Source organism: Methylobacterium sp. 190mf (genome assembly GCF_900107945.1).
In the GTDB taxonomy this organism is placed as follows: Bacteria; Pseudomonadota; Alphaproteobacteria; order Rhizobiales; family Beijerinckiaceae; genus Methylobacterium.
In genome coordinates this window covers 1-44,440 of the sequence record NZ_FNVI01000035.1, presented here as the reverse complement: position 1 = coordinate 44,440, position 44,440 = coordinate 1, and the positions used below count along the sequence as shown (strand labels likewise).

The window sequence follows — 44,440 nt, the reverse complement described above, 5'->3', positions numbered from 1 at the left end:
CCGCGTCGTGCGGAACGAGAACAGGTTGTCGGTCCAGTGGTGGACCGACAGAACGCGCTCCTCGTAGAACTTGCTCATCGACGGATCAGTCCTCGCTCAAGCGGACGCCGGGTCGGCAGTGCCGAACAGGTCGAGCAGCTTGCCGTCGCGGCCGTCCCACGCCGCGGCGTCGTCGGCCGGCTCGGTCCTCTCGGTGATGTTGGGCCAGAGATCGGCGTACTTGGCGTTGAAGGTCTTCCAGGCCGCCATCTCCGGTTCGGTGTCGGCCCTGATGGCATCGGCCGGGCATTCGGGCTCGCAGACGCCGCAATCGATGCACTCGTCCGGTTTGATCACCAGCATGGTCTCGCCGACGTAGAAGCAGTCGACCGGGCAGACCTCGACGCAGTCGGTGTACTTGCAGCGGATGCAGTTCTCGGTGACGACATAGGTCATGACTTCGCACCTCGGCGCAGGGGTCAGAGCAGCGCGGGGAGATCCTGGCCCTCGAGATCGATCGCCAGTCCCTTCATCGCCTCGGCGCTGACCTCGCCGCCCATCGCGCGCAGGCTCTCCTCGCGGATCAGCGACATCAGGCCCCGGCGCAGGCCCAGGAACTCGGACGACAGGGTCAGGGCCGGCTGGCGCGGGCGGGGCAGGGGCACCACGATTTCGGCCTTGATGCTCCCGGGTCGGGCGGTCATCACGTAGACGCGGTCGGAGAGGAAGATCGCCTCGTCGATGTCGTGGGTCACGAACAGCACCGAGATCTTCAGGCGCTGCCACATGTTGGTGAGGATCTGCTGCATGATCAGCCGCGTCTGCGCGTCGAGGGCGCCGAACGGCTCGTCGAGCAGCAGGATGCGCGGGCCGGTGGCGAGCGCGCGCACGATGCCGACACGCTGCTTCATCCCACCGGACAATCGGTCCGGATAGTGGTTCTCGAACGCCGTGAGCCCGGCGAGGCCGAGCAGCGTCCGCGCCTGTCGCTCGCGCTCGCTGCGCCGGACGCCCTTCATCTTCAGGCCGAACTCGACGTTCTCGCGCACCGTCTTCCAGGGAAACAGTGAGTATTGCTGGAAGATCATGCCGCGATCCGCGCTCGGTCCCACGATCGCCTCGCCGTCGACGGTGACCCGCCCGGACGACGGCTTGAGGAAGCCGGCCAGAGCGTTGAGCAGCGTCGACTTCCCGCAGCCCGAGGGCCCGATGATCGACACGAACTCGCCGGGATGGACGGTGAGCGAGGCGTTCGAGACGGCCTCGACGGATCCCTCCATCGTCTCGTAGCGCAGGCAGAAGTCGCTGACCTCGATCAGGCCCCGGCTCGATTCTGCCATGGCAAGCTCCCGATTGGTGACGCGCGTGGAGGACCGGTCCGGCGAGGACCGCGCCGGGCGGCGGGCGGAGGCCTAGCGGGCCGCGGCCCAGGGCATGACGAGGCGGCCCACGAGACGGATCGCGAAGCTGGAGCCGAGGCCGAGCAGCCCGATCGTGATCATGCCGAGGGCGATGTCCGGGTACTGGACCAGCGAGTAGGCTTCCCAGGTGAAGTAGCCGATGCCGAACTGGCCGGAGATCATCTCGGCGGCGATCAGCGAGACCCAGGCCACCCCCATGCCGACCGTCAGCCCGGTGAAGATCTGCGGCAGCGAGGCCGGCAGGTAGACTTCGCGGAACACCGCCGCCTCGCGGGCGCCGAGGCAGCGTGCGGCCCGCACCAGGACCGGGTCGACCTGGACCATGCCCTGGAGTGTGTTGATCAGGATCGGGAAGAACGAGCCCAGGAAGGTGATGAAGACGATCGAGCCCTCGTTGGTCGGCCAGAGCATGATCGCCATCGGCACCCAGGCGATCGCCGGGATCGGCCGCAGCACCTCGCAGATCGGGAAGGCGATCTCGCGCAGGAGGCGGTAGCGCCCCATGAGGAGCCCGAGCGGCACGGCGACGCCGCCGGCCAGGAGAAATCCGAAGAGGATCCGGCGGCAGGAGATGAGCGCGTGGTCGCCGAAGTTCGGGCTGCGCAGGGCGATCGCCGCGCGATCCACGACGTCCATCGGCGTCGGGATGTTCAGGAACCGCACGTAGAGGGTGACGCGGTTCGCGGTCAGATACTGCCAGAGCGCGACGAACAGGATCAGGGAGGTGAGCCCGATCAGCGCGGCCCGGAACGCGCCGTGATGCAGCCGCAGCCAGCGGCGGACGCGGCCGGTCGCGGGGCGGGCGGACGCGGCCGGCGGCGGGAGGGGCGCCGCCCGCGGCGGGCGCGACTCGGCGGCGGGCCGGAGAGCGACAGCTTCCATGCGGTTCTAGCCTCCCGTCACAGCGGCCTTCAGGGCCTCGTCGTAGGGCATCACCGTGCCGCCGCCCCGCGCCGCGGCCTCGGCGTCCTGCTTCAGCAGGAACGGCGCGATGCCGCCCTTGCCGTCGACGACGTAGAAGGCCTCCCGGGCGAACAGCTTGATGCCGCGGGCCGTGTCGAAGACGTAGGCGACGTCGACGGCCTGCCCCTTGGACTTCATCTCGTTCAGCGCGCCGAGCGTGCAGGCCGCGCTCGCGTAGGGCTGGATCGCCCCGCCCTTCACCCAGATCTCGCCGGCCTTGCGCGGCTCGGTGACGGGCCTCTTGCAGTACGTGTCCTCGCCGCGCACCTCGTAATTGGCGGTGCTCGCGCGCTGCTGCGCGTAGTCCAGGCCGCGCTCGGCGAAGACCTTGCGCAGCGGCCCGTCGTCGACCCACGGACCGACGTCGAACGTCTTGATCCGGTCGAGCCGCTGCAGGACCTTGACGTCCTCGCGGGCGGCCTCGACCAGCTGCGGCTTGATCGTGGGATCGACGGTCATGATCCCGCCGGGCCCGAGGAAGATGTAGACCACCTCCTTGTCGGTGCCGGTCCAGGCCGCGATCTGCTCGGCGGCGCGCTTCGGATCGGCCTTGACCCAGGCGTCGGCGTCGAGGACGGCCTTCAGGTAGGCCTCGACGATCTCGGGGTAGCGGTCGGCGAAGTCGGAGCGCACGACCACGCCGTGCCAGGTCGGGAGGTTGGTCTCGACGCCATCGAACACTTTGCGCGCGAAGCCGCGGAACGGCAGAAGCTCGGCGAAGGGGACGAAATCCGCGTGCGCGTCGATCTTCCGCTCCTGGAGATTGGTCGAGCCGACCTCCGGGCTCTGGCTGACCAGGCGGAAATAGGTGGCCGGGTAGCCCTTGTCCTGCAGCGCCTTCAGGACCATCCCGTGGGCCGCCGACCCGAAGGGCACGCTGACGACCTTGTCTTTCAGATCCTCGAACGAGAAGTATTCGGAAGCCTTGTTGACCACGATCCCGTTGCCGGATCCGTGGAGATTGTAGGCGGCGACCGCGATCAGTCGCGATTGGCTCTCGGGATTGTTCTGGAACGTCGCGCCGTTGACGACGAGCGGGTAATCGCCCATCGCGCCGAACTGCAGCTTCCCGGCCATCATGCCGTTCGTGACCGGCGGCCCGGACGTGAAGTTCTGCCAGTCGAGCTGGATGGTCGTGCCGGCGTACTTGCCGGTCTTGGGCAGGTACTTCTCCAGCAGCTTGAGCTGGCGGATCACCACGCCGACCGTCGCGGTGTTGGTCGTCGTGTCCTGCGTGCCGATGCCGACGGTGAGGGTCTCGGCGCGGGCCGGTGCCCCGATCCCGGCGCCCGCCAGCGCGAGGAGCGCGAGAGCGGAGACCGATCTGAGCCCGGGAAATCGTCCAGTCATCGCCCGCTCCAACATTTCGGCCCGATGTCGCGAAGACATCGACGGCATGATCGGGCGCTGCGGCGCGTCCGATCAAATGCCGAGGACGCCTGCGGGTCGATTAGTTGCGCAAAAAGGTCGAGCGGCTCCGGATGTGCTGCGGTTTTGTGCGGGACGCTCGCGTTTTAGGCGCATTCCTCGCCGCCGCGCATCGCCGCGAGGATGTCGGGACGCAGCACGACGATCTGCGTGCGCCGCGTGACGAGGACGCCCTGCTCCGAGAGCCGCTTCAGGCTGATCGTCACCCATTGCCGTGTGGCGCCGACCATGTGGGCGAGGTCGGCGTGCGTGAAGGTCGCCGCGATCACCGTCCCGTCCTCCTCCGCGACGCCGTAGAGGTCGCACAGGTGCAGGAGCAGGTGGGCGAGGCGCTCGGTGATCGAGCGGGTCCCGAGCATCTGGGCCAGGGTCGAGTAGCAGCGGCCCTTGAAGGTCAGGCCGTCGATCACCCCGATCGCGAGGGCCGGGATCTGCGTCACGAGCTGCCGGAGCGCCTTGGCCGGTAGGTGCAGCACGCTGGAATTGCTCGCCGCCATGCCCGACCATTTGTGGAGGCCGGCGCCGAACACGTCGGGACCGCCGACGAAGTTGCCGGGGTACCAGTAGGCCAGCGTGATCTCGCGACCGGACGGCGCGGCGTAGAAGACCCGGATGCGGCCGCTCTCGACGATCCAGATCCCGTCGTTGGGCGTCTCCTGGGTGAACAGGGTCGCGCCGCGGTAGAGCACGCGCCGCCGGCCCTTCTCCAGCACGAGGGCGACCTCGCGCTCGGTCAGCCCGTCGAGGAGAGGGCGCTGCCCGGTTCCGGCCTTGGGCGCGGCCTCGGACAACAGGAGGGCGCTCGCCTGGGTCTGGAGCCCCGCCGGGGCCTGAGACGGGCGTATCGGCGCCGTGGTCTGCATTGCCGCCTCCAGCATCCTACCTGCCGCGGCGCAGCAAACCCTGTACCAGCTCTAAACTGGCCACCGGCACCGGCAGCGTCTGGATATCGCGGAGCCGAGCGGACGTGAAGCGGCGCCGCACCCGGAGGATGCGGCGCCGCGACGAGGCCGAGACGGCCGGATCGATCAGGGGCGTCCCTGACAGCGTCCGATCGCCCACTGGATGAGCTTGCGCACGTCGGGATCGGGATCGTTGGCGGCCGCCTCAAGGGCCGAGAGGCCTCGCGGGTCGGCGATCTCGCCGAGGGCTGCGGCCGCCTCCTTGCGCAGGTTGCTGACCTCCGAGGTCAGCGCCCGGCCCAGGATCTCGACGGCCGCCGGCGCCCGGATCCGGCCCAGGGCATTGGCCGCCTTGGTGCGGACCTGCCAGACGGGATCGTCCATCACGGCGATCAGGGGCGCCGTCGCCTCGGGCAGCCGGATCTTGGCGCAGGAGACGGCCGCCTCCTCGCGAACCTGCCAGTGCTCGTCGGACAGGCCGGCGATCAGCGTGCCGATGCCCGGACCGCCGGGGCGCAGGAAGACCAGCGCCGCCATCGTGGCGCGCCGGACCGTCGGGTCGGGATCGCCCGCGGTGGCGATCAGCGCCGGCAGCGCCTCCTCGGCCTTGAGGTAGCCGATGACGCCGAGACCTTCGCGGCGCACCTCCGGGGACGGGCTCTGGAGCGCCTTCAGCGCGGCCGACAGGGCGTCCGGCAGGACGAGCTCGCGCAGGGCCCGCAGGGCGGAGGCCTGCACGAACGGGTCGGTGTGCGCGGCGCGCTCGATCAGGAGCGGCCCGCAGGCCGGCTCCTTCTTCTCGGCCAGGGTATCGGCGGCGGTGCGGCGCACGGCCTCGTCGTCGTCCTCCAGGGACCGCACGAGGCCCTCGACGACGTCCGCGCCGTCGTGCTCGTCCAGCGCCTTGGCCGCCGCGGCGCGGACGGCCGCGTCCGGATCGCCGAGACCCTTGAGGAGCAGGACCTTCGCCGCGGGGCCGACGGCCTCGGCGAGCTCCATCATCGCGACGCGCCGGACGCCGGCGTCGGCACTCGCGCAGCGCTCGGCCACGTCGTCGAGATCGTCGTCGAAGGAATCGAACACGGGGCTCATGGTCGGCCTCAGCGCAGCAGGTAGGGAATATTGACCTTGACCGCGTTCGTCGGGCAGTCGACCTCGCAGGGCATGCAGTACCAGCACTCGTCGTACTTCATGTAGGCCTTCTGCCGGGTCTCATCGATCGCGAGGATGTCGAGCGGGCAGACGTCGACGCAGACGCGGCAGCCCTTCTCGGCGATGCACTTGGCGTCGTCGATGACGACCGCGGCGCTGCTGGCCTGATTGATGATCGGCATGGATCGATCTCCGGTACGGGGCGGGATTACTCGGCGGCGGCCGGCGTCTTGATGCGGAGCTGGTGGTAGGCGCCCATCTCCTCGGCGGCGACCGGCACGATGAACGGGTCGACGGCGCGCTTCGCGTGGGCCATCCGGCCCTGGCCGTCCTTGAACAGGACCGTGTGGCAGGCCCACTCGGCGTCGTTCGTCTCGGGATAGTCGACGCGCAGGTGGTAGAAGCCCCAACGGCTCTCGGTGCGGTAGAGCGAGGCCGCCGCCGCCATGTCGGCGCAGTCGAGGATCGTCTGCATCTCGAGCGCCCGGTGCAGCTCGTGCGGGTCGCGGGCGCAGAGCAGGTCGAGGTCCTCGCGGATCTCGGCGAAGCGGCGCTGGCCGAGCTCCATCTTCGCCGTCACCTTCGGCGGCTCGAGATAGTCGTTCACCAAGCGGCGGGTCTTGAACTCCATCTCGTGCGGGGTGAGCCCGTCGACGCGCCGGGTCGGCGCCAGGACCCGTTCGCGCTCGACGGCGATGTCCGCCGGGTCATGGTCGGCGAGGGCGTTGGCCGTGCAGTAGGCGGCGGCGTCGGCCCCGGCGATGCCGCCGTTCACGAAGGCGCCCAGCATGTAGTTGTGCGGCACGCTCGCCATGTCGCCGACCGCGTAGAGGCCGGGGACCGTCGTGCGCGCGAACTCGTCGACGAAGACGCCCGAGGCCGAGTGGCCCGAGCAGAAGCCGATCTCGGAGATGTGCATCTCCACGGGACGCTGGCGGTAATTGGTGCCGCGCCGCTCGTGGAAGCGTCCGCGGGAGGGGCGCTCGTTCGAGTGCAGGATCGTCTCGATCTCGGAGATCGTCTCCTCGCGCAGATGGTCCATCTTGAGGAAGACCGGGCCGTTGCCGCCCTGCAGCTCGCGCCAGAACTCGAGCATCATCTGTCCGGACCAGTAATCGCACTCGATGAAGCGCTCGCCGCGATTGTTGGCCGTGTATCCGCCGAACGGGCCGGTGACGTAGGCGCAGGAGGGGCCGTTATAGTCCTTGATCAGCGGGTTGATCTGGTAGCACTCGAGGTTCGCGAGCTGCGCGCCCGCGTGATAGGCCATCGCGTAGCCGTCGCCGCAATTCGCCGCGTTCTCGTAGGTCCCGAACAGGTACCCGGAGGCCGGCAGGCCGAGGCGGCCGGCGGCCCCGCAGGCGAGGATCACCGCCTTGGCCTTCACCACCAGGAACTCGGAGGTGCGGGTGTTGACGCCGATCGCTCCGGCGATGCGCCCGTCCGCGCCCTTCAGCAGGCGCGTCGCCATGTACCGGTTCGTCACGCCGACCTGGAGGCGGCGGAGCTGCCGGTAGAGGACCTTCTTGACGTTGTGACCTTCCGGCATCGGCAGCACGTAGGTCCCCATGTGGTGGACCTTGCGCATGTTGTACTCGCCGGAGCCGTCCTTCTCAAATTTGACCCCGAGCTTGTCGAGGTACTGGATCATCGGGAACGACCCCTGCGCGTAGGCCATCACCGCCTTCTGATTGACGATGCCGTCGTTTGCGACGGTGATCTCCTTCACGTACTGCTCGGGGGTGGCGTAGCCCGGGACGACGGCGTTGTTCAGCCCGTCCATGCCCATGCTGATCGCGCCCGAGCGCTTGACGTTGGCCTTCTCCATCAGGACGACCCGGAGCTTCGGATCGGCTTCCTTGGCCTTGATCGCGGCCATCGGGCCGCCGGTGCCGCCGCCGATCACCAGGATGTCGGTCTCGATAATCTCGGTCTTCGTCGCGGATTCGAACGCGTTCATGGCAAGATCTCGCGTCAGGTCAGGGGCGGGGCGTGTGGGATCGCCGGAGGATCGGATCGCGCGGTCAGGCGGCCTGCGCGGCGTCGGAAGGGCCGTCGACGGCCTCGGCGACGAGGGCGCGCAGGTAGGACCAGGGGAAGATCCCGCGGGCGTGGCCGTCGGAGAACGCGATGTGGACGGCGTAGCCGCCCATCGGTTCGACCCGCGCGACCGCGATGTCGGCGGCGGCCTGAGGAAAGCGTCGCTCGACCCGGTCACGGGTGCACCATGCGCAGCGGCAGCGCAGCCGCAGCCGCTCCGCCGACAGCGTCGCGGTCAGCCCGTCGCGCCATTGCAACCGGAGGCCGGTCCCGCCGCGCGCGAGGGTGGCGGCCTCCGGGATCGCCTCGGGATCGAACGGGGGCGGGTTCGGAACCCCGGTCGCGTGGTGTGCCATCCGCTCCTCCTCTGTGCCGGCGTCACAGAAGCCGAGGGGCGGGCGATCCGACAGCAATTAGTTGCTCAGAATCTCAGTCAGGCCGCCGGCCGTGGCGACACCGACCGGCTCGGAGACCGGAGCCGGGTCGTCGGCCGCGGCTGCCCGCGGACAGCGACCGCCCGGTGATCCGGACCTACGGCTCGGTCGTCTTCGTCTCGGGCTCGCAGATGCCCCTGAGTGCCGTCCAGGCGGCGCCGGACAGGATCTGGCGTTCGGCCGCCGCAGGGCCCGCCTGGGCACGGATCGCGGCGGCGCGCTCGCGCGTGAAGGGATGGCTGCGCAGCAGGTCCAGCACGTCGCTCTTCCCGTCGTGCTTGTCCTTGGCGATGCGCTCGAGGATGTCGGCGAGCGCCGCGCCGTTGCCGCCCGCGCGGGTCATGAGGTCGACCGCGTAGGCGTCCGCCGCCCGCTCGGCGTCGCGGCTGTAGCCGGCCGAGAGCACCGCGTCGCCCAGCGCGATGATGATGGTCGAGCCGGTCAGGTCCCCCAGGACGAGGCTCAACAGGAACGAGGTGCCCGACGCCCGGATGAGGGAGCGGGTCGGATCGCGTCGGCGGACGTGGCCGAGCTCGTGCGCCAGGACCGCCGCGGCCTCGTCGGCCGAGCGCGCCCGCGCGATGAGGCTCGAGAGCACGATCACGCGGGCGCCCGGCAGGGCGAAGGCGTTGGCCGTGCCGTGCCGGCGCACGCTCACGGCCACCTCGGGAGGCAGCGAGCCCTCCGTCCGACCGGCCGCGACGAGGCGGGCCACGAGCGTGTCGAGCGCCGCGCGGCCGGCCGGTTCCGCGCACGCCGGCGGGTCGCCGAGGAAGCGCAGGACCTGCGGCTCCGCCACCGCCCCGAGCCGCGACTCGGCCGCGTCCGGCACCAGCGGGGCCAGCAGCCCGGCGATCTGCGGGACGCCGAAGACCGCCACGAGCAGGACCGAGAGACCGGCCGCGAGAGACCAGAGCACGAGCCGCACCGTGCCGCCCGAGCGCTCCCGGCGATGGAGGTCCGGGCAGCGCGCCGCGAGCGCGGCGGCGAGCGTCGCGTCCGAGAACTCCACGCGGACCGGCTCGCCGGCCGGACCGATCCGCATCAGCGGCGGCACGGACACGGCGGCGCGCAGGTCGAGCAGGTTCCAGTCCTGGGCGACTCCGGGCCCGGAGACGCGGAAGCGGTCGTCGAGGCGCAGCGCGACGGGATGTGCCCGCGCGCTGACACCGTCGAAGTAGCGGCCCTCGACCTCGATCGGCGTCACGTCGATCGCCTGGGAAGCGCGGGTCAAGCGTCAGAAGCCGATCTGGAGCGCGCCTCCGACGTCGAGCGCGTCGGCGAGGCCCTCCTGCAGACCGCTGCCGGCACCGCGGGACGAGGCGAGGACGGCATCCAGGGCTTCGGGATCCGTCACGGTCGTGCTCGTCGCGACCGCCGCCCACAGGCGGGCCTGCACCACGCGCACGTAGAGCACCGCGAACAGCGGCGCGCCGACCAGGTAGATGAGGACGACGAGCCAGTGGAGCATGCTGAGATCGCCCGCCGCCCGTGCGGCGAAGATCAGCAGAGCCGCGACGAGGCCCAGCACGACGAGGAAGCCCAGGAGCGACAGCATGTAGACGATGTACGGCCAGTAGAACTGCCGCGCCTTCAGGCTCGAGGTGAGGCGGGCGTGACCGAGGCTGGCGGCGCCCATGAACGCCCGCGTCTCGCGGGCGCGGTAGTACGGGAGCAGGAGCAGCGCCGCGGGCACGCAGATGGCGGCCACGAAGCCCATCGCCTGGAGGAGAATGCCGATCTTCGAGGCCGCGTAGGCGGGGTTGAGGATCGTCTGGCCGGCCTTGCCGCCGGGCTTCGGTACCAGGAGGTCCGTGGGCAGCGAGAAATCCGCCGCGACCAGGAGGGCGATGCCGAGCGCGATCAGCGGCCCCAGCCCGATTACGTACAGCAACAGCCAGGGGCCGAGCACGCTGCGTCCCCGCGCCGTCGAGTGCATCCGGCTGGTCCCGACCAGGGTGTGGTCGATGCGGTAGCGTTCCAGGCTCGCCCGCATGAACGGGAAGGCCAGGCCGAAGGTGACGAGCGTGAGCAGCCACCAGCCGCCCGCGCGGGCCGCGTAGGCGAGGCCCGAGCCGTCCTGCCCGAGGCGGATGCCGCGCCAGAGCGTCCGCATCGCGCGGTAGCGGCGCCCGCGGTAGATCGCGAATTGTCCCAGCAGGAACAGGAACACGAAGGAGATCACCACCGAGAACGGGGCGAGCGCGGGCGCGACGAGCGAGAGCGCGAACAGCGCGACGTAGATCGGCACGAGGATCGCGAGCGCGACGAGGAAGCCGAGGAACAGTTCCTTGCCCGTGCCGGTATACTCGGCGGGCGAGCCGTCGAGCGCGGTGCGCTCCCAGAAGAAGCGGCGCAGATTGGTGACGTACCAGAATCTGTAGATGCCGAAGGTCACGATCGAGAGCAGAAAGCCCTTCAGCGCCAGCCAGGTGAGACCTTTCACCCGCGGGTCGAAGGTTACGGCGGCCACGCGCGTGCCCGGAGCGCCGCTCCGCGTGTCGAACTGGGTGCCGGTTGCCAAATTCATGGGTCCGTCGATCGTCCCGTCGCGTTTCGCGGCCAGACACTAGGAAGGAAGGCCTGCGCTGACCAGTTCCGCGCGGCCGCAATTCTGTCCCGTCCCCGCAATGTCGTGCAGCGACTGTTCGAAATGCGGGGCGTCGTTAACGCGCGGTCTCCGGTTGCCGGACACGCGTTGCCGGGCGATGCGACCGAGCCGCCTCGACGGCGTGCGCACCGCGCCCGGCCGCCGTTGGGCGCGTCCCTAGCCCAGGACGGACAGAGCGGCCGCGAGGTCGGCGACCAGATCGTCCGGGTGCTCGATCCCGATCGACACCCGGATGGTCGCGTCCGTGATCCCGAGCCGGTCGCGCACCGCCTTCGGCACGCCGGAATGGGTCGTGGAGGCCGGGTGGCTGGCGAGCGACTCGGTTCCGCCCAGGCTGACGGCGAGCTTGAACAGCTGGAGGCCGTTGAGAACCCGGAACGCCTCGGCCTCGCCGCCGACGATGTCGAACGAGAACGTCGAGCCCGGCGCTGCGCACTGCTTGGCGTAGACCTGCGCCTGCCGCGATCCCGGCTCGAGATGCGCGAGGTGGTGGAGGCGCGCCACCTTCGGGTGCGCCGCCAGCATTCGGCCGACGATCTCGCCGTTCCGGTTGGCGGCGTTCATCCGCAGCGACAGGGTCTCGAGCGAGCGCCCGAGCATCCAGCAGGAATGCGGGTCGAGACCGGTCCCGATCGCCGAGCGCAGAAGCCGCACCGGCTTCATCCGCGCCGCCGAGCCGAGGGCGGCGCCGGCGATCAGGTCGGAGTGGCCGCCGACATACTTCGTCAGGGAGTAGACCGAGATGTCGGCGCCCTCGCGCAGCGGGTGCTGGAAGAGGGGCCCGAGCAGGGTGTTGTCGCAGACGACGACCGGCGCCTCGCCGCCCTGCCGGGCGCCGATCTCCTCGGCGACCGCCCGGACGAGGCCCAGGTCGACGAGGGTGTTGAGCGGGTTCGAGGGGGTCTCGACCATGACGACGCTGACGCGTCCCGCGCCCGCCGCGCGGTCGGCCGCGGCGCGCACGCTCGCCGGATCGGTGCCGTCGGAGAACCCGAACGGCGCGATGCCGAACCCGGCCAGGGTCTTGGCGATCAGGGTCTCGGTGCCGCCGTACAGGGGTTGCGAGTGCAGGATCGCGTCGCCGGGCCGCGCGAAGGCCAGGATCGTGGTGGCGATCGCCGACATGCCGGAGGAGAAGACCAGCGCGGCCTCGGCCTCCTCGAAGACGGCCAGCCGGTCCTCGACGATCTCGCTGTTCGGGTGATTGAAGCGCGAGTAGACCAACCCCGCCGCCTCGCCGACCGGCGGTTCGCGCCGTCCCGAGACGTAGTCGAAGAAGGCTTTGCCGTGCTCGGCCGAGGTGAACACGAAGGTCGATGTCAGGAAGACCGGCGGCTTCACCGCGCCCTCGGACAGGGCCGGGTCGTAGCCGTAGCCGAGCATCAGCGTCTCGGGACGGAGCGGGCGGTCGCCGAGCGCCTTCCGGTGGTAGCGGTCGTCGGACATGCTGGCCTCGCTCCGACAGGCCCCCAGCCCGGGGCTGGGCAGCCCGGTTGCGCTCTGACTCCGGGGTTCCGGACGCGGGAGCATGGCACAGGCAGGGCCGCTACGGAACGCCGCCGCGGTCCCGACGCGCCGCGGCGGAGGGCGCTGCAAGTCTCAGCCGGACCGCGCCGCGCCGCCCGAATCCAGGCGCTCCAGGACGCGGGCGACGTCGGCCGTCGTCATCTCCCACTCGTTCTGGAAGTTGGCCACGACGCCGCGCATGAAGCGCGGTTGCAGGCGCTCCGCCTCCGCCGCGTCGCCGAGATGATCCACCAGGATCGCGTAGGCGAGCTGCGAGGGCTCGGGACCCTCGTAGCTCCACTCGAAGCCGTTCCGGGAGTAGCACTTGGCCTCGGCCCGATCCGGCAGCGGCGCCCCGTTCACCGTGACGACGATCCCGTCGATCGTCCGGTCCCCGGCATAGACCTTGTCCATCACCGCGCCTCCCGGATCCGGTGGCGCGGGGTGCGGCCGTCGGAGCGGTTGCGCATCACCTCGGGGAAGATCCAGAGGCTGACCACCATGAACGGGCCGAGGAAGGCCACGGCCCAGCGCGGCCCGGTCTGGCCGAGATGGCCCATGTAGAACCAGCCGGCGAGCGCCGCGAGCGCGACGGCGACCGACAGGCCGAACTTGATCGGAAACGGCATGGGATCCCTCCCGGATCGCGCGTGCGGGTCAGAGGACGAAGACGGTGCCGACCTGCTGCAGCAGGCCGAGGGCGCCGCAGAGGGCGGCGAGCACGATCGCCAGGCCCGCGACGCCGTCGCGCCAGCGCTGGGGCCAGACGTTGAACAGGCCGGGCGCGAACAGGATGGCGAAGCCGCCCACGATCACGAGGCTCGACCAGCGGAGTTCGGCGGCTCCGTAGGCGAGCATCCCGCCGGTCAGCGCCGCGAGCAGGAGGACGTTGGCCGCGATCAGCGCGAGGCCGAGGGGGCGCGCCCTCAGGTCGGGGCGGGTCTCCAGCGGGAACATCCCGGCCAGCACGTAGAAGCCGGTGCAGGCGACCCCGGCGAAGAGGGCGAACCACGCGAGCGCGGCGACGTTCGGTTCGATCATGTCCATGGCGGCGTTCCGAGCTGCTCGTCAGTCTAGGCGGCGGGTTGCGCGGCGGGTCACTCGGCGGCCTGCATGGCCCGGGGCTCGGGGGCACCGGGCGTGCGCGCGGTCTTGCGCATGTCGTTCTTCACGTGGCGCGTGTCGTAGCCGTTGAAGAGCGTCCCGATGAGACCGCGGTTCAGGTCCGAGGTGCCGAACAGCCAGTCCATGATCGGGAAGGTCAGGTTCATGTTCCGCTCCATCATGATCGATTGGTCGTGATGGGCCGTGTGGTGCCGCCGGTTCGTGTTGATGAACGGCATGTTGCGGACGAACCAGTTCTCCTCGACGTGGCAGCAGAAGTGCATGAACTCGTAGATCATGTAGATGCTGGTCGTCGTGGTGATGAACAGCCACCCGACATTGGGCGTGAAGATGTTGCCGAGCACGACGGCGCCGGGGATCGACATCAGCGTGAACGTCGCCAGCGCGTAGGGCGGGAAGAACGTCACCCGGTAGTCCCGGTGGTCGGCGAAGCGCATCTCGTGGTCGGTGAAGAACTGGTGATGCTGCAGCGTGTGCCGATTGTAGACGGCCCGCCCGATCGGATTGCTCTGCGGCCGGTGCATCACGTAGCGGTGGAGCCACCACTCGAAGAAATTGCAGAACAGGAACACGACCGGGACCGTCGCGAGCTCGATCCAGCTCGGCGCGTGGATGTTCGAGACGTAGATGTACAGGGCCGTGAGGCCGATCGTGTAGATGATCGCGATGTGCAGGAAGCCGTTGTACCAGCCGGCCACGCGCTGGCGGTAATTGGCGCGGTAGTTCCGCTGCCGCTCGCTCATGCGGGTGTTGGCGAGTTCCATGATGCGCCTCCTCGCTGGGATGGGGGTGACGCCGCGCCCCCACCGAGATCTGCTAGATTAGAGATACCGTTGATATATCAGTTGTCAACCTGACCGGGCGGCGACGTCGCCACCGTCCGGTCGGGGCCGGTCCGGTCAGTGCGAGATGGCTTCCAGGGACTTGCCCTTGGTCTCGATGCCGAGGAACCCGACGCTCGCGGCGGCGATGACGAACGAGCCGGCGCCCAGGGCGAAGACGCCGCCGTGGCCGAGCACCGGCAAGATCAGGCCGATGGCGAAGGGTCCGATGAGCGAGCCCACGCGGCCGATGGCCGAGGCGCAGCCGGCCCCGGTGGCGCGCGCCCGCGTCGGGTAGAGTTCGGGCGTGTAGGCGTAGAGCACCGACCACATGCCGAACAGGAAGAACTGCATCATCAGCCCGTAGGCGATGAGCCAGCCGAACGACGGCGAGTGACCGTACAGGTAGGCGGCGACGGCGCTGCCCAGGAGCATAAGGACCGCGGTGGGCTTGCGGCCCCAGCGCTCGACGAGGATCGCCGAGGCGATGAAGCCCGGCACGCCCGCGAGCGAGATCAGGATCGTGTAGGTGACCGACTTGGCGACGCTGTAGCCGGCCTCCTGCAGGAGCGCGCCGAGCCAGGTGGTGAGGCCGTAGAAGCCCAGCAGGGCGAAGAACCACGTCAGCCAGATCATCACCGTCCGGCTGGCGTAGCCGGGGCTCCAGAGTTCGAGGAACGAGAAGCGCCGCTCACCCCGCGCCGGCTCGGGCAGGACGGTCGGCTCCGGAAGCGGACGCCCGTCGAGGCGCAGGGCGACCTGCCGCTCGATCTGCGCCATCACCCGGTCCGCCTCCGCGTGCCGGCCGCGGTCGGCGAGCCAGCGGGGCGATTCCGGCACGAGGAAGCGGATCACGAACAGGAACAGCGCCGGCACGGCCTGCGCGAGGAAGACAGCGCGCCAGTCGAAATAGCTGAGCAGCACGTAGCTGAGGCAGCCGGCCGCGATGAAGCCGAGCGGCCAGAACCCTTCCATGATGGCGAGGTAGCGGCCGCGCTTGGCGGTCGGCAGGAACTCCGAGACGATGGCGAGCGCCACCGGGAACTCCATGCCCATGCCGAAGCCGAGCAGCAGGCGGGCATAGCCCAGCATCGTCGCGTCCGGGGCGTAGGCGCACCAGAGGCTGCCGAGCCCCCAGAACACCATGCTGATCTGGAAGACCACCTTCCGCCCGAACCGGTCGGCGAGCATGCCCGACAGGGCCGCGCCCGCGAACATGCCGATGAAGCTCATGCTCGAGAGCAGTCCCGCCTGGGCGGTCGTCAGGCCGAACTCGGTCTTGATCGATCCGAGGAGGAAGGTGAGCGAGCCGAGATCGATCGAATCGAAGAACCACGCCGTGGCGATGATGAGGAAGATGTTGCGCTGGAAGGCGGTCATCGGCAGCCGCTCGAGGCGCGCCGCGATCAGCGCGCCCGACCCGACCGCGGCGCGAGCGGTGGCGTCCGCGGTCACCCGGTCCGGCAGCACGTCGCCGGCGGAAATCGCTACAGGCCCTGCCATGGCTCAACCTCCCTCGCAGTTATATGCGGCGAGTCGTCATGCAGGATATTACTAAGATGCGCAAGATATATCAGACGTATGCCCTTGCGCGGTGCGCGGGCCCGCCCCATGCACGCGGATGGCGGCGTGGTGTGCGGGCCCGGCCGTGGCGGAGGTGTCGTCCATGAACTTCGTGACCGGGAAGACGACGTCCGTCCGCGCCGCCGAGCCGGGCCGCAAGCGGGCGCGGAAGGCCGTGAAAGGGGCGTCCCAGGAGGCCCCACAGGAGGCCTCCCAGGGGGCCTCTTATGCCGCGGGCGGCAACGACGATCTGCCCGACCTGACGCTGACCGACCGGGCCTACCAGCAGCTGGAAGAGATGATCACGACCCTGGTGCTCCCGCCCGGCCTCGTGCTCGGCGAGCAGAACCTGGTCCAACGGCTCGGGATCGGGCGGACCCCGATCCGGGAAGCCCTTCAGCGCCTCGCGCGCGACGGGCTCGTCGTGGTCATGCCGCGGCGCGGCATCCTGGTGTCGGACATCAACGTGCGCTCGCAGCTGCGGCTCCTTGAGACGCGGCGCGTCTTGGAGCGCCTGATCGCCCGCCTCGCCGCGGAGCGATCCACCCGCGAGGAGCGCGAGGTCTTCGCGGGGCTCGCGCAGGACATGCGCGACGCGGCCGCGGCGTCGGACGATCTGGCGTTCATGCGCCTCGACCGGCAGTTCAACGAGCTGATCGCGACGGCCTCGCGCAACGAGTTCGCCGTGCGCTCGCTGGAGAGCATGGCGGGCCTGTCGCGGCGGTTCTGGTACCAGCACTACAAGCAGGCGGCCGATCTGCCGCTGACCGCCAACCTCCACGCGGACGTCTGCGAGGCGGTCGGGCGTCGCGACGTCGAGGCTGCCGGCGCCGCGTCGGACAGGCTCGTCGACTACATCGAGAGCTTCGCCCGCAAGACGTTGGATCTCTGAGGTCGCGCGACGGGACCCGTGTCGGGCGGTCGGCGCGGCGGTCAGTCAGGGGAGGGGCGGGCGGCGGCCGGCGATCCAGTCCCGGCCGCCCCTCTGTCGTGACCCCTACGACGCGACGCGCGCGGAGTCTCCGAGGCGGGGTGCTCCCGGCGAGCCGGTCACGCGGGGGCTCCCAGAGCGACCGGCTGGGTCGCGCGGCGGTAGATCAGGAGCGTGGCGACGAGGCCGCACGCCCCGCCGAAGGCCATCCACAGCCCGGGGGCCGCGCGGTTGCCCGTGGCCTCGATGAGCCACGTGGAGACGAGGGGCGTGAAGCCGCCGAGGAGTGCCGTCGCCAGCGAGTAGGCGAGGGAGAAGCCGGCCGTGCGCACGCTCGCCGGGATCACCTCGGTCAGCGCGACCACCATCGCGCCGTTGTAGCTGCCGTACAGGAAGGACAGCCACAGGAGAGCGATCAGCATGTTCCCGAAGCTCGGGTTGGCCACGAGCCAGCCCAGCACCGGGTAGGCGGTGAGCAGGGTCAGCGCCGAGAACACCAGCAGGAGCGGCTTGCGCCCGATCCGGTCGGACAGGGCCCCCATGACCGGCAGCCAGAACAGGTTCGACAGCGCGGTGCAGAAGGTCACGAGAAGGCTGTCGGTGTCGGACAGCTTGAGCACGGCCTTGCCGAAGGTCGGGGTGTAGACGGTGATCGTGTAGAACGAGATCGTGGTCATGCCGACGAGCAGCATGCCGAGCAGCACGATCTGCCAGTTGCTGGCGAGCGAGCCGAACACCTCCTTCATGGAGGGGCGGTGCTTGCGCTTCAGGAACTCCTCCGTCTCCTCCAGCGACCGCCGGATGTAGAACAGGAACGGCACGATCGCGCAGCCGATGAAGAACGGGATCCGCCAGCCCCAGTCGTTCATGTCGGCGAGCGAGAGGGCGTGGTTGAGGATGTAGCCGATCACGGCGGCGAACATGACCGCGACCTGCTGGCTGCCGGATTGCCAGGACACGTAGAAGCCCTTGTTGCCGGGGGTGGCCATCTCCGACAGGTAGACGGAGACGCCGCCGAGCTCGACGCCGGCCGAGAAGCCCTGCAGCAGGCGCCCGACGAGGACCAGGAAGGGCGCGAACAGGCCGATCGTGCCGTAGCCGGGGACGAAGGCGATCAGGATCGTGCCGGCCGCCATGATGCCGAGCGTGACGATCAGCCCCTTCCGGCGGCCGATACTGTCCACGTAGGCGCCGAGGAAGATCGCGCCGAGGGGCCGCATCAGGAAGCCGGCGCCGAACGTCACGAAGGTCAGCATCAGCGAGGCGAACTCGTTGCCGACCGGGAAGAAGGTCTTGGAGATGTAGGTGGCGTAGAAGCCGAACAGGAAGAAGTCGAACATCTCCAGGAAGTTGCCGCTGGTCACGCGCAGGACCGTGGCGACTTTGGAACTCGACGGATGGGCCTGTATCATTGCTGTCTCCCTCAGGCGCCGGAGCGGTCGCAACCGCACGAGGGAAGCGTCGGTTCTGAACGGCTGACGATCGCTCGTGGCGATCGGGCTGCAGCCGCAAACCAATCCTCCCATGTATTCGCGCCGACTTCGCAGCGCTTGACGCCGCTATACGCCGGTCAACCTGTCACGAAGCTGTCGCGGGACCCGGTCTCAGCGGCCTTCCACGGCGCGCCGCCAGCGCCGCAGCATGCGGGCGTGCCGGATCTGGTCGAGGTTGGCCAGCAGCTCCGGCCCGACCGGGACCGGCCGCAGGGCCGGGGCGGACGCGACCGGGTCGTCGGCCCGGCGGGCATCCGTCCGGGCCGGCGTGAGCGACCGGGCGGCGAGCCGCGCCTGCCCCTCGCGGGAGAGCATGTAGTCGAGGAACATGCGGGCTGCGGCGGGATGCGGCGCGTCCTTCGCGATGAAGGCGATCCGCGAGACGAGGAGCGTGTAGTCCGTGGGCAGCACGAGGCCGATCGCCGGATCGTGCCGGGCCCGCTCGAGGGCGTAGGCGCCGAACACGCCGTAGGCGAGGACGGCCTCGCCCGCGGCGATGCGGTCGAGCATGGTCTCCGTCCGGGTGTAGAGCTTCACGCCGGCCTGCCCGAGGGCGGAGACGAGGTCCCACGTCCGGGGCGTCACGTCCGCGTCCTGCGCGAGGATGAGCGAGCCGACGCCGCTCCGCTCCGGATCGTAGGCGGCGACCTTCCCCTGCCACGTCTCGGGGTGGTCCGTCAGGGCTCGAATCAGGTCGGCGCGGGTCTGGGGAACCTGCTCCGGCGGGAGGAGCGTCCTGTTATAGGCGATGGCGATCGGCTCGGCCGTGACGCCGAACGCCTCGTTGCGCCACACGGCCCAGGCCGGCAGGGAGGCCGCCTCGGGGGACGCGTAGTGGGCGGCGTAGCCGTCGTTCACCAGCTTGATCTGGCGATCCATGGCGGAACTCCACACGATGTCCGCCTCGACCGCGCCGGCCGCGGCCTCCTCCACGAAGCCGTCGTACAGGGTCGCGGAATTCATCTTGGTGTAGGAGACCGCCACGCCGGGATGGGCCTCGCGGAAGCCCGCGAGGAGGTCGGCGACCTCGGCCTCGTCGGTCGTCGCCCGCACGACCACGACGGTCGCGCCGCGCGCCGCGGCGGACCCGGTCCCCTCGGCCGCCGGAGACGGTTCGACCTGTGCCGAGGCCGGGCCCGGACCGGCCATCAGCAGCAGGACGAGGCCGACGACAGCGGGAGCGCGCACCAGGGTCTGCCCTTCGAGAGCCGCGGGAGTCCGCGCAGCTTCGCCGTGCAGAGACCGGGCGGGAATGCTAGACTCGGAGGACCGCTTCGGCCAACACGATCGATGACGGGAGGAGCATGCGCGTTCTGGTCGTCGAGGACGATGCCGCCCTGGCGCGCGGCCTCGTCGCCGCCCTCCGGCACGGCGGATACGCCGTCGACCACGAGGCGGACGGAGCGGACGCGGTGCAGCTCGCGCTGAGCGAACCCTACAGCCTCATCGTCCTGGACCTCGGCCTGCCGGGCCTGCCGGGCTTCGAGGTCCTCAAGGCCGTCCGGGCGGCCGGCTCGACCGTTCCGGTCATGATCCTGACCGCGCGCGACGCCATCAGCGACCGCGTCCGCGGGCTCGATCTCGGGGCGGACGATTACCTGCTCAAACCGTTCGACCTCGCCGAATTCGAGGCGCGGGTGCGGGCGCTCGTCCGCCGCGGGCAGGCGGTGCCGAACCCGGTCCTGCGCTGCGGCGCGCTGGAGCTCGACCGGGCCGCGGGTACCGTGACCCTCGGCGGGGCGCCCGTCGCGCTGCGCCGCCGGGAACTCGCCGTCCTGACCATCCTGATGACGCGCGCCGGGAAACCCGTCCCGAAGGAACGGCTCAGCGCCGAGATCTTCGGCTTCGACGAGGCGGTCGCGCCGAACGCCCTCGAACTCTACGTCGCCCGCCTGCGGAAGAAGCTGCAGCCGGACGGGCCCGAGATCCGCACGATCCGCGGCCTCGGCTACCTGCTGATGCCGGTGTGACCCGGCCGCGCGCGCCCTCGATCCGGCGGCGCCTGCTCGTCCGCATGCTGCTCCCGGCCCTGGCGCTCGCGCTGCTGCTCGGCTTCGCCGGCGCGCTCGTGATCCGGAACGTCGTGGAGACGACGCACGACCGCCTGCTCGACGGGTCCGTCCTGGCGATCGCCGAGCGGCTGACCGTGGAGGACGGCGAGGTGTCGGTCGACCTGCCCCGCGTCGCCCTCGGGATGCTGGAGAGCCAAGCGCAGGACCGGATCTACTACAGCGTCACCTACGGCGGGGCGCTGGTGACCGGCTATCGCGACCTCCCGGGCCTGGACGTCGATACGCTCCCGCTCGGGGTGACGACCCATCGCGACGGCATCGTCCGCGGGGCGGCCGTGCGGATCGCCGCCCAGGCCCGGCGGGTCTACGGGAAGCCGGACCCGGTCCTCGTCCAGGTCGCCGAGACGCGCGAGTCCCGCCAGGGTCTGGAGCGACGCCTGCTCGCCGGGCTCGCGCTGGCCGAGCTGGGGCTGATGGGCCTGATCGGGGCCCTGTCGTGGTACAGCATCGACAGCAGCCTGAGGCCGCTGACCCGGCTGAGCGACGCGATCGACCGGCGGGCGGTCCCGGGCGCGATCAACCTGCAGCCGCTCGACGTGGCCGGGGTGCCCCGCGAGGCGCTGGCCCCGGTGCTCGCCCTCAACACGCTGCTCGAGCGCCTGGAGCAGGCGATCGCGGGGGAGCGCACCTTCACGTCGGACGCCTCGCACCAGCTGCGGACGCCGCTCGCCGTGCTCAGGATGCACGTGGAACTGCTCCGCAGGATCACGCCCGGGGAACCGGCCCACGCCGCGGCGATCGACGATATCGACGGAGCCGCGCGGCGCCTGGAACGCTTGCTCGCGCAACTGATCGCGCTCGCCCGCGCCGATGCGGGCGCGGCCGCCACGGACGCCGCCGCGGCGATCACCGACCTGAACGACATCGCGGCCCGCGTGGTCACGGAGCAGGTGCCCCACGCCCTCGCGCGCGGGGGCGAGATCGTCCTCGATCGCCCCGACGGCGCGGTGCCGGTCGTGGGCGATCCGTTCATCGTCGGCGAGATCCTCACCAATCTCGTGGACAACGCGATCCGCTACAACCGTCCCGAAGGCACCACCGTCGTCCGTGTCCGGCGCACGGAGACGGGCGCCTGCCTGGACGTCGAGGACGAGGGCCCGGGCATACCGCCGGAGGTGCGCGAGAAGGTCTTCGAGCGATTCTACCGTGTCGCGACGCGAGACGGTCCTGACGGCAGCGGCCTCGGGCTCGCGATCGTCCGAGCCCTCGCGGACCGGATCGGCGGGGCGGTCACGCTCGGTTCCCGCGCAGGCGGATCGGGACTGGTCGCGCGGGCGAGCTTCCGCGCGCCGTAGTCGCTGCGCGGGACGACGGTCCGGTGCGTTCGGCCTTGTCCGGCCGCCCGACCCGGGTCGCCTTCGCCGTGGTTGCCGGCTCGGATCTGCACCGGCCTGCTCTCGTGCCCGGTCGGAACAGGCCGACGCCCTCCGGTAAGCCGAAGCCGGCGGGGAGCTGCGCACCTGCGCGCCGGCGTCTCGGACACGTCATCCGATCACGGCACTTGAAAGATACCGCACGGTAGGTATCTTCGATGCGGGGACGATTCCCGTCACTCCTGGGAAGGGGCCATGGCGACCGCCTATCATCGCAAGAAGCGGCCCGAGCTCGTCCGGCGCGCGCTGCTCGATTGCGCAGCCAAGCTCGCCCTGGAACAGGGCCTGTCCGCCGTCACCGTGCAGGCGGTCTGCCACGCCGCCGGGGTGACCAAAGGGGCCCTGTTCCACCACTTCCCGAGCAAGCAGGCCCTGGTCGAGGGCGTCGTCGCCGACCTGATCGCGCAGCTCGACGCGGAGATCGACGCGGCGATGGCGAAGGATCCCCGGCCGTACGGCCGGTACACCCGCGCCTACGTCGACATCACGCTGCACGACCCGATGATGACCGAGGGCAGCCAGTGGGCCGCTCTCCACATCTCGATCCTCGCCGAGCCGCCCCTGCGCCGCATGGTGTCGGCCTGGTTCGCGGAACGCCTGCACCGCCACCGCGACACCGACGGGAGTGCCGACCTCGAGTTCGTCCGGCTCGCCGCCGACGGCGCGTGGCTCGCCTACCTCGTGCGCGAGAAGCCGAGCGACCCGGTCCCTGCCCTCGACGCGCTCCGCGACCGCCTCGTCGCGATGACATTGGCTGAACCGTCCGCGCACCCGGGCGGCGACCGGGACTGAGCCATGGGATCGACCTCGATGGATGGGTTCGCCCCCGCCCGCGGCGCGGACGGGCCGGGCGATGCCGCGGAATACGGCGACCTGGCCGCGCGGCACGTCTCCGTCGCCCGGATCCTCACCCTGTTCCGCCCCTACGCGAGCCGGATCGCGCTCGTCATCGGGCTGATCGCGCTCGCCTCCGCCGTGGGGCTCGCCGCCCCGTTCCTGCTCCGCGAGATCGTCGACGTCGCGCTGCCGCGCGCCGACCTCGGACTGCTCGGCCGGCTCGCCGCCGGCATGGTGGGCCTCGCCGCGCTCGGGGCGGGCATCGGCGTGCTGCAGGCCCTCGTCACCGCGAAGGTCGGGCAGGCCCTCATGCACGACCTCCGGGTCCGCGTGTACGCGCACCTGCAGTCGCTTCCGCTCGGGTTCTTCACGGCGACCCGCTCCGGCGACATCCAGTCCCGCATCGCGAGCGACATCGGCGCCCTCCAGGCGCTGGTCACCCACACGGCGGGTGAGGCCACGCGCAACGCCAGCGCGGTGGTGATGACCGCCGCGGCCATGCTGCTGCTGGAATGGCGGCTCGCCCTGTTCTCGTTCCTGGTCCTGCCGCCGGCGACTTGGATCAGTGTCCGCGTCGGCCGGCTGCGCGAGGAGACAACCTACGCGCAGCAGGAACGCATCGCCGAGATGACGTCCGCGGTGCAGGAATCCCTCTCGGTCTCCGGCATCGTCCTCGCCCGCACGATGGGCCGCGTCCCCCATCTCGCGGAGCGCTTCGCGCGGGCCTCGCGCGCGGTGGCGAACCTGGAGGTCCGGTCCAACACGGCCGGGCAGTGGCAGTGGTCGGTCATCGACCTCGTGCTGCAAGCCCTGCCGGCCCTGACCCTGTTCCTCGGCGGCTGGATGGCGGGCGCCGGGACGACCATGACCATCGGCACTCTCGTCGCGATGATCGCGCTGCAGGAGCAGATGCTGTTCCCGCTCGAGGAGGTCCTGCGCACGGGCGTCGAGGCCCGGAAGACGCGGGCCCTGTTCGCGCGCATCTTCGAGTACCTCGACAAGCCGGTCGGCATCACCGAGCGGCCCGACCCCGTCACCCTCGACCCCGCCGAGGTCGCCGGCCACGTGCGCCTCGACGGCGTGACGTTCTCCTACGACCGAGCCGGCCCCGCGACGATCGCCGGCGTCACGCTCGATATCCCCGCCGGGTCGCACACCGCCATCGTCGGCGCGACCGGCTCGGGCAAGTCCACCCTCGGCCATCTCCTGGCCCGGCTCTACGACGTCGATGGCGGCGCCGTGCTCTACGACGGCGTCGACGTGCGCGACCTGAGTCTCGCCTCCCTCTCCGAGGTGCTCGGGGTCGTGACGCAGGACCCGTTCCTCCTCCATGCCAGCGTGGCCGAGAACCTGCTCTTCGCCCGGCCGGATGCGACGGTCGCGGAGATGGTCGCGGCGGCCCGGACGGCCCAGTTGCACGACATGGTCGCCGCCCTGCCGGACGGGTACGACACGCTGGTGGGCGAGCGCGGGCACCGCTTCTCGGGCGGCGAGCGGCAGCGCCTCTCGCTGGCACGGACCATCCTGCGCGACCCGCGCGTGCTGCTGCTCGACGAGGCGACGAGCGCCCTCGACACGGCGACGGAGCGGGCGATGGTCGAGGCCCTTGCCCGTCCGGGCAAGCCCCGCACGACCATCACCGTCGCCCACCGCCTCTCGACCGTCCGCCGGGCCGACCAGATCGTCGTGCTCGATCGGGGGCGCGTGGTCGAATGCGGCACGCACGAAGCCCTGCTCGCCCGCGGAGGCGCCTACGCGCGCCTCGTGCGCAAGGCGGCCTGACGACCACGATTCCAGGACGGATCTCCATGCCTTCACACGCACCGGCCCGGCGGTCGCCGACCCTCGCCGCTCTCGGCCTCGTCGCGGCGCTCGCCCTGCAGGGCTGCAAGCCCGGGGCGGACGGTCAGGCACCGGGCGGTCCCGGATCGGCGGGCTCGCCGCCCGACGTCTCGACCGCTCGGGCCGAGCCCGGGACGGTGCCCCGCACCCTCGACCTGCCGGGTCGCCTCACCTCCACGCGGGTCGCCGAGGTCCGGGCCCAGGTCGCCGGCATCATCCAGGAGCGCGCTTTCGAGGAAGGCAGCCTCGTCCGGAAGGGCGATGTCCTCTTCCGCATCGACCCCGCCGTCTACCGGGCCGAGGTCGATGCCAAGTCCGCGGCCCTCGACCGGGCCGAGGCCACGCGGGTGCAGGCGCTGAAGCAATCCGAGCGCACCGAGACCCTTCTGGAGCGTCAGGCGGCCAGCACCGCCCAGCACGACCTCACGATCGCCGCCCTGCGCCAAGCCGAGGCCGACGTCGCGAGCGCGAAGGCGCAGCTCGCCCGCGCCCGGATCGACCTCGACTACGCGACCGTGCGCGCGCCCATCGCCGGCCGCATCGGCCGGGCCCTCGTCACGGAGGGCGCCCTCGTGGGCCAGGGCGAGGCGACCAAGCTCGCGCTGATCCAGCAGGTCGATCCGATCTTCGCCGATTTCAACGCCCCCGCGGCCGATCCGGGCCGGCTGGCCGAGCGGGCCACGGGCAAGGAGGAGACGGCGGTCCGCCTCGTCCTGCCCGACGGCGCGCTCCACGCCGATGCCGGGCGTCTGCTGTTCACGGATGTGAGCGTCGACCCAGGCACCGGGCAGGTGTCGCTCAGGGCCACGTTCCCGAACCCGAAGGTCGTCCTGCTGCCGGGCACCTATGTCCGTATCCGCCTCGCGCAGGGAATTTTGCCGGGCGCGGTCGTCGTCCCGGCCCAGGCCATCCAGCGGTCGAGCGCCGGCGTCGCGCAGGTCTTCGTGGTCGGGGAGGACAGGATTGTCGCGCTGCGCCCCGTGCGGGCGGGGGCGCTGACGGATGCGGGCTGGATCGTCGAGGACGGGCTCAAGGCCGGCGAGACCGTCGTGGTCGAGGGTTTCCAGCGGATACAGCCCGGCATGGCGGTGAACCCGGCGCCCTGGCAGGGCCCCCGGACGTCCTCCGCCTCCGCGAAGCCCTGACCGCGCCGGGACCGCACCATGACCCGCTTCTTCATCGCGCGCCCGATCTTCGCCTGGGCGATCTCTATCTTCATCGTGCTGGTGGGGGCGATCTCCCTCGCGTTCCTGCCGGTGTCGCAATACCCGGACGTGGCGCCCGTCACGATCCAGGTGAGCGCGACCTATCCCGGTTCTCCGCCCGAGCGGCTCTACGACGGGGTCACGCGCATCATCGAGGAGGAGCTGAACGGCATCCCCGGGCTGATGTACTTCGAGAGCACCAGCGACACGTCCGGCATGGCGCAGATCATGGCGTCCTTCGCGCCGGGCTCGGACCCGTCGAAGGCGACGGTGGCGGTGCAGAACCGGATCAAGCGCATCGAGGCGCGCCTGCCCCGGGCGGTCACGCAGCAGGGCGTCATCGTCGAGGAGGCCAGCACCAGCTTCCTGCAGTTCGTCACCGTCTCCTCGAAGGACGGCTCCTTGAGCGAGACCGACCTCGGCGACATCGCCGCCCGCCGTCTCCTCGGCGAGTTGCGGCGGGTGCCGGGCGTCGGCCGGGCCACCCTGTTCTCGTCCGAGAAGGCGCTGCGCATCTGGATCGACCCGGTCAAGCTCGTCGGGTTCGGGATGACGCCGGGCGACGTCACGGCCGCGGTGGGTGCGCAGAACGCGCAGGTCGCTTCAGGGACCGTCGGCGCGCAGCCCGCGGCCGAGGGCCAGCGCATCGCCGCGAACGTGCTGGTGAAGGGGCAGCTGACCACGCCCGCCGAGTTCGCCGAGATCGTGCTGCGCGCCAACCCCGACGGGTCGCTCGTGCGCCTGCGCGACGTGGCCGAGGTCGAGCTCGGCGGCCAGTCCTACACGATGCAGACCCGCCTCGACGGGCGCCCGGCCGCCGGCATCGGCATCCAGCTCGCCCCGGGCGCGAACGCGCTCGCGGCCGCCGGCGGCGTCAAGGCGAAGCTCGCCCAGCTCCAGCGCACGCTGCCCGCCAACATCCGGGTGACGGTGCCCTACGACACCACGCCCTTCGTCGAGGTGTCGATCCGGAAGGTGCTGATGACGCTCGCCGAGGCGATGGCCCTCGTCTTCGCGGTGATGTTCCTGTTCCTGCAGAACGTCCGATACACCCTCATCCCGACCATCGTGGTGCCGGTGGCGCTGCTCGGCACCTGCGGCGCGCTGTTGCTCGCCGGCTTCTCGATCAACGTGCTGACCATGTTCGGCATGGTGCTGGCCATCGGCATCCTCGTCGACGACGCCATCGTGGTGGTCGAGAACGTCGAGCGCATCATGGGCGAGGAGGGGCTCCCGCCGAGGGAGGCCACCGCCAAGGCGATGGGCCAGATCACCGGCGCCATCGTCGGCATCACCTCGGTGCTGGTCGCGGTGTTCGTGCCGCTCGCCTTCTTCCCCGGCTCGGTCGGGGTGATCTACCGGCAGTTCGCCGTCAGCATGGCGACCTCGATCGCCTTCTCGGCTTTCCTGGCCCTCTCGCTGACGCCCGCGCTCTGCGCCACGCTGCTGAAGCCGGTCGAGAAGGGCCACCATCATGCCAAGGGCGGCTTCTTCGGCTGGTTCAACCGCCGTTTCCACGCCGGCACGGGGGCCTACCGGTCCGGCGTGGCGGGCCTGCTGCGCCGGCCCGTTCGGGCGCTCCTGGTGTACGGCCTCCTCGTGGCCGCGCTCGGCTGGGGCTACTGGCGCATGCCGTCGAGCTTCCTGCCCATCGAGGACCAGGGCTACGTCATCGTCGACGCGCAGACCCCGCCGGAATCCGCCACCGGCCGCACGCTCGACGTGGCCAAGCGCATTGAGGAGCACTTCGCCAAGGAGCCCGGCATCGACAGCCAGACGCTGCTCCTCGGGTTCGGCTTCTCGGGCCAGGGGCAGAACGCGGCCATCAACTTCGTCGGGCTGAAGCCCTGGGGCGAGCGCGGGCCGCAGGACAGCGCCGACGCCATCACGACCCGCGCCAACGCCGCCCTCGGCGGCCTGCCCGACGCCATCGCCATGTCGCTCTCGCCGCCGGCCATCGACTCGCTCGGCAATTCGAGCGGCTTCGCCTTCCGCCTCCAGGACAAGGCGCAGCAGGGCCACGCGGCGCTGGCGGCCGCGCGCGACCAGCTCGTCAAGGCGGCGTCCCAGAGCCCGATCCTGCAGGGCGTCTACGTCGAGGGCCTGCCGACCGCGCCGCAGATCGAGCTCGTCCTCGACCGGCAGAAGGCCAGCGCGCTGGGTGTCACCTTCGCCGACATCAACGACGCCCTCTCCACGAGCCTGGGTTCGGCCTACGTCAACGACTTCCCGAACCAGGCGCGGATGCAGCGGGTGATCGTCCAGGCCGAGGCGGCCCGGCGCATGAAGGCGGAGGATCTGCTCGACCTGAACGTCCGCAACGCCAAGGGGCAGATGGTGCCGTTCCAGTCCTTCGCCCGGGTGCAATGGACGATGGGCCCGTCGCAGGTCGTGGGCTTCAACGGCTACCCGAGCATCAAGATCTCCGGCAGCGCCGCCCCCGGCTACGCCAGCGGCGACGCCATGGCCGAGATGGAGCGCCTGGCGGGGCAGTTGCCGCCGGGCTTCGACTTCGCCTGGACCGGGCAATCGCTGCAGGAGAAGCTGTCGGGCTCCCAGGCGGTCTATCTGCTGGCGCTGGCGCTGTTCTGCGTCTTCCTCTGCCTCGCCGCGTTCTACGAGAGCTGGTCGATCCCGCTCGCCGTGCTGCTCGTGGTGCCGACCGGCGTGGTCGGCGCGGTCTTCGCGATGCTGATGCGGGACATGCCGAACGACGTCTACTTCAAGGTCGGCCTGATCACGGTGATCGGCCTGACCGCGAAGAACGCCATCCTGATCATCGAGGTGGCCAAGGACTTCGTGGCCAGGGGCGTGCCCGTCCGGGAGGCGGCGCTGGAGGCGTGCGAGCTGCGCTTCCGGCCCATCGTCATGACCTCGTTCGCCTTCATCCTCGGCGTCGTGCCGCTCGCCGTCGCGACGGGGGCCAGCATGAACAGCCAGCGGGCCATCGGCACGGGCGTTCTCGGCGGCATGGTCACCGCGACGGTGCTCGCCGTCTTCGTCACGCCGCTCTTCTACGTCCTGATCGCGCGGGTCTTCGGTTCCGCGGCGGCCGGCCAGCCGGAGGCCGGTCCCGTCCGGCGCGGCATCCCGGTGCCCTGAGGGTGCTCGTCCTTGCCAGGGGCGCGGCGGGACATCCCTCCGCTGACGCGAGCCGCGCAGCCGCAGGTGACCGACGGGGTCGGGTGGGCTTCCGCGGGTCCGCTTCGGGAACGGCACTCCGGAAAAGATGCCCTTCGCCGCTTGCAGATTTCCCGACCGAGAGCCGGAGGGCTTTCAGGGCGCTTGATCTATCGGCGACCATGTTGTACCGAACGGTACAACATGGTCCTGAGAGGTGATCCCGATGTCCCGACCCCCGCTTCCCCCGTTCACCGAGGAATCCGCGATCCAGAAGGTGCGTCTTGCCGAAGATGGCTGGAACACGCGCGATGCGGCCAAGGTCGCGCAGGCCTATACGCCCGACACGCGCTGGCGGAACCGCGTCGAGTTCGCGACCAATCGCGAGGAGGCGCAAGCTTTCCTCACTCGGAAGTGGAACAAGGAGCACGAATACAGACTGATCAAGCAGTTGTGGGCCTTCACCGGCAACCGTATCGCGGTGCGCTATGCCTACGAGTATCGCGACGACGGCGGGCACTGGTTCCGCGCCTACGGCAATGAGAACTGGGAGTTCGCCGAAGACGGATTGATGGCGCACAGGCATGCCAGCATCAACGAGATGCCGATCACCGAGGCGGAACGGAAGTTCCGTTGGCCGCTCGGGCGCAGACCCGACGATCACCCCTCGCTGAGTGACCTGGGCCTTTGAGCACGAAGCGCGTCCTCACCGAACGTGCCGGTGCCGTGCCGGCACTCGCGGAAGCGTTCCGCGAGCACGGGTTCGAGGGCGCGAGCCTGTCGGTGCTGTCGAAGGCGACTGGCCTCGGCAAGGGCAGCCTCTACAACTTCTTTCCCGGCGGGAAGGAAGAGATGATGGAGGCGGTTCTCGCCGACATAGACGCTTGGTTCGAGAAGGTCATCTTCTCGACGTTGGAGCATGCGCGCGATCCGACAGCGGCCGTCACGTCCATGATCGACGATGTGACGGAATACTTCCGATCCGGCAGGAGAGTCTGTCTCGTCGGCTGCATTGGCCTGAATGCCTCCGGAGCCGTTTTCGCGGAGCGGATAAGGAGCTACTTCGCGCGCTGGATATCGGCTCTGGCCCGGTGCCTGAGAGCCGGCGGCGTTCACGAACCGCAAGCCTCGCAGCTCGCTGAGGAGGCGGTTTCGGGGATACAGGGCGCGATCGTGCTGGCGCGAGCCTTAGAGGACGATGCCGTCTTTCTCCGGGTGGTTCATCGACAGCGTTCCGTCTTGATCGATGCATTCGCCAATTCTAGTGCGGAATGATGGAGGTCTGATCATTCGCAGTGGCCTGCCATGACAATTACATATTCAACGATCAGTCGAAATTTGTAACATTTGACGCTCGCGACGGATTGTTCGCCCGATCGAGTGTGCCCGGCGACGATCCGTCTCCACCGCGATCAAGTCCGCATTTCTCGTCGTGAACTGCACTCGGCATATGAGACGGTGACACCGCTGCTTGCATCCGAATGTCCGGTTCGGGGATGCCGCTGAACAGGCCGGAATGGCTGGGTTGGGTCGCGAGGCGTCCGTCCTCTCTTCCGGCAGCCGGCCTTCCGTGCCGATCACCCGGCGTCCGCCAGCATCGGCCGCCGCAAACCGCCCGCACGAGCGTCTCCGACGGGTGAATCTCTGCCGTTCCGTTTCCGAGCTGCAGGGGCATCGGAGCGGACGACTTCGTTCCGCAGGCGCCCCGATCTTCCGTAATCTCGGGGATGGCCGCGGTCGCCATCTGCCTGGCTCGATCGGGCCGACGTCCAGGCCGCACCGAGCCGTGTCGCGGCTCGCAAGCTGAACCAAACTGTCTCGGGAAATCCGGCGTGGTACAGCGATCGCGGCCGCCGGGTGCCGGTCCCTCGATCGACCCGACAGCCGACCGATATTTACCAAGCCGTTCGATGTCCTGGGAAGCTCCGGGGTCAGGTTGCGTAGTTGTCTTGAGACTCAACCACAGGCTGCATAATCTGCGGCTATGCGCGTCACATCCGCCATTGGCCTCGCCTCCGTGTTGCTCTCTGCGGGGTCCGCCGTCGCCTTCGCCCCCGCGCTGTTCGCGGCGGGACCGGCCGCCGTAGCCCAGCTGTGTACGGAGAGTGCAGGGACCGTCTCTTGTGCGAACGGTTATGCGGGCTTCCGAGGCCCCTCGGGGAAGCTCTGGATTGGCAAAGATCGCCGGGGGACCGTGATCGTCAGCATCGATGATCGTCGGAACGATCAGGAGCCATCCCGGCGCGAGCAGGATCACGGACGCTTCGTCCTCGAGCAGGCGTGGTGAGGCTCGGATCTTTCGCCCGTCGCCGCTGCCGTGCAGTTGAGACCCGGGTCGTGGCGTGACGGGCGGTGGCTCTCTCGGAGCGCCGCCAGTGACGAGGCCGCGAACCGGAAACTTGGTCAGGCCGTGGGCGCCTCACGCCTTATCGGAGGCCGATCCAGCAGATCGCGCATCCTGCGGGTCGATGGGGTCATCGATGGGTCAGGGCTGACCGGCCGGCTCCGGACGGGACCGATCGAGAGGATGGGTTGGCGACCCGTCGCAGACGGTCGAGACGTTCCGGCCTGACAGCCAGCCGCGGCCGTGCGGGGTCAGGTTTCCCCACGCTCCAACAGCAGGCGGTAATCGGCCAGGGTCATTGTCCCGGTGTCGCGCAGGTCGATCGCTCGCCGATCGCGGTCGGGCAGAACATCCGCGAACAGATCGATCCTCTTCCAGGCCGGGACCTCGCCCGCTCGTGCCCGCCCCGGCACGAAGCCTGACGCAGCCTCCCGACGGTAACGGTGGATGTAGCGCGGGCAGTTCACGAACACCTCGGCGATATCGATCTTGAGCACCAGCTCGGCGCCAGGATGACGTTCCAGGTCCCTCGCGTCGCGGGCGATCCGCGCCGTGCCGTGGAGGCGCAGGCGGTGCGGCGTCTCGAAGTCGATGAACAGCAGGCCGAGCTTCGGGTTGGCCTTCCGTGAAGGTCCGCGAGAAAAGCGGACGGCCCCCTATCGACCCAACCCGGTCGCTCACGCGCGTTTGTGTGGATCCCGTAAGCGGACGCTGGCTCCGCTCCTACCCTGGCAGATTTGCGCCCATTTCAGCCGCTCAGCCGAGTCTGGCGGATTCTCCAAAGCGGACGCTGTAGGAGCTCAGCTTCTAGGTCTCAGTTGCGCCATCAGCTGACCTCCGACCGAAGACATTGGAATAGCCGCTTGGAGGCCAACAGCTGTTGTTGAGATGGAATGGTTGCTCCGACCACCATAACGTCCTCGGCAACGAACCGCTGCCGAAGCAACACGAACAAGAACGCTCCACCGTGATCGGTGGCTGGTCCAACAGCAAGGCACTCAACAACCCTTCGAAAGCAGTCGTCGGGTTACTTGGCGGGATGACCGGGGGCGCGGTCACGTCCGTGCTTGGCTGGCTGCCGTCGGTGCAGCAAACATCTTGCCCTGGAGCAGTAAAGCCACGGTCAGGATGGTAAGGCCGACGACGAGGCCGTTCGCTGCCAGGAAAAGCACCGGGGCGAGGACGGCGACCGCTCCGGCATCGCCATGGTCTACCAGGCGAACCGGGGCCATTGCCATGGCAGTCGCGCCGAAGCTGAAGGCCCAGAGCCCGGGGACAGCGCCGGCCTTCGCGATCCACGGCGAGAGCCGGGCCAGAACCAGAACCTGGAGCAGACCATAGCCGATCAGGGCATGCGCGAAGAGGTCCGGCGCTCCGCCCCCGACCGAGAGGTAGGCCACCGCCCCCACCGGCGCGGGCGCCAGCTGGATGCCCAGGGTCGGGCGCAACGCGACGGGCTTCTCAGGCCCGGTCAGCAGTCGGTGGAGCAGAACCGATTCCATCGCAAGCCAGGAGAACAGGCCGGCGCCGAAGGCGAGCTGACCCCAATCCTGGTAGCCCAGGGCCGACGCCCCGGTCGCCGAGACGAAGCTTCCGGCCACGGTCGGCAGGTACAGCACCGCGGTGGTGGTGCCGTGGTCCCGGCCGCCTTGCCAGAGGCCGCCCGTCCGCCAGACCGCGAAGCCGAGCGTGAACAGGAAGCCGAGGCCGAACAGGACGGTTGCGGCTCCGGCCGAGTAAGGGATGAGCCCGCTCGCGACGAGCATGGTCGCCACGCCGGCGAGGCCGATGAAGCAGCACTGGACCGCATGGGCCGCCTCGACCGCCAGCTTGTCCGGGGCGAGGAGGGCCTTGAGGGCATAGAGGACGACGAGCACGGCCCAGACTGCGCCGGCGAGTACGTAGACCGCCTCCCCGACGACCGTGGGCAGGTGCCAGGCGAGCGCGGCCGCGCGCCAGGCCCCGCCCAGGCCGGATAGCCCCAGGACGATGCCGAAGTAGGCGGCCGGCGTGTTCGCGGCGACTTCCCTAATGCGCTGCGCGAGGTGGAGGCGTGGGCTGGCGACGATAGAGACCGTGGTCATGACCGTTCTCCTGTGAGGTCGGGATGTTGTCGGGCGGGCGCTGCGCCCACCGCTTCTCGACAAGGATGATAATGGACGACGGCCCCGATCTTTATTCCTCTCTCGGCAATGGAGAGGTTCGCGACGCGATGCTTGAGGGCAGCCGCTCAGCCACCGATCTCGGCGTCTTCGAAACATGAAGAAGCGGTGGTGAAGATGGATAGGACCTGGTTCGTCACGGGCTCGTCACGTGGCCTCGGCCGGGCCTTGGCCCAGGCCGTCGTCGCGGCGGGCGAGCGGCTCTGCGCGACGGCGCGCGACCCTGCCGCGCTCGTGGACCTCGTCGAGGCCGGCGGCGAGCGCGTGCTCGCGTTGCCCCTCGACGTCACCGACGAGGAGGCGGCGCGTCGGGTAGTCGAGGCTGCCGTAGAGCGGTTCGGACGCGTCGACGTCGTCGTCAACAACGCCGGGTACGGCGACGTCGCGCCCATCGAGGACACCGACCTCGCCTCGTTCCGGGCGCAGGTCGAGACGAACCTGTTCGGGGTCGTCAACGTGACCAAGGCGGCCATTCCCCTCTTTCGGACGCAGCGCCGTGGCCACTTTCTGCAGGTCTCCTCCATCGGGGGGCGAACCGGCGCGACCGGTCGCGGCCCGTACTCGGCCGCGAAGTTCGGCGTGGAGGGGTTCTCCGAGGTTCTCGCCATCGAGATGAAGCCCTTCGGCGTGCACGTCACCATCGTGGAGCCCGGCGGCTTCCGGACGGACTTCGCGGGATCGTCGACGCGCATCGCGGAAGGCAGTCCGGCTTACGCCGAGACCGTCGGCCAGGTCGCCGCCATGCAGCGGGCCTACGACGGCAAACAGCCCGGCGACCCAGAGCGCGCCGCCCGGGCGATGATGACCGTGGTCTCGGCGAAGGCCCCACCGCTGCGTCTGGTGCTGGGTAGCGACGCCTACGCGCGGGCCGAGGCGGGCGACGAGGCGCGGCTGGCCGAGTTGCGTGCGTGGCGCGAGCTCAGCCTCTCGACCGACTTCCAACCTTGACGCCAGGTCTCCCCCGCAGATGCCCCGCTCTCACGGTCACCGAAACGCGGCGGGAATGCCAAGGACCGCACCCCCATGTAAGGGGCGCGGTCCGCGTCGCGCCTGCCAGCCAGGCCCGTCGAAAGGGTCAGCGCTTCGCCACCTGCTTGTCGAGGAAGCCGCGGATGAGGGGCGCCATCTCGTCCAGCTTGTCCTCCAGCGCGAAGTGGCCAGTGTCGAGGATGTGCAGCTCCGCGTCCGGCAGGTCCCTCAGGTAGGGGTGCGCCCCTTCCTCGGGGAAGATCTTGTCGTTCTTGCCCCAGACGATCAGCGTCGGCGGCTTGCGCTCGCGGAAGAATGCCTGGAATTGCGGGTAGAGCGGCACGTTCGTCCGGTAGTCGTAGAACAGGTCGAGCTGGACATCCTTGTTGCCGAGCCGGTCGAGCAGGGCTTGGTCGTGGACCCAGTTGTCCGGGCTGATCCTGGAGACGTCCCGCACGCCGTCCGTGTACTGGAAGATCGTCGTGGGGAGGGTCACGAGACCCGACAGCGCCTCGCGGCTCTTGGCCGAGCCGTCGGCCCAGTACGCCTTGATCGGATCCCAGAACTCGCGCAACCCCTCGTCGTAGGCGTTGCCGTTCTGGACGATCAGGCCGGTCACCCGGTCGGGGTGCTTGAGGGCGAGGCGGTAGCCGACCGGCGCGCCGTAATCCATCACGTACATCGCGTAGGAGGTGGCGCCGAGTTGGCCGAGCAGGCCGTCCACCAGGTCGGCGTAGTGGCCGAAGGTGTAGGCGAACTGGGTGTGGTCAGGCGCGTCGCTCTGGCCGAAGCCGGGGTAGTCGGGCGCGATGACGCGGTAGCGGTCCGCGAGCGTCGGGATCAGGTTGCGGAACATGTGCGAGGAGGTCGGGAAGCCGTGCAGGAGCAGCACGACCGGGCCGTCGGCCGGGCCGGCCTCGCGATAGAAGACCTTCACGCCGTCGACCGTCGCGGAACGGTAGTGGACCGTCGCCGGTGTCTGGGCGGCGACCGGGGCCTGCTCCGCCTTGGCATGAGGGGGAAGGACGATGCCGGCCGTCGTGAGCATCAGGGCAAGCAGAACGTGTTTCATCGGTGTCTCCTTTCGTGGGGGCGTCGAGGAGCTCGCCGCCTCATGGAGACATCATCGGTCTTCAGCTTGCAGGCGTTAATCGGCTTCGTGTGGAAGGCATTGTTGTCGCCTGCGGAATAGATAGGACCGCTTGGTGCCTTTAACCTCGGCTAGGTCGAACTGACCCCGACCGACGCCTCGCATCGACCTTGCGCCCGCTCAGTTGAGCAGGCGGTTGGCCCGCAGCCGCGCTACGGCCAGGTCGACGAAGGTCCTTACCTTGGCCGGCGCCTGCCGCCCCTCGGGGTAGACCACATGGATGGGCAGCGGCTCCTCCTCGTAGTCGGCGAGCACGACCTGCAGGCGGCCTTCCAGCAAGGCGGAGCCGATCTGGTAGTGCAGCACCCGGGTCAGGCCCCAGCCCGCGAGCGCCGCGGCGATGCCGGCCTCGTTCGTGTTGCTCATCAAGGCGGGATGGACCGTCACGCGCTGATCCTGCGCGAACCGCCACTCCGTCGAGGCCCAGGCGCCCGTGGACATGGCGACGCGGTGGTCCCTCAGGTCCTGCGGTGTCTGCGGGACGCCGTGCCGCTCGAAGTAAGCCGGCGAGCCGCAGACGACGCGGCGCACCGACCCGACCCGCGCGGCCGTGAAGCCGGAATCCGAGAGGTGGCCGATGCGCACGGCGACGTCGATGCCTTCCTCGACGATGTTCACCTGCCGGTCGACGAACAGCGTCCGTGCCGCCATGGTCGGGTAGGCGTCGAGGTAATTGGTCACGATGGGCAGCACGTGCATGTGGCCGAACAGGACAGATGCCGTCACCGCGAGCGTGCCGGACGGCGTCGCGTAGGAACCGGCGGCGGCGGCCTCGGCCTCGACGATGTCGGCCAGGATGCGCCGGCAATCCTCGTAGTAGCGCCCCCCCGCCTCGGTCAGCTTCACAGAACGGGTAGTGCGCACGAACAGCCGGGCGCCGATGGTCTCTTCCAACGCGGCGACGGCCCGCGTCACGGCCGGCGGGCTCATGTGCATCAGGCGCGCGGTCTCCGCGAAGCTCGCCGTCTCCGCGACCTTCGCGAAGATCCGCATGGCCTGCCAGCGGTCCATGTCCCTGCTCCCCCGTCCCCAGCGGCCCGGCCATCCTGGCCTTGACGAATACAGCTGTTCGAGCAGGAGCGCCGCCAAGCCGTCGCGCCATGGTGAACGGCATGCCGGGCCTGGCCGTCTAGCCTTCGCGGGCGACAGTGGGTTCGGGGTCCGGCGCCGCTCCGGCGCCAGCGAGCTCTACGGCGAGGCTCTCGATCTCGCGGCAGACCTCGGCGGGGATGCCTGACCACACCGCCCGCGCACGCGCCTCGTGAAGGCACTCGCCGTCCCGGGAGGCCGCCGCCAGGGCCAGGACCAGCGCCCGCGACGTGCGCGCGTCGAAGCTCCGGCCGCGACGCGCGGCGTCGACCTCGGCGCCGCACAGCCCGAGCCCGCGGGCCTCCGCTTCCCGCCCTGGAGAAACGGGCGGGTCGCGGCCGTCGTCGGCCAGGGCGAGCGTGACGGACAGGCGCACGCGCCCGTCCAGGGTGAAGGAAGACATGGCCGCATTCCCACGCTTCGAAGGTCGGTTCAGAAGCCGAAGTGGTTGAGACCCGGATGATCGTCGGGCCGGCGCCCCAGCGGCCAGCGGAACCGGCGCTCGGCCTCGCTGATCGGGTGTTCGTTGATGCTGGCGTGGCGGGCCCGCATCAGCCCGTCCTCGGCGAACTCCCAGTTCTCGTTGCCGTAGGCCCGGAACCACTGGCCGCTGTCGTCGCGGTACTCGTAGGCGTAACGCACCGCGATGCGGTTGCCGGTGAAGGCCCAGAGCTCCTTGATCAGGCGGTAGTCGAGTTCGCGGTTCCACTTGCGGGTGAGGAAGGCCTGGGCCTCCTCCCGGTTCGTGACGAACTCTGCCCTGTTCCGCCAGCGGGTGTCGGTCGTGTAGGCCAGGGCGACCTTGGCCGGATCGCGGCTGTTCCAGCCGTCCTCGGCGAGGCGGACCTTTTCGACGGCGCTCTCCTCGGTGAACGGCGGCAGCGGGGGACGGGACATCGGCTTCTCCTCGGGGTTTCGGGGTGGACGCGTGTTGGGAGGTCGGTCGGCAGGCCGGCGGGACGTGACCCTCGGCCATCGCCGCCGGTCAGAGGGCGAGGTGCACGGGGTCAGTACCCGCGGCCGGGGTGGCCGAGCAGATCAGCACCTCATCGGCCGCGTGAGGCGCGGTGGGCGCCTTCGCGTAGGTGACCGCACCTTTCAGGAGCTTCGTCCGACAGGTGCCGCAGGTCCCGGTACGGCAGCTGAATTCCGGGCTGAGGCCGCGGGCCTCGGCGAGTTCGAGCAGCGTTCCGGCGTCCGGCGTCCAGCGCGCCTCCTTCGACGAGTTCAGGAAGGCGACCGGAACCGGCTCCGTCGACGCCGGCGGCAGCGCGGCCGCCCCGGCATCCGCCGGCATGCTCCGGACCAGGGACGAGGGACCGAAGGTCTCGGCGTGGATACGGTCGTCGGAGACGTTCAGGCCCCGCAGCCCGTCGTAGAGCGCCTGCGTGAAGGCCGCCGGACCGCAGAGGTAGAAGTCGTAATCGCCGAACGGCAGCACGCGGGCGAGCAGCGCCATGTCGATCCTGCCAGCGACGTCGTAGTCGACGCCCTCCACGGCATCCCCGGGCGCGCTCAGCACCCGCACCACTCGGACCGCGCCATGGGCCGCGTCCGCAAGCTCCGCCACCTCCCGGTCGAAGGGACGCTCGTCCTTGGAGCGGGCCGCCTGGACCAGGGTTGTCGGCCGGATGCCCCGGGTGCGCAGGCCCTCGTAGACGACGTGGCGCAGCATCGCGAGGAGCGGTGTGATGCCGATGCCGCCGGCGAGCAGCACGGCCGGCCGCCTGGCGTGGGCATCGATGACGAAGCCGCCGGCCGGTGCCCGCGCCTCGACCACGTCGCCGACCCGAAGCGTGTCGTGCAGGTGGCGCGACACCATCCCGTCGCGCTTGACGCTGATGCGGTACATCGCGTCCGAGGGCGCAACCGAGAGGGTGTAGGTGCGGATGATCGGTTTGTCCGCGCCGGGAAGGGTCAGGCGGATGGGTAGGTGCTGCCCGGCCTGGTGCGGGATCAGCCCGGCACCGTCGGCCGGCAATAGGTGGAAGGAGCGGATCGTGCGGCTCTCGTCCACGATCTTGGTGACCGTGAGCGGGCGCCAGCGCGTCGCGAGGTCGGCGGCACGGAGCCGGTCGCCGGCCTCGCGCCAGTCGCCGGTCATCAGGGAGTTCGGCGACCAGCCGTCCTTCCGGAAGGTCCAGCGCAGGGGCAGCGCGCCCCGCCGCCGCACGACGCGGCGCGGCTGGAAGGTCCAGAGCCGCTCGGCACCCTGGAAGGCCGCGATCTCGGGCGAGGACAGGATGACCTCGGCGTCGCCGGTCATCTGCAGGAGGTCGCCCGTCTCGAAGTCTGCGAAGACCAGGCCGGCCTTGCCGTTCAGGAGGATGTTGCCGAGCGTCGCGAAGAACAGGTTGCCGGCGAAGTCGGGGACCGTGAGCGTGCCGTCGGCTGCGACTCGGACGAAGCCGGCCTTGCCGCCCCGGTGGGAGACGTCGACCTGGCGTCGGTCGTCGCGCTCGGCGTAGGAGGCGACGAAGAAGGTGTCGGCGGCCTCGATCATGGCGCGCGCATCGGCGTCGAGCACGGCGCTCTCTTCGACGGAGCCCGAGAAGGGCAGCTGCGGGTCGTGGACGAAGGTGAGATCGCGCAGCTGGATGTACTGCGGGCAGTTGCCGAAGCTCTGGTCAACGGCGACGTGCAGGATGCCGTCCGCCGCAGCGCGGATGAGGCCGTTCACGCGGTTGCGTCGGCGGGTGTGAAGCTCGATCCCGAGGAGGCCGAGCGCGTCGCCGTCGCGCAGGCCCGCGCTCGCCGGGTCGCTCGGGTCGGGGCGGGCCGCGATTTCCAGGGCCGTCGGGCTGGGGGAGCCGATGAAGCCGGGAGCCCCCGCGATCAGGGTCGCCCAGGCGTCGCCCTGCGGGTCGACGGTGCCGGCCACGATGAAGGGGATCTGCTCGTAGAAGGCGCGGTGCTGGTCGGGCATGAAGTCCCGCACCACGCGGCGACCCACGTCCTCCATGCGCTCGGCGACGCCAACCTGCTGCTGGATGGCCGTCTCGCCCGGGTGCCAGGTCGAGAGCTTCGTCATCGTCGTACCATCGCTCATGGTGCTCTCCCATCCATTCCGGTCGGGCGCACCAAGAGGTGCGCCCGTACCCGCGAGGTCACGCGGCGGCGGTGAGGCCTGCCGGCGTCTGGACGAACGGGACGAAGCCCGGCAGGGCCTCGATCCGGCGAAGGTACGCGTTGACGGTAGGGTAGCCGGACAGGTCGACGTTGCCTTCCGGCGCGCGCGCCAGGTAGCTGTAGAGCGCGACGTCCGCGATGGTGGGGCGCTCGCCGACCAGCCAATCACGCCCGGTGAGATGGGCCTCCAGGCGACCGAGCAGCGTGTGCGCCCGGCCGATCACCTCCTCGGGCCGGAAATTGGCACCGAAAACGGTGACGAGGCGCGCGGCGGCCGGGCCGTAGGCCAGTTCGCCGGCCGCCACCGACAGCCAACGCTGCACGGCGGCCTCACCCTCGGCATCCTCCGGCAGCCAATCGGTCCGCCCCAGCTTGCGCGCCACGTAGACGAGGATGGCGTTCGAGTCGGAGACGACGGTTCCGTCGTCGTCGAGGACCGGCACCTGGCCGAACGGATTGAGGGCAAGGAACTCGGGCCGCTTGTGGGCGCCTGCCTTGAGGTCGACCTCGATCGCCTCGTGCGGCACGCCGAGCAACGAGAGGAACAGCCGCGCCCGATGCGCGTGGCCCGAGAGGGGGTGGTGGTAGAGCTTCATGACCGCGTTCCCTGCTTTCTGTCCGGGTGAAGCCCGAACCACATTGGCAAGGTGACGCGATCAGGGGGTCGGGAGAATGCTCGACCTCCGCAGTTCATTGTTGTCGCGAGCGGAACAATCCATTCTGACGGGCCCGGCCGGTGCGGGATGCACGGCCGGGTCCCTCGAAACGGGTCACGCCTGACCTTTGGCGGCCAGGAAGCTCGCGTAGATGTTGCCGGCGAAGGGCAGGTGGTCGCCCATCAGCCTGGCGTGCGCCTCGCCGGTGGCCGATTGCCAATGGCCGAGAAGCTCGGCGCCGACCGCGACCCAGGTGATCGGCACGACGCCTGCCTGCACCATGCGGGCGACGGCCGCTTCCTCGACGAGCTTGCTCCAGGTGCCCGATGCATCCAGCACCGCGTAGACGTCGTAGCCCGCCTCGCGGGCCGCGAGTGCGGCGAAGGCCACGCAAACCTCCGTCGAGATGCCGGCGATCAGGAGCTTCTTCCGGCCCGTCGCCTTCACGGCGGCGGCGAAGTCGGCGTTATCGAAGGCGTTGATCTCGCCCGGCCGGTGCACGACGGTCGCGTCGGGCAGGCCCTGGGCGACGACCGGCAAGACCGGCCCGTTCGGGCCGTCGGCCGCGCTGGTGGTGACGATGGCCGGCAGCTTATAGATCTGGGCGATGGTGACGAGCGCCTTCACGTTGTTCAGGAAGTCCGCGGGCGTCTGGGTCTGCACGCCGTTGGCGAGACCGGTCTGGTGGTCGACGAACAGGACGGCGGCGTTCTCTGCGGTCAATCTCTCGTAGGACATGGTGCTCTCCTTCGGTGGGGATGGTCCCGCTTCGGAGCCACCCGGCACGATGAAGATGCCGTTCCATGAGAAGGGCCACTAGCCGCCACTTCCGGCACTCTGCGTCCCTGAAACCGGAACGCCGCCGGAACGCTTGCCAGGGCGGCACCTGTCGCTGCAAGGGGGCCTTACCGGCCGAACCGCTCGATCAGCAGGTCGGTGAGCGCCTGAACCTTGCGCGAGGAGTGCTGCCCCGGTGGGCGCACGACGAACATCCCGATGGAGGGAAGCGCATAGCGCGGCATGACCGGTATCAGGGTCCCGGCCGCGACGTAGGGTTCCGCGATGACATCGGGCAGGGCGGCGATACCCGCACCCGCGGCTGTGGCCTCCGCGATGGCGATGGCGCTGTCGGCCTTGAAGCGACCCGTCGGGCGGACCGGGTACGGCTTGCCCCCGGCGCTGAACGTCCAGGTTTCCGTCGCGATCATCACGGCGGGATGGCGGGGCACGTCCTCGGGCGTCTCGGGGGCGCCGTGCGTGGCGACATAGTCCGGGCTCGCGAACAGCCGCACGGAGAAGGACCCGATGCGGCGCGCGACCAAGTTCGAATCCGGCAGGTACCCGACCCGGATGCCGCAATCGAAGCCTTCCGTGACGAGATCCACGTAGCGGTCGCTGTAGCGGCAGTTGATCTGCAGTTGGGGATGGCGACGGGTCAGCTCCGCGATGGCCGGCGCGAAGTGCGTCGGGCCGAACGTGGAGGGTACGGCAACCCGCAGGAGGCCGCGGAGCTCGCCGCCAACCGCAACCGCCTCCAGCGCGGCGTCTACCTCCGTGCAGATCCGTGCCGCATGTTCCCGGAACGTCGTGCCCGCCTCGGTCAGGGCCGCGCCCCGGGTGGTACGGGCGAGGAGTTGTGTTCCGAGCTCGGCCTCCAGCCGCAGAAGCCGCCGGCTGACAATCGACTTCGCCAAGTTGAGGCGGCGTGAGGCGGCCGAGACCCCTCCCGCGTCGGCGACTTCCACGAAGGTCCTCAGGTCGTCCACGTCCATTGCGTTCCGCTTCCCGGGACGGAGCTTGCCCGGATTGGACGATACCGTCCCTCACACGACGACGCTACGTTCCTCGGCGAAGGCGGCCTACCGAGAGGCGAAGACGACCATGAACGCGACCAAGCTCAAGCGCGGCGACCGGAAGGGCGATCCGGCCCGCGGCTTCGCCGTCGAGATCATCCACCCTGGGCTGAGCCTCGGAGGCTCGGACAGCGGCCTGGGAGCCATCGGGCGGATCGACCGCGCCACCGTGGCGCCCGGGCACGTCATCGGGATGCACCCGCACCGCGACGACGAGATCCTGACCTACGTCCGGGCCGGGCGGATGCTTCACCGGGACACGGTCGGCAACGCGGAGGAGATCACGGCGACGCGGCTCATGATGATGAACGCCGGCCACACCTTCCAGCACGAGGAGCGCATGCTGGACCACGGCCCGGTCGAGGCACTGCAGATCTTCCTGCGGCCGCGGGCGGCCGACCTCGGACCCAAGGTCCAGTTCCACGACTTCGGGGAGGTGTTGAGCCACGGCAAGTGGCGCCTCATCGCGGGGCCCGAGGGCGCGCCGCTGGAGGTCCGAGCCCAGGCATGGGTCTCCGACGCGCATGTTGCGGCCGGGGCAGCGTTGTCCCTGCCGCCGCTTCCGGCGCCCGATGCGGTTCGCCTGCTCCACGTCTTCGGCGGCGACGTCGAGGTCGGCGGCTTGACGCTGCGGGCGGGTGATACGGCGTACCTCAAGGGGGACGGCGGGAGGGTGCTGGCCGGCTCCGACGCCGACCTCGTCCTCTTCGTGACCGATCAGGGCGCACCGGTCTTCCGCGGTGGCATGTTCAGCGGGAACGTACTCGCTGATTAATCGCGCGTTCCGCGCGCCGGTCGTGTCCCTCGATGGAATTATCGAACTCGACTGGCGCGCGCAGCGGAAGGTGCAACGGTGGAGGTCGGTTGCGAGGCCGGTGCGCGTCGAGAGCCGGACCCATAGCCTTCCACCATGTAGTGAACCGCACTGACATGCCTGCTACCCGTCGGTCGCTAATGTGCCCGTAGCTGCTGATGTCGTGGCCGCCGCTCATAGGTCCGCTTCTTCCTACCAAGCGGAGTTCTGGGCTCGCAGGCTTGAAGGTCTGCATGGACTTGCTCCGCAAAAGTGGAGAGCTCTTTTCCTGAAGGAGGAGGGTTCCGATGGCAGACCGGAAGCAGACCTTTACCCCCGAGTTTCGTGCTGAGGCGGTGCGATTAGCGCAGACGAGCGGGCGGTCCCGCCGCGAGGTGGCCGCCGATCTCGGCGTCGGGCTCTCGACGCTGCGCAACTGGATCGACGGCCGGCGTGAGCGGGAGATGGACAACCCGCCGGCCGATCGGCAGGAGGACATGGCCGCCGAGCTCAAGCGCCTGCGGCGCGAGAACGAGGTGCTGCGCCAGGAGCGGGAGATCCTGAAGCGGGCCACGGCTTTTTTCGCCAAGGAGGGAAGTCGATGAGGTTTCGCCTCGTCGACGCGGCGAAGAAGGACTTCCCGGTCGCGCGCCTGTGCAAGGTCCTCGATGTCAGTCCGAGCGGCTATTTCGCCTGGAAGAACCGTCCGGCCTCGACGCGGCAGCGCGAGGACCTCGTGCTACTCGCCCATGTCCGATCCGCCTTCACGCTCTCGCACGAGACGTACGGCAGCCCACGCATGACCCACGAGTTGCGTGAGCAGGGTTTGGCGGCAGGCCGAAGACGCGTGGCCCGGCTGATGCGGGAGAACGGGCTCAAGGCTCGCCAGCCGCGGCGCTTCCGGCGCACGACGGACAGCGGCCACGCCTTCCCGATCGCGCCCAACCACCTCGACCAAGACTTCACGGCGGCCGGGCCCGATCGCAAGTGGGGAAGCGACATCTCCTACATCTGGACGCGGGAGGGTTGGCTGTACCTGGCGGTGGTCCTCGACCTGTACTCTCGACGGGTCGTCGGCTGGGCGGCGGGCGACCGCCTTCACAAGCAACTCGCGCTGACCGCGCTGCGACGAGCCCTCGTTGTCCGGCAGCCCGGATCAGATTTGCTCCATCATTCCGACCGCGGCAGTCAGTACTGTTCGAACGAGTATCAGGCAGAACTACGAGGACATGGCATCGTGATTTCGATGTCTGGCAAGGGAAATTGCTTCGACAATGCGATGGTCGAGACGTTCTTCAAGACGCTGAAGAGCGAGTTGGTCTGGCGCACCGCGTTCCAGACGCGAGCCGAGGCCACCGTCGCGCTGGCCCATTACATCGATGGCTTCTACAATCCCCGCCGCCGTCACTCGGCGCTGGGCTACACCAGCCCTATCCAGTTCGAGAGGGGCTTCACCCACCAAACCGCTCTCCATTAA

41 protein-coding genes and 2 pseudogenes are annotated in these 44,440 nt (G+C 69.9%); 12 read left to right on the top strand and 31 right to left on the bottom strand.

Annotation, left to right across the window (positions count from 1 at the left end):
• The 18 genes and pseudogenes from C4T42_RS28125 to C4T42_RS28040 form a co-directional block, all read right to left on the bottom strand.
• Window positions 1–78: pseudogene (locus tag C4T42_RS28125) on the bottom strand (ferredoxin--NADP reductase); the annotation flags it as partial.
• Window positions 79–96: 18 nt separating this feature from the next.
• A complete protein-coding gene (gene fdxA / locus C4T42_RS28120) occupies window positions 97–435 on the bottom strand; it encodes a ferredoxin FdxA (protein WP_103986286.1) in 339 nt (112 codons plus the stop codon).
• 23 nt (window positions 436–458) lie between these two features.
• Window positions 459–1,319 (bottom strand): ABC transporter ATP-binding protein, encoded by an 861-nt coding sequence (locus C4T42_RS28115; RefSeq protein WP_103986285.1) that lies wholly within the window; start codon window positions 1,317–1,319, stop codon window positions 459–461.
• A 72-nt stretch (window positions 1,320–1,391) separates the two neighbouring features.
• The gene (locus C4T42_RS28110; protein WP_103986284.1) at window positions 1,392–2,282 is read right to left on the bottom strand and encodes an ABC transporter permease; all 891 of its coding nucleotides are present in this window, start codon (window positions 2,280–2,282) and stop codon (window positions 1,392–1,394) included.
• A gap of 6 nt (window positions 2,283–2,288) precedes the next feature.
• Window positions 2,289–3,713, bottom strand: a complete 1,425-nt coding sequence (locus C4T42_RS28105; RefSeq protein WP_244540034.1) for an ABC transporter substrate-binding protein — start codon at window positions 3,711–3,713, stop codon at window positions 2,289–2,291.
• Window positions 3,714–3,877: 164 nt separating this feature from the next.
• The gene (locus C4T42_RS28100; protein ID WP_091682861.1) at window positions 3,878–4,654 is read right to left on the bottom strand and encodes a Crp/Fnr family transcriptional regulator; all 777 of its coding nucleotides are present in this window, start codon (window positions 4,652–4,654) and stop codon (window positions 3,878–3,880) included.
• A 165-nt stretch (window positions 4,655–4,819) separates the two neighbouring features.
• A complete protein-coding gene (locus C4T42_RS28095; RefSeq protein ID WP_020095797.1) occupies window positions 4,820–5,785 on the bottom strand; it encodes a HEAT repeat domain-containing protein in 966 nt (321 codons plus the stop codon).
• An 8-nt stretch (window positions 5,786–5,793) separates the two neighbouring features.
• Window positions 5,794–6,027 carry a ferredoxin family protein gene (locus C4T42_RS28090; RefSeq protein WP_020095796.1) on the bottom strand — a complete coding sequence of 78 codons (234 nt, stop codon included), beginning with the start codon at window positions 6,025–6,027 and terminating at the stop codon, window positions 5,794–5,796.
• A 26-nt stretch (window positions 6,028–6,053) separates the two neighbouring features.
• Window positions 6,054–7,805 carry a fumarate reductase/succinate dehydrogenase flavoprotein subunit gene (locus C4T42_RS28085; RefSeq protein ID WP_020095795.1) on the bottom strand — a complete coding sequence of 584 codons (1,752 nt, stop codon included), beginning with the start codon at window positions 7,803–7,805 and terminating at the stop codon, window positions 6,054–6,056.
• A 64-nt stretch (window positions 7,806–7,869) separates the two neighbouring features.
• Window positions 7,870–8,241, bottom strand: coding sequence for a DUF971 domain-containing protein (locus C4T42_RS28080; RefSeq protein ID WP_091927946.1), 372 nt, complete (start codon window positions 8,239–8,241; stop codon window positions 7,870–7,872).
• A gap of 175 nt (window positions 8,242–8,416) precedes the next feature.
• Entirely contained in the window at window positions 8,417–9,553 is a 1,137-nt protein-coding gene (locus C4T42_RS28075) for a M48 family metallopeptidase (protein WP_103986283.1), read from the bottom strand.
• Between the two features lie 3 nt (window positions 9,554–9,556).
• Window positions 9,557–10,849, bottom strand: a complete 1,293-nt coding sequence (locus C4T42_RS28070; RefSeq protein ID WP_103986282.1) for a YjgN family protein — start codon at window positions 10,847–10,849, stop codon at window positions 9,557–9,559.
• 237 nt (window positions 10,850–11,086) lie between these two features.
• Window positions 11,087–12,376, bottom strand: coding sequence for a cystathionine gamma-synthase family protein (locus tag C4T42_RS28065; protein WP_103986281.1), 1,290 nt, complete (start codon window positions 12,374–12,376; stop codon window positions 11,087–11,089).
• A 153-nt stretch (window positions 12,377–12,529) separates the two neighbouring features.
• On the bottom strand, window positions 12,530–12,850 hold the full coding sequence (locus tag C4T42_RS28060; RefSeq protein ID WP_020095790.1) for a DUF6166 domain-containing protein: 321 nt from the start codon (window positions 12,848–12,850) through the stop codon (window positions 12,530–12,532).
• Window positions 12,850–13,065 carry a hypothetical protein gene (locus C4T42_RS28055; protein ID WP_020095789.1) on the bottom strand — a complete coding sequence of 72 codons (216 nt, stop codon included), beginning with the start codon at window positions 13,063–13,065 and terminating at the stop codon, window positions 12,850–12,852. Before C4T42_RS28055 ends, C4T42_RS28060 begins: the two co-directional genes overlap by 1 nt.
• A 28-nt stretch (window positions 13,066–13,093) precedes the next feature.
• Window positions 13,094–13,483: a hypothetical protein gene (locus C4T42_RS28050; protein ID WP_020095788.1), complete on the bottom strand. Its 390-nt coding sequence runs from the start codon at window positions 13,481–13,483 to the stop codon at window positions 13,094–13,096.
• A 50-nt stretch (window positions 13,484–13,533) separates the two neighbouring features.
• A complete protein-coding gene (locus tag C4T42_RS28045) occupies window positions 13,534–14,325 on the bottom strand; it encodes a sterol desaturase family protein (protein WP_020095787.1) in 792 nt (263 codons plus the stop codon).
• Window positions 14,326–14,460: 135 nt separating this feature from the next.
• Window positions 14,461–15,885 (bottom strand): MFS transporter, encoded by a 1,425-nt coding sequence (locus C4T42_RS28040; protein WP_026605338.1) that lies wholly within the window; start codon window positions 15,883–15,885, stop codon window positions 14,461–14,463.
• Between the two features lie 163 nt (window positions 15,886–16,048).
• Here C4T42_RS28040 and C4T42_RS28035 point away from each other — a divergent pair, with 163 nt between their 5' ends.
• Entirely contained in the window at window positions 16,049–16,837 is a 789-nt protein-coding gene (locus C4T42_RS28035; RefSeq protein WP_103986280.1) for a GntR family transcriptional regulator, read from the top strand.
• A gap of 158 nt (window positions 16,838–16,995) precedes the next feature.
• Here C4T42_RS28035 and C4T42_RS28030 read toward each other — a convergent pair whose 3' ends face one another.
• Together C4T42_RS28030 and C4T42_RS28025 are read right to left on the bottom strand one after the other, a co-directional pair.
• Entirely contained in the window at window positions 16,996–18,288 is a 1,293-nt protein-coding gene (locus C4T42_RS28030) for an MFS transporter (RefSeq protein WP_020095784.1), read from the bottom strand.
• A 192-nt stretch (window positions 18,289–18,480) separates the two neighbouring features.
• Complete coding sequence (locus tag C4T42_RS28025) at window positions 18,481–19,557, bottom strand: ABC transporter substrate-binding protein (RefSeq protein ID WP_103986279.1); 1,077 nt, start codon at window positions 19,555–19,557, stop codon at window positions 18,481–18,483.
• A gap of 116 nt (window positions 19,558–19,673) precedes the next feature.
• Here C4T42_RS28025 and C4T42_RS28020 point away from each other — a divergent pair, with 116 nt between their 5' ends.
• The 8 genes from C4T42_RS28020 (at window position 19,674) to C4T42_RS27985 (ending at window position 30,093) form a co-directional block, all read left to right on the top strand.
• Window positions 19,674–20,339: a response regulator gene (locus C4T42_RS28020; protein WP_020095782.1), complete on the top strand. Its 666-nt coding sequence runs from the start codon at window positions 19,674–19,676 to the stop codon at window positions 20,337–20,339.
• Window positions 20,336–21,736: a sensor histidine kinase gene (locus C4T42_RS28015; RefSeq protein WP_181049230.1), complete on the top strand. Its 1,401-nt coding sequence runs from the start codon at window positions 20,336–20,338 to the stop codon at window positions 21,734–21,736. The genes C4T42_RS28020 and C4T42_RS28015 overlap by 4 nt, the downstream gene beginning before the upstream one ends.
• Window positions 21,737–22,009: 273 nt before the next feature.
• Window positions 22,010–22,606 (top strand): TetR/AcrR family transcriptional regulator, encoded by a 597-nt coding sequence (locus C4T42_RS28010; RefSeq protein WP_020095780.1) that lies wholly within the window; start codon window positions 22,010–22,012, stop codon window positions 22,604–22,606.
• A gap of 18 nt (window positions 22,607–22,624) precedes the next feature.
• Window positions 22,625–24,433, top strand: a complete 1,809-nt coding sequence (locus C4T42_RS28005) for an ABC transporter ATP-binding protein (protein WP_103986278.1) — start codon at window positions 22,625–22,627, stop codon at window positions 24,431–24,433.
• A 26-nt stretch (window positions 24,434–24,459) separates the two neighbouring features.
• Window positions 24,460–25,638 (top strand): efflux RND transporter periplasmic adaptor subunit, encoded by a 1,179-nt coding sequence (locus tag C4T42_RS28000; protein ID WP_100253675.1) that lies wholly within the window; start codon window positions 24,460–24,462, stop codon window positions 25,636–25,638.
• An 18-nt stretch (window positions 25,639–25,656) separates the two neighbouring features.
• Window positions 25,657–28,800 carry an efflux RND transporter permease subunit gene (locus tag C4T42_RS27995; protein ID WP_103986277.1) on the top strand — a complete coding sequence of 1,048 codons (3,144 nt, stop codon included), beginning with the start codon at window positions 25,657–25,659 and terminating at the stop codon, window positions 28,798–28,800.
• 244 nt (window positions 28,801–29,044) lie between these two features.
• The gene (locus C4T42_RS27990; protein ID WP_020095776.1) at window positions 29,045–29,509 is read left to right on the top strand and encodes a DUF1348 family protein; all 465 of its coding nucleotides are present in this window, start codon (window positions 29,045–29,047) and stop codon (window positions 29,507–29,509) included.
• The gene (locus tag C4T42_RS27985; RefSeq protein WP_020095775.1) at window positions 29,506–30,093 is read left to right on the top strand and encodes a TetR/AcrR family transcriptional regulator; all 588 of its coding nucleotides are present in this window, start codon (window positions 29,506–29,508) and stop codon (window positions 30,091–30,093) included. Before C4T42_RS27990 ends, C4T42_RS27985 begins: the two co-directional genes overlap by 4 nt.
• 1,320 nt (window positions 30,094–31,413) lie before the next feature.
• Here C4T42_RS27985 and C4T42_RS27975 read toward each other — a convergent pair.
• The 3 genes and pseudogenes from C4T42_RS27975 to tehA all read right to left on the bottom strand — a co-directional run bounded on the left by C4T42_RS27975 (window position 31,414) and on the right by tehA (window position 33,246).
• Window positions 31,414–31,659: a hypothetical protein gene (locus tag C4T42_RS27975; RefSeq protein ID WP_244603297.1), complete on the bottom strand. Its 246-nt coding sequence runs from the start codon at window positions 31,657–31,659 to the stop codon at window positions 31,414–31,416.
• A gap of 48 nt (window positions 31,660–31,707) precedes the next feature.
• Window positions 31,708–31,773: pseudogene (locus C4T42_RS32810) on the bottom strand (pyridoxamine 5'-phosphate oxidase family protein); the annotation flags it as partial.
• 444 nt (window positions 31,774–32,217) lie between these two features.
• Window positions 32,218–33,246, bottom strand: coding sequence for a dicarboxylate transporter/tellurite-resistance protein TehA (gene tehA, locus C4T42_RS27970; RefSeq protein ID WP_029357873.1), 1,029 nt, complete (start codon window positions 33,244–33,246; stop codon window positions 32,218–32,220).
• 195 nt (window positions 33,247–33,441) lie between these two features.
• Between tehA and C4T42_RS27965 the strand changes: the two genes are divergently transcribed.
• Window positions 33,442–34,272, top strand: a complete 831-nt coding sequence (locus tag C4T42_RS27965; protein ID WP_029357874.1) for an oxidoreductase — start codon at window positions 33,442–33,444, stop codon at window positions 34,270–34,272.
• Between the two features lie 127 nt (window positions 34,273–34,399).
• Here C4T42_RS27965 and C4T42_RS27960 read toward each other — a convergent pair whose 3' ends face one another.
• The 8 genes from C4T42_RS27960 to C4T42_RS27925 all read right to left on the bottom strand — a co-directional run bounded on the left by C4T42_RS27960 (window position 34,400) and on the right by C4T42_RS27925 (window position 42,089).
• Complete coding sequence (locus C4T42_RS27960; protein ID WP_103986276.1) at window positions 34,400–35,365, bottom strand: alpha/beta hydrolase; 966 nt, start codon at window positions 35,363–35,365, stop codon at window positions 34,400–34,402.
• Window positions 35,366–35,563: 198 nt separating this feature from the next.
• The gene (locus C4T42_RS27955; RefSeq protein WP_029357877.1) at window positions 35,564–36,454 is read right to left on the bottom strand and encodes a LysR family transcriptional regulator; all 891 of its coding nucleotides are present in this window, start codon (window positions 36,452–36,454) and stop codon (window positions 35,564–35,566) included.
• A 118-nt stretch (window positions 36,455–36,572) separates the two neighbouring features.
• Window positions 36,573–36,935 carry a hypothetical protein gene (locus C4T42_RS27950; RefSeq protein WP_051252211.1) on the bottom strand — a complete coding sequence of 121 codons (363 nt, stop codon included), beginning with the start codon at window positions 36,933–36,935 and terminating at the stop codon, window positions 36,573–36,575.
• A 29-nt stretch (window positions 36,936–36,964) separates the two neighbouring features.
• On the bottom strand, window positions 36,965–37,429 hold the full coding sequence (locus C4T42_RS27945; protein ID WP_029357881.1) for a DUF1348 family protein: 465 nt from the start codon (window positions 37,427–37,429) through the stop codon (window positions 36,965–36,967).
• Between the two features lie 88 nt (window positions 37,430–37,517).
• The gene (locus tag C4T42_RS27940) at window positions 37,518–39,581 is read right to left on the bottom strand and encodes a pyridoxamine 5'-phosphate oxidase family protein (protein ID WP_029357883.1); all 2,064 of its coding nucleotides are present in this window, start codon (window positions 39,579–39,581) and stop codon (window positions 37,518–37,520) included.
• Window positions 39,582–39,639: 58 nt separating this feature from the next.
• Complete coding sequence (locus C4T42_RS27935; RefSeq protein WP_063110925.1) at window positions 39,640–40,257, bottom strand: glutathione S-transferase; 618 nt, start codon at window positions 40,255–40,257, stop codon at window positions 39,640–39,642.
• A gap of 174 nt (window positions 40,258–40,431) precedes the next feature.
• Window positions 40,432–41,055, bottom strand: coding sequence for an isochorismatase family protein (locus C4T42_RS27930; RefSeq protein WP_012321606.1), 624 nt, complete (start codon window positions 41,053–41,055; stop codon window positions 40,432–40,434).
• A 167-nt stretch (window positions 41,056–41,222) separates the two neighbouring features.
• Window positions 41,223–42,089, bottom strand: a complete 867-nt coding sequence (locus C4T42_RS27925; RefSeq protein ID WP_029357887.1) for a LysR family transcriptional regulator — start codon at window positions 42,087–42,089, stop codon at window positions 41,223–41,225.
• Between the two features lie 109 nt (window positions 42,090–42,198).
• Here C4T42_RS27925 and C4T42_RS27920 point away from each other — a divergent pair, with 109 nt between their 5' ends.
• On the top strand, window positions 42,199–42,945 hold the full coding sequence (locus tag C4T42_RS27920) for a pirin family protein (protein WP_029357889.1): 747 nt from the start codon (window positions 42,199–42,201) through the stop codon (window positions 42,943–42,945).
• A gap of 326 nt (window positions 42,946–43,271) precedes the next feature.
• Window positions 43,272–44,440, top strand: a protein-coding gene (locus C4T42_RS27915) for an IS3 family transposase (RefSeq protein WP_103984744.1) whose coding sequence is annotated in 2 segments (ribosomal slippage) — window positions 43,272–43,539 and window positions 43,539–44,440 — 1,170 coding nt in all. Because the reading frame shifts where the segments join, the coding sequence is not laid out codon by codon here.

Bases quoted from the DNA above. Each gene is read 5' to 3' on its own strand.
- C4T42_RS28050 (WP_020095788.1), bottom strand. From the start codon at position 13,483: ATGGACATGATCGAACCGAACGTCGCCGCGCTCGCGTGGTTCGCCCTC.
- fdxA (WP_103986286.1), bottom strand. From the start codon at position 435: ATGACCTATGTCGTCACCGAGAACTGCATCCGCTGCAAGTACACCGAC.
- C4T42_RS27920 (WP_029357889.1), top strand. From the start codon at position 42,199: ATGAACGCGACCAAGCTCAAGCGCGGCGACCGGAAGGGCGATCCGGCC.
- C4T42_RS28095 (WP_020095797.1), bottom strand. From the start codon at position 5,785: ATGAGCCCCGTGTTCGATTCCTTCGACGACGATCTCGACGACGTGGCC.
- C4T42_RS27955 (WP_029357877.1), bottom strand. From the start codon at position 36,454: ATGGACCGCTGGCAGGCCATGCGGATCTTCGCGAAGGTCGCGGAGACG.
- C4T42_RS28060 (WP_020095790.1), bottom strand. From the start codon at position 12,850: ATGGACAAGGTCTATGCCGGGGACCGGACGATCGACGGGATCGTCGTC.
- C4T42_RS27925 (WP_029357887.1), bottom strand. From the start codon at position 42,089: ATGGACGTGGACGACCTGAGGACCTTCGTGGAAGTCGCCGACGCGGGA.
- C4T42_RS27965 (WP_029357874.1), top strand. From the start codon at position 33,442: ATGGATAGGACCTGGTTCGTCACGGGCTCGTCACGTGGCCTCGGCCGG.
- C4T42_RS28105 (WP_244540034.1), bottom strand. From the start codon at position 3,713: ATGACTGGACGATTTCCCGGGCTCAGATCGGTCTCCGCTCTCGCGCTC.
- C4T42_RS28110 (WP_103986284.1), bottom strand. From the start codon at position 2,282: ATGGAAGCTGTCGCTCTCCGGCCCGCCGCCGAGTCGCGCCCGCCGCGG.
- C4T42_RS28035 (WP_103986280.1), top strand. From the start codon at position 16,049: ATGAACTTCGTGACCGGGAAGACGACGTCCGTCCGCGCCGCCGAGCCG.
- tehA (WP_029357873.1), bottom strand. From the start codon at position 33,246: ATGACCACGGTCTCTATCGTCGCCAGCCCACGCCTCCACCTCGCGCAG.
- C4T42_RS27930 (WP_012321606.1), bottom strand. From the start codon at position 41,055: ATGTCCTACGAGAGATTGACCGCAGAGAACGCCGCCGTCCTGTTCGTC.
- C4T42_RS28045 (WP_020095787.1), bottom strand. From the start codon at position 14,325: ATGGAACTCGCCAACACCCGCATGAGCGAGCGGCAGCGGAACTACCGC.
- C4T42_RS27960 (WP_103986276.1), bottom strand. From the start codon at position 35,365: ATGAAACACGTTCTGCTTGCCCTGATGCTCACGACGGCCGGCATCGTC.
- C4T42_RS27945 (WP_029357881.1), bottom strand. From the start codon at position 37,429: ATGTCCCGTCCCCCGCTGCCGCCGTTCACCGAGGAGAGCGCCGTCGAA.
- C4T42_RS28085 (WP_020095795.1), bottom strand. From the start codon at position 7,805: ATGAACGCGTTCGAATCCGCGACGAAGACCGAGATTATCGAGACCGAC.
- C4T42_RS28055 (WP_020095789.1), bottom strand. From the start codon at position 13,065: ATGCCGTTTCCGATCAAGTTCGGCCTGTCGGTCGCCGTCGCGCTCGCG.
- C4T42_RS28005 (WP_103986278.1), top strand. From the start codon at position 22,625: ATGGATGGGTTCGCCCCCGCCCGCGGCGCGGACGGGCCGGGCGATGCC.
- C4T42_RS27940 (WP_029357883.1), bottom strand. From the start codon at position 39,581: ATGAGCGATGGTACGACGATGACGAAGCTCTCGACCTGGCACCCGGGC.
- C4T42_RS27990 (WP_020095776.1), top strand. From the start codon at position 29,045: ATGTCCCGACCCCCGCTTCCCCCGTTCACCGAGGAATCCGCGATCCAG.
- C4T42_RS28100 (WP_091682861.1), bottom strand. From the start codon at position 4,654: ATGCAGACCACGGCGCCGATACGCCCGTCTCAGGCCCCGGCGGGGCTC.
- C4T42_RS28020 (WP_020095782.1), top strand. From the start codon at position 19,674: ATGCGCGTTCTGGTCGTCGAGGACGATGCCGCCCTGGCGCGCGGCCTC.
- C4T42_RS28000 (WP_100253675.1), top strand. From the start codon at position 24,460: ATGCCTTCACACGCACCGGCCCGGCGGTCGCCGACCCTCGCCGCTCTC.
- C4T42_RS28115 (WP_103986285.1), bottom strand. From the start codon at position 1,319: ATGGCAGAATCGAGCCGGGGCCTGATCGAGGTCAGCGACTTCTGCCTG.
- C4T42_RS28065 (WP_103986281.1), bottom strand. From the start codon at position 12,376: ATGTCCGACGACCGCTACCACCGGAAGGCGCTCGGCGACCGCCCGCTC.
- C4T42_RS28090 (WP_020095796.1), bottom strand. From the start codon at position 6,027: ATGCCGATCATCAATCAGGCCAGCAGCGCCGCGGTCGTCATCGACGAC.
- C4T42_RS28010 (WP_020095780.1), top strand. From the start codon at position 22,010: ATGGCGACCGCCTATCATCGCAAGAAGCGGCCCGAGCTCGTCCGGCGC.
- C4T42_RS28080 (WP_091927946.1), bottom strand. From the start codon at position 8,241: ATGGCACACCACGCGACCGGGGTTCCGAACCCGCCCCCGTTCGATCCC.
- C4T42_RS27950 (WP_051252211.1), bottom strand. From the start codon at position 36,935: ATGTCTTCCTTCACCCTGGACGGGCGCGTGCGCCTGTCCGTCACGCTC.
- C4T42_RS27995 (WP_103986277.1), top strand. From the start codon at position 25,657: ATGACCCGCTTCTTCATCGCGCGCCCGATCTTCGCCTGGGCGATCTCT.
- C4T42_RS28040 (WP_026605338.1), bottom strand. From the start codon at position 15,885: ATGGCAGGGCCTGTAGCGATTTCCGCCGGCGACGTGCTGCCGGACCGG.
- C4T42_RS28070 (WP_103986282.1), bottom strand. From the start codon at position 10,849: ATGAATTTGGCAACCGGCACCCAGTTCGACACGCGGAGCGGCGCTCCG.
- C4T42_RS27935 (WP_063110925.1), bottom strand. From the start codon at position 40,257: ATGAAGCTCTACCACCACCCCCTCTCGGGCCACGCGCATCGGGCGCGG.
- C4T42_RS28030 (WP_020095784.1), bottom strand. From the start codon at position 18,288: ATGATACAGGCCCATCCGTCGAGTTCCAAAGTCGCCACGGTCCTGCGC.